The sequence below is a fragment of the Marinobacter nauticus genome (assembly GCF_003634635.1).
Taxonomy (GTDB): domain Bacteria; phylum Pseudomonadota; class Gammaproteobacteria; order Pseudomonadales; family Oleiphilaceae; genus Marinobacter; species Marinobacter nauticus.
Genome location: NZ_RBJB01000003.1, coordinates 1020469 through 1078139 on the forward strand (window position 1 = coordinate 1020469; position 57671 = coordinate 1078139).

Consider the following 57671-nt stretch of genomic DNA (forward strand, 5'->3'; position numbering starts at 1 on the left):
CAGTGCGGACAGCCGTACCAGAAGACTTCCGCCACTTCGACACCGTTATCCGATGCCGTTCTTACCGGATTATCCAGTACCCGGTAATGCTCTCCGGCCACCCAGGGCTGGGCATTGACCAGGGAAGCGGCAGACAACAGTGAAAGTGCCAGAACGGCGGAAGACGTCAGGGTTCTGATCATCGGGAATCTCCGAGCCATCAATGAATTTTAACGGGGATTATGACCCAGGGATGCGGAAAAGTTCCACCGGAGGGCCAAAGGAATGCGTTACCGAACGGTTAGGTATTATGAATACCGGATACCAAAAACCCCGCCGAGGCGGGGTTTTCAGTCGTAACTGACGGCTGTCGATCAGTTCAGGCCGGATACGTAGCTGGCGACCGCCTCAATCTCAGCGTCTGTCAGCTTGGAGGCAACATCCATCATGATGCCGGCATTCGCGCCTCCAGCACGCTCACCCGCCCGGTAAGCCTTCAACTGCTTGATAACATATTCTGCAGTCTGCCCGCCCAACGCAGGGTAACCTGCCGGCTCGTTGCCAATGCCGGAGGGGTTATGGCAACCGGAACAGGCCGGTACACCAGAGGCCATATTGCCGCCGCGGTACAGTGCCTGACCCTGCTCAACCAGATCCGGATTGGCCTGACCAACAACCATTTCCTGGCTGTTGAAGTAGGCAGCCAGATCCTGCAAATCCTGATCAGACATGGCGTTGAGCAGGCCCGTCATTTCAGGAATGGCACGATCCCCGGATTTGATGTCAACCAGCTGGTTGTACAGGTATTTCTCGCCCAGACCGGACAGTTTCGGATACACAGCCATTACCGGCTTGGCTCCGCCCTGACCATGACAGCCCGCACACACTGCTGCGTTCTGTTCACCCGCTGCCGGATCTCCTGCCCCGTGAGCCATCGCTGTAAGGCCAACTCCGAGAACAACTCCTGCGATCAGTCTTTTCATGCTCGCTCCGCTTCTCTCATCTTTGCATCTTGAAAGTATTCTTCGTTGTGCAGCCGGCAGGCACTGGGTCGTCAGGTGCAAAACCGGGGCATACAGCGGCAACGCGAGGCGTCCCGCCGGAAATTGGTGTAGCATTATACATTAATCGCCGATAACTGAAATCCAAAGGAACACCAACCGTCGTGGACCCTGATCTGACTCAAAAAAGCCTCTCGTTCAACAGCGCCCGTTTTCTCATCAGCGCCTCCAAACTGGACGAATGCCCCCCCGACCATGGCGCTGAAGTTGCCTTTGCCGGCCGCTCCAATGCGGGCAAATCCAGCGCCCTGAACGCTATCACCGCCAACGGCAAACTGGCCCGCACCAGTAAAACGCCCGGCCGGACCCGGCTGATCAACTTTTTCAGCCTGAACCGGGAACATGCCCGTCTGGTCGACCTGCCCGGTTACGGCTATGCGAAAGTGTCCCGGGACATGAAAGACGACTGGCAACAGCATCTCGGCCATTACCTGAATGATCGCCGCTGCCTGCGTGGCCTGGTTCTGGTGATGGACATCCGGCACCCGCTCACCGATTTCGACCAGATGATGGTGGAATGGTGTGAACATAACCACCTTCCGCTCATGATTCTGGCCACGAAGGCCGACAAACTGAAGTTTGGTCAGGCAAAAACCGCCATGCTGGGTATCGCGAAAAAGCTGAAGGAATATCAATGTGTGGAGCACCTCATCATGTTCTCTGCCACCTCCAAGCGCGGAGTCGACGAGTGCCGGGAAGCGCTGACCCACTGGCTGGAAGCCTCGGAACAGGCGCCGGTTGAGGCATAAAAAGCCGGCCTGAAGAAGACAGGCCGGTGAAAACGTCAGGGTTTGCGACGTGCTATGTGCCTCTGCAACCACAGAGGCCGAAAACCTGAGAACTCACTCAGGAGACGCAGGGAGTGTCCGGTTCCCAGCGTCATTAGCTGTGACTGCGCCGCATTCAAAAAGTTCAATTTCAGATCAAACTTTGACCAGGCCAGTCAGGCTCATGCCTCAACGCCAGAAACACCCTGGGCTTCAGGCAAGGTAGGACGGTATTTTTCTCGCAATGCCAGCACCCGCTCACGATACTCCGGCGTGAGATAGGGCACTTCCAGTGTCAGCACCTGATAGATCCCCTGTTTTAACTCGGTCAGGGACAGACTGGCAGGCTCCTCGGCCGCATGAGCCGTCTTCAGAAACGCCATCCAGTTGGTAATCACCAGCCAGACATTCAGTGACATGGCCGAACGCAGATCCTCCGGCTGAGGCTGGATAATGCCGGCATCCGCCAGCTTTGCGAAAATCCGGTTAATGGCCGCCAGACAGCGATTGGTAAACTCCCGGTAGTCCTGGCGCAGCCGCGGGTCACTGTCGAGCAGGTATTCCAGATCCCGGTGGAAGAAGCGATAGCTCCAGAGGCCGTCAAACACCGACTCCAGATAGAAGGTCATATCCTCCAGGGTGATCGGTCGGTCTTCCGGAATATCCAGGTAGTAGTCCACCAGCTTTTCATATTCCTGGAAAATCTCGTAGATGATGTCGGACTTGTTGCGGAAGTGGTAATACAGATTACCCGGCGATATCGCCAGGTGCGCGGCAATGTGATTGGTGGTGATATTGCGCTCACCCTTGTCATTAAACAGCTCCAGGCTGGATAACAGTATCTTGTCTCTGGTTTTCATCGTCATGCCGGTGTTTGTTGTTATCAGTGTCACGGATGGCCTAAAGAGCCATCCGGCTTTCTTGACTGCCTAGAGTATATACTCTAATAATAGCTTCAAGCGCAAATCGCACAGATTTTGGCCAACGACAATAACCGACTGCCAGCGCCTGTCGCTCCGGGCAGTCAGGGGGAGAAAACCATGGGTGCCACCGTCGTCCAGCTCACCGAGAGCAAAAAGCAGATCCAGCACACGCATCGCGTCTTTGAGGACCAGAAGAAGGCGTTCCGCAACAACCCGATGCCGTCCCTGACCGAGCGCAAAGAGAACCTCAAGCGTCTGAAACGGGCGCTACTGGCCCATCAGGATCGCCTGGTCGAGGCCATCGATCGGGATTTCAGCTGTCGCTCCAAAGACGAATCCCTGATTGCCGAAGTCATGCCGTCCATTCAGGGCATCAATTACACGCTGAAGAATCTCGGCGACTGGATGAAGCCCTCTAAACGCCATGTTTCGGTTCTGTTCCAGCCCGCCAGCAACAAGGTTTACTACCAGCCCAAAGGGGTTGTAGGCGTCATCGTGCCCTGGAATTACCCTCTGTATCTGGCGGTCGGTCCACTGGTCGCTTCCCTGGCGGCTGGCAACCGCACCATGATCAAGATGTCGGAATTCACTCCGCACACGTCGGCCCTGTTCAAGGAGATCATCGAGTCGATGTTCCCGGAGGATCTGGTGTCGGTGATCACTGGCGAGGCCGATGTGGCTGCTGATTTCTCCCAACGGCCTTTCGATCACCTGCTGTTTACCGGTTCTACTTCGGTGGGCAAGCTGGTGATGCGCGCGGCAGCCGAAAACCTGACCCCGGTAACCCTTGAGCTCGGTGGCAAATCCCCGGCCATTGTTTCGCCGGATGTGCCGATGGAAGATGCGGCCCAGCGTATCGCCTTCGGCAAAGCCTTCAATGCCGGCCAGACCTGTGTGGCACCGGACTATGTGCTCTGCCCCGCCGACCGGGTGCAGGCGTTCGTAGATGAATTCCGGGCACGGTTCGCCGAGATGTACCCCAGCCTGCGGGATAACGACGACTACACGGCCATCATCAATGAGCGCCAATACCATCGCTTGCAGGGCTATCTTGAGGATGCCCGGGCCAAAGGCGCGGAACTGGTGGAGATCAATCCCGCCAACGAGAACATGAAGGACGGTACCCGGAAGATTCCGCTGACACTGGTGCTGAAGACCACGCCGGACATGAAGGTGATGCAGGACGAGATTTTCGGCCCGATCCTGCCGATCATCAGTTACGGCAGTCTGGACGAGGCGATCCATTACATCAATGACCGGCCACGGCCGCTGGCGCTGTATTTCTTTGGCTACGACAAGTCGCACCAGCAGCATGTGGTGGACAACACCCATTCCGGCGGCATGTGCATCAATGATGCCCTGATGCACGTGGCCCAGGACGACCTGCCGTTCGGCGGGATTGGTGATTCCGGTATGGGGCACTATCACGGTAAGGAAGGCTTCCTGACCTTCTCCCATCACCGGGCGATTTTCACCAAGCAGAAGTTCAACAGCGGCAAATACGTGTATGCGCCCCATGGTACGGCGGCGCATCGGTTGGTGTATAAGCTGTTTATTCGCTGACAAAACACGCCTGCCCGCTTGGCTGGGAGCAAGGCCAAGGTGCAGGGTGTCTCTCCAGGACACGCCGTTAATACATCCATGTAGGCTTGAGCAAAACATCCCTGTTTTGCACAGTCCTGGAGAGACACCCTGCACCCTGGCCACCAGACGTTCTAGCAAGCCTGAACAGAATAATAAAAGACAAAGAAGCTTCTACAATGACAAGCCAACACGATACGAAGAATTCCTGTCAGCCGGATGTTAGCCGTCGCAGTTTCCTCAAAACCGGTTTAGGCGGCGCGGTGTTCCTGAGCACCGTCAGCCTCTCTGCCGGGCTAACCGGCTGCGCTACGGCCCCCGCAGGCCGGGTCAGTGCGGTCGACAGCCGCATGGACACCCGCTACCAGTTCCAGTTTCTGAGCCGGGATGACATCGCCCTGTTCGAGGCCCTGTTGCCCGCCATGTTTGCCGGAGCTCTGCCGGAGGAACCCAACCAGCGTCGCTTTGCCATTGCCGGAACGATTGAACGGATCGACCAGGGCATTGTGAAGTTCGGCCCGGCGAATCAGCAGGAGCTGCGCAAGCTCTTTGATCTGCTTAACTTTGCCCCCACCCGGATCGCCCTGGCGCGGGTATGGTCAGACTGGCCTTCAGTCAGTACCGCCGATGCCGACGCGTTTCTGCGGCGCTGGCGCGACAGTCGGATCGGACTTTTGAATAACGGCTACATTGCCCTGACCAAGATCAGCAACGTCGCCTTCTATGGGCATGAAGACCACTGGCACCTGTCTGGTTACCCGGGGCCTCCCGCCTGGATGGTGGATGCCTTGCCACAGTTCAATCCTGCCGCTTGATAAAACCCCGGATACCCATCGTATTAAGGAGCGAAGTATGTCCATGAACGATCCCATTGCCCGGGGACTGGCTGCCGGCTGGAATGTGACCGACGCCAGCAAACTGAGCGAAAACCGCACGGTAGAGGCGGATGTTGTGGTTATCGGCACCGGTGCCGGGGGCGGCACAACCGCGGAGATCCTGGCCCGTCAGGGGCTGTCGGTTATTCTGGTGGAAGAGGGTCGACTGTATTATCAGAAAGACTTCAAGATGGACGAGCTGACGTCCTACGCCAATCTTTACCAGGAAGGCATGAGCCGGGTCACCGCCGATGGCGCCATCGCGATTTTGCAGGGCCGCTGTGTCGGCGGCTCCACCACGGTAAACTGGACCAGTAGCTTCCGCACCCCGGACGAAACGCTCACCTACTGGAGCCAGGAGCTCGGCCTCGAAGGACTGGCACCGGACGCCATGGCCCCCTGGTTTGAGGGCCGTGAGCAGCGCCACAACATGGCGCCCTGGGAAACCCCACCCAACCTGAACAACGACATCCTGCGCCAGGGCTGCGAAAAACTCGGCTACTCCTGGCAGGTAATCCCAAGAAACGTCAAAGGCTGCTGGAACAGCGGTTACTGCGGCGTGGGCTGCCCTACCAACGCCAAACAGGGGGCACTACTCACCACCATCCCGGGCGCACTGGATCACAAAGCACAGCTCTTCCACGGTCTGCGGGCAGAACGCCTGGTGATGAGTCAGGACCGGATCGACCACCTGCTCGCCTCCGCCATGGGCCCGGATGGCGTCACCCCATCCGGCATTATGGTCACCCTGAAAGCCCGACAATTCGTGGTCGCCGCCAGCGCCATTGGCTCCCCCGGCCTGCTGCTTCGCTCGCAGTTGCCCGACCCTTACCAGCGCGTGGGCAAGCGATCGTTCATCCATCCGGTCAACGCCACCGTCGCCCGCATGCCGGCGAAAATCGACCCGTTCTACGGCGCTCCCCAGTCCATCTACTCGGACGAATTCAATTTCAAAGCGGGCACCGACGGCCCGGCAGGCTACAAACTGGAAGTACCGCCCCTGCACCCGGCCATGGCAGCCGGCGTGGTACCCGGCCACGGCCAGCCACAGCGAGACAACCTGGGCCAACTGCCCTGGATGCAATCAGTCATCGCCCTGCTGCGCGACGGCTTCCACCCGGACAGCCCCGGCGGCACAGTATCACTCAGAGACGACGGCAGCCCGGTACTGGACTATCCGATTACCGACTACCTCTGGCAAGGCTTGCGCAAAGCCTACCTCACCATGGCCGAAATTCAGTTCGCCGCCGGCGCCGAAGCCGTCCAGGCCATGCACCTGGACTCTGACTGGTACACCACCTGGAACCAGGCCAGAGACGCCATCAACAACCTGCCCATGAAACCCCACCGCGCCCGCCTGTTCACCGCGCACCAGATGGGCGGCTGCAGCATGGGTACAGACCCGAAAACCTCGGTGGTGAACGGCTTCGGTGAGCATCACCACATCGCCAACCTGAACATCCACGATGCCTCCATCTTTCCCACCAGCATCGGTGCAAACCCGCAGTTGTCGGTGTATGCGTTGGCAGCGAGGAACAGCTCGAGACTGGCGCAGAGGCTTGCCAACTCTGCCTGAACCGCGATTAAGAGGCCCCCTTCCAGAGAGGCAATAAGGAGTCTGAAGTAGGAGGCCGGGGCGGCCAGCACTCCAGTTGATCGCGCAGGTCGGGGGCGGGTTTCCGGGAGTCTTGAGGGCCATGGACGGCCCGAAAGAAGCGCACATGGATGTGCTTGTAGCGTCTCCCGGAAACCCGCCCCCGACCTGCGCCAGCACCAGAGTCATAAAACAGATTGTCGGCGCTCTGGACTACAGCCCCAAAGGCAATGCTGCTATCCTACGGCTCACCAACAAAAGGAGCTGTGCATGCCCAAAGTCATATATCCCGGCACCTTCGACCCCATCACCAACGGCCACACCGACCTCATCGAACGGGCCGGCCGCATGTTCGATGAAATTGTCGTCGCCGTCGCCTACAACCCGAAAAAGCAGCCACTTCTCAATCTTGAAGAACGCTGCGAACTGGTCCGCAAGGCCACCGCACACCTCCCCAACGTCAGCGTCACCGGTTTCAGCAACCTGCTCGCCGACTTCGTGCGCGAGCAAAACGCCTCCGTTATCCTGCGGGGACTGCGCGCGGTTTCTGACTTTGAATATGAATTCCAGCTTGCCGACATGAACCGCCGACTGGCGCCGGAAGTTGAGAGCGTGTTCCTGACACCCGCCAACCACCTCTCTTACATCTCCTCCACCCTGATTCGCGAAATTGCCTCGCTGGGCGGGGACATTTCCGAGTTTGTAGACCCGGCTGTGGCAGAAGCCCTGCAACAGAAGTTCAGCGAATCCTGAGGAAAATCCGAAGGGCGTTGATGATCACCGAAGCGCAGCTGATGGCGAAGTACCAGCAGCTGGCGGGTCGTTGAGATTCAGAGCAGCGGAGGCAGGGGGATTTCCACGTCGTTGACGGTGAGTACCAGATCCTCCATCCGGCCATCCATTACCAGGCGCTCACCGTTCTGAACCAGCAGGCCCTGTTTGATCAATGGCGCCACCTGCATACGCACGGCGGGATAGTCTTCCGCAAGGGCAACCGGCATGCTGAAATTCACACTCCCGGTCAGCGCCTGCATGACCATCAACATGTTGTCACGCTGTTGATCGGAGAGCTCCGGATGGCTGATGTCCAGTGAGCCGGTAACTTCCCCTTCAGGCGTTGCCAGACTGAGCTCCCGGATCCCCATGGAAAATCCTTCGGCAGCAAGACTGCGGAGGGCTTCGTTAAAACGCTGCATCACCGCCATCTGTTGTTCAAACGCGGCCCTCGGGTCGTCTCCGGCGGTCAAAGCCAGTGCCTGCATATCCGCCATGGCGCCACTGAAGTCATTCCAGCTGGCCACATCCAGGTTCTCCAGCGCCACCTCCAGCCGATGCGGCCCAAAGGCCTGATCCGCCAGAGCGGCCGATTCCAGCGACAGGGTAACCTGCGAGTCCAGGCGCTCGCCGTTCTGGCGGGCATCACTGGCGCTTTCAAGCGACATCCCGGCCAAGGTCATTGCGGGAGCCTGAGCCCCCTGCAAGGTCAGGTTATCCACGGTCATCACGCCAGCGCCGGTCCAGATATCCCCCACCAGCCATTCCATGCTCTGTTCCATATGGACGTTATCGATCGTCACATCCATTTCCGGATCGCTGAGGCGGATAGCCGGCCAGACCACCAGCAAGTCTGCCGCTTCACCAAGACGCCCAACATCAATCCGCACCAGACCGCCACTGCTCTTGAGGGAGGTTTCCCGCTCCGGGTTATCAATGTCCATCACCGGTGCTGTCAGCTCAAGCGTGGCGCTGCCCCAGAGCCGGGTTTCCAGCGTCAGACTGGGCTCATCGTCCGGAAACCAGTCAGCACCCTCTGGCTGCCACCCCTGGCGCGGGCGAAAATCCATCAGGCTGCCGGTGACGCCATGGGACACCTGGATTTCGATGGCTATGGTGTGAGAATCACCGGTCTCAGGATCTCTCAGGGTCACGGTAGCGGATACCTCGGAACCAAGCACACCACGACGATACTGCTCGGTCTCAAGATTCAGAAAGGGCTGGGCCCGGTTTACTTCCAGTGTTGCTTCACGCCAGTGCTGCTCGGTGACATAGCCCACACCCCAGGGAGCACCGCCAGCCACCAGCAGTACGGCCAGACCGGCCAGCGTCCATTTTTTCAGTTTCAAGGTATCCGTCCTGTGATTATTTCGGTGCCGGCCCACCGGCCTCAGTTGGGTTTGCCGGTCAGACGCTCCAGCAGGACCAGCTGTGATGCCAGTCGCTCTTCGCCTTCCCCGGGCTGATTCTGAATGTAACTGCCATCGGGCTGCAACACCCAGGCCTGGCAATTGTCCGCCAGATAGGTATCCAGATCTTCCCGCAGGCGTGCAATCAGCGCGGGCTCCTCAACCGGGAACGCGGTTTCGACCCGGTGCAGCAGATTGCGCTCCATGCCATCAGCACTGGAACAATACACCTCCGGCCGGCCACTATTACCGAAATAGTACACCCGCGTGTGCTCCAGGAAGCGGCCGATCACCGAACGCACCCGGATATTGTCCGAGAGTCCCGGCACTTCCGGACGCAGGCAGCAGATGCCACGGATGACCAGATCAATCTTGACCCCGGCCTGGGAGGCCCGATACAGGGCCTTGATCATCTGCGGCTCGGTCAGGGCATTGAACTTGAAGATAATCCGCCCCTGCTCACCATAGCTGGCCTCTCGTTCGATCAGACTGATCAGACGGTTGTGTAAGGTAAACGGCGCATGAAACAGCTTTTTGATCTTCAACGCCTTGCCCATGCCGGTCAACTGCTGGAACAGCTTGTTGACGTCGTCGCCAATGGACTCGTCGCAGGTCATGAAACTGTAGTCGGTGTACAGGCGTGCGTTCCCGGCGTGGTAGTTACCGGTGCCCAAATGCACGTAGCGCCGCAGGCGGCCTTCTTCCCGACGGACAATCAGGATCATCTTGGCGTGGGTTTTGTACCCGACCACACCGTAAACCACGATCACGCCAGCTTCCTGCAGCCGACTGGCCAGCTCCAGGTTCTCGGCCTCGCTGAAACGGGCTCTCAGTTCGATAACCGCCGTCACTTCCTTGCCTCGACGCGCGGCATCGGCCAGGGCCTCAACAATTTCCGAGTCGGCACCGGTGCGATAAAGCGTCTGGCGAATGGCCAGCACCTGTGGATCCTTGGCTGCCTGGCGCAGCAGATCCACCACCGGGCTGAAGTTTTCATAGGGATGTAACAGCAGCAGGGGCCGTTTGCGAATGGCATCGAACATGGATTCCTTGCTGCGAATCTGGCGAGGAATCGACGGCGAGAAGCTGGAATAGGTCAGGTCTGGCCGGTCCACCAGGCCACCCACCGCCATCAATCGAGTCAGGTTTACCGGGCCGTGGACCTGGTAGAGATCCCGCTCTGTCAGACCGAATTCCCGAAGCAGGAACTGCACCAGCTCTTCTGGGCAGTTATCCGCCACCTCAAGGCGAACGCCATCGCCAAACCGACGGCTTAGCAGCTCGCCGCGCAGGGCCGAGGCCAGGTCTTCCAGATCGTCTTCAAGCTCAAGGTCCGCGTTCCGGGTCAGCCGGAACTGATAACAGCCCTTCACCTCCATACCCGGAAACAGCTCATCAGCATGGGCGTGAATCATGGACGACAGAAACACCAGGTTGTCACCACCCTCGCACACCTCATCCGGCAAGCGCACCAGGCGCGGCAGGGAGCGGGGCGCGGGCACAATCGCCATCCCGGTCTCACGACCAAAGGCATCCTTGCCGTCCAGCTCAACGATGAAGTTCAGGCTCTTGTTCACCAGGCGGGGGAACGGGTGTGATGGGTCCAGCCCGATCGGGCTGACCACCGGCAGAATTTCCTCGTCAAAGTAATTGCGCACCCACTCGGCCTGGGCCGGTGTCCACTCGCGGCGCCGGACAAAGTGGATGTTCTCCTGCTCCAGCTCCGGAATCAGGACATTATTGAGAATATCGTACTGTTCGTGGATATAGTCGTGGGCAACGCGGCTGATCTCCGCCAGCACCTGTTCCGGCAACATGCCGTCGACACCCACCGTTTCGCGGCCATACTTCATCTGCTGGCGCAGGCCCGCCACCCGGATTTCAAAGAACTCATCCATGTTGCTGCTGAAAATGCAGCAGAAGATCAGACGATTGATCAGAGGATGCGTGGTATCCAACGCCTGCTTCAACACCCGGTAATTGAACTGCAGCTGGCTCAGTTCGCGGTTGAAGTAGTTCTCGCTGGCATCCAGATTCACTTCCTCACCAACGGGAGGAAGATCCACCGGCGCCGGGACGCTCTGTTCACTGCCTGTCTCTGTCACGGTTTCGCTTGTCATTGCTCTTTATATCCATCGTTGAGGCGAGCTTCGGCCACCAGCCGCTGCCCGCTTATGATCGCTGTCGTTCCCGCATCAGTCTGGCGGCGCGCACGGCGAAATAGGTCAGAATGCCATCGGCACCGGCACGGCGCATGGCCATCAGGCTCTCCATCATGACCGCGTCGCCATCCAGCCAGCCGTTTTGAGCTGCGGCCATATGCATGGCGTATTCGCCACTGACCTGGTACACAAACGTTGGCACCTGCAGTTCGGTTTTCACCCGGCGCACGATATCCAGATAGGGCATGCCCGGCTTGATCATCACCATATCGGCGCCTTCAGCCAGATCCATGGCCACCTCATGAATGGCCTCATCACTGTTGGCCGGATCCATCTGATAGGTGGCTTTGTTACCCTTGCCAAGGTTGGCAGCCGAGCCGACCGCATCCCGGAACGGACCGTAATAACTGGACGCATACTTGGCAGAGTAGGCCAGAATCCGGGTATTCACATAGCCTGCCCCTTCCAGGGCTTCTCGAATAGCCGCCACCCGACCATCCATCATGTCAGAGGGTGCCACCACATCGGCACCGGCATCCGCGTGGGACAGTGCCTGATTGACCAGCGCTTCAACCGTGACATCGTTCAGCACATAGCCATCGTTGTCGATAATGCCGTCCTGCCCATGGGTGGTGAACGGATCCAGCGCCACATCGGTAATCACCCCCAGCTCCGGATGCGCCTTTTTCAGGGCACGAACCGCCCGTTGGGCCAGGCCATCAGAATCCCACGCGCCGGAGCCGGACAGGTTCTTTTTCTCCGCCGGCACTACCGGGAACAGCGCCACGGCGGGAATACCCAGCTCTACCAGTTCCGCCGCCTGCTCCACCAGCAGATCAACGCTCAGGCGTTCGACACCCGGCATGGAGGGTACGGATTCACGCTGATTCTCGCCTTCAAGCACAAACACCGGGAAAATCAGGTTATCGGGTGACAACTGGTTCTCCCGAACCAGACGACGGGAAAAATCACTGGCACGATTGCGACGCAAACGGGTGAACGGATAGGCTCGACTGGAGTGCGCAAGACGCGGCTTCGACACGGATAACCTCCTGAACATGGATGGCCTTGGAAAGTGATGACATCATACACCCCAGAAGCCGCCCGTTGCAGGCCTGAGCCGAGTGTGCCGTTGACAGATGACAAAGAGATGACAGAAAAACGGAGTTGCCGGGGCAACGGAAGCCGCTGCCCGGCGAGGAAACGCCATCAGAGGGAACGGTTGTTGAACCCGATCTCCACCTTGCGCGGGGTATCAGAACGGAAGGTGGTGTCCACCTCCTGTATCTTTCCGCCGCCTTGCAGGAAGGCCTCAATATCTGCCTGCAACTGGGCCCGAACCCGGGCACGGCCGGCAATGGAATGGTTATCGTCGCTGTCGCTGGTCCAGTTGCTGGACTGCTCCAGATTGCTTTCGTCGAATTCACTCATGGCTTATCTCCATCAACGAAAACAGCTTTACGGGTGGCCAGATGCTCTGGAAGACGCACCCCGTCTCGACTGCCGGCCATCTGACGGCCCGTCTTGGCGTCTTTATAATCTGCTTTCACGACCGACGCTATTTCCTGACAACCACTTTTTTGTAATTTTTTGTAATCGCAGATAACTCATTGTTTTAAAACACCATATAACAGCCCTTTAACGGCACACAGAATTGACACAAAGAATGAATATTGATTCAATGCTTGCAAGGAGCCGGCATGGCCTACCGCGAAACTGAAAAAATGCGCCAGCGCAAAGCCGAAGCGCGGAAAAAGATCATTGAATGCACCTGGGAGTGCGTATCCGAAGGCGGGTTCCGCAGCGCACGCATGACCCGCATCGCGGGGTTGGCCGGCGTTGCCACAGGCACCATCTACCGCCACTTCGAGTCACGGGAGGACCTGTTTGCGGAAATCTTTCGCCTGGCCACCCAACGTGAAGTCGACAAGGTCGCCGAAGCACTCGCGGTAGACGGTAGTGCGGTTGAACGCCTGGACAACGCTCTGCGTCAGTTCGCCCGCCGGGCCCTGAAAGGCCCGATGAAAGCCTGGGCACTGATTGCCGAGCCGGTAGACCCGAAAGTCGAAGAAGAGCGACTAGTGTACCGAAAAGCCTACGCCAACCTGTTTGAACAAGCGATCCGGAGCGGCATAACCGAGGGCTGCATACCGGATCAGGATGCCCGCCTTACCAGCACCTGCCTGGTTGGCGCCATCTCGGAATCCCTGGTGGGGCCGCTGTCACCGACCCAGACAGAAACACCACCGGGACACGACAACAACGAAGATGAGCTGGTCGACACCATCGTTTGCTTCTGCCTACGGGGGTTAACCGGCACCAGGAGCTAACCATGAACAGCCCGCAGCGCAAGACCGAGCCCAACGCCGACAGCCGCTATCTGTCAGCCACACACGAGGTCATCAACCAGCCCCGACCGCTGGAAAACTATAACCTCTATGAACAGGACAGCGCGCTCCGGGAAGCCGTATTTCGAGAAGGCGCCGGCCACGCCAGCGAAGACCTCAGCCGCTTCGGCGCCTGGGCCGGCAAGGCCGACACCATCGAGCTGGGCAACCTGGCGAACGCCAACAAACCCAGCTTTCGTACCCACGACCGCTACGGCCACCGGGTAGACGAAGTCACCTTCCACCCGGCCTACCACGAACTCATGCGCGTGGCCTTGGAAAACGGCCTGCACAGCTCCCCCTGGACCAACCCGGGCAAAGGCGCCCACGTGACCCGGGCCGCCAAGTACTACCTGCACTCCCAGGTGGAAGCCGCTCACTGTTGCCCGGTCACCATGACCTTCGCGGCCATCCCTTCAATCCAGAACCAGCCAGACCTGGCCAAACTCTGGGCCCCGAAAATCCTGGCCAACGAATACGACAGCCGCAACGTGCCGGACGGCGACAAAACCTCCGTCACCATCGGCATGGCCATGACCGAAAAACAGGGTGGCAGCGACGTGCGCGCCAACACCACCGTGGCCTACCCGACAGGCCAGGAAGGTCCCGGACAGGCCTACGAACTGGTCGGCCACAAATGGTTCGTTTCCGCCCCCATGTGCGACGCCTTCCTGGTACTGGCCCAGACCACCAATGGCCTGTCCTGCTTCCTGATGCCCAGATGGCGCCCGGATGGCAGCAAGAACCCCTGGCAGGTACAGCAACTCAAGAACAAAATGGGTAACGTTGCCAACGCCTCCAGCGAAGTGGAAATCCGCGGTGCATTGGCATGGATGGTCGGCGAGGAGGGCCGCGGCGTCAGAACCATCATCGAAATGGTCGCCATGACCCGCTTCGACTGCATGATCGGCAGCGCCGCCGGCATGCGCCAGGCCGTGGCACAGGCGACGCACCACTGCCACAACCGCAGCGCCTTCGGCGCAACCCTCAGCGACCAGCCTCTGATGCAGAACGTCCTGGCCGACCTGATCATCGAAAACGAAGCCGCCCTCGCCTACACCATGCGCGTCGCACGGGCCATGGACAACCAGAACAACGAACACGAACGCCTGCTGGCCCGCCTGGCCACCCCCGTCGGCAAATACTGGATCTGCAAACGCACCCCCAACCACGCCTACGAAGCCATGGAATGCATCGGCGGCAGCGGCGTGATGGAAGACTGCATCATGCCCCGCCTGTTCCGGGAATCGCCGGTCAACGCCATCTGGGAAGGCAGCGGCAACGTCCAGTGCCTGGACACCCTGCGCGCCCTGCAGAAAGAACCCGAAACCCTCGACGCCTTCTTCAAAGAAACGGCCGAAGCCCATGGCACCGACCGCCGCTTCGACCAGTACCTGGCACAACTGCAACACGACTTCGCCGACATCAGCGATTTCCAGTACCGGGCCCGCAACCTGGTCGATCGCATGGCCCTGGCCATGCAGGGCTCCCTGCTGCTGCGCTTTGGCGACAAAGACGTCGCCGACGCATTCTGCGCCTCACGCCTGCAAAGCGGCGGTGGCATGAACTACGGCAACCTGCCCTCCGGCACCAACCCGGCGGCGATTATCAAACGGGGGACGCCTGTAGTAGGCTGAAGACATTCCCGGAGGCAAAACGGTTATGCAAACCGGACTCCCCCTATAAGGTTCATGAACATGCGGGGGATGCCTTTCCAAAACCTTGTGGAGCCATGGATGGCGGAACAGAGCGTACAGGGAAGTATTCACAGCGTGTTTTGGAAAGGCATCCCCCGCATGTTCCAACTCCAAGGTTAAGGCCACGATGTCAGACGCCCTTAGAAAACTGCTGAAAGAAGGCAAAACCCCACAACAGCACCAGGATATTACCCCCCACGTAGGCGTCCTCACCCTGCACTTCCAGCTCTACGGCTGCGAAGACCTGAAAGCCAAACGCAAAGCCTTCACCGCCATGAAGGCCATCTGGGGCAGAGAACCCGACCTCGCCGTCGCCGAAACCGCCGACCAGGAAGCCCTCGACTGTGCCACCTGGACCATCGCCGCCCTGGGCGCCAGCGCCCAGCAGATCACCCAGCGCCTTGACCAGGTGGAAAAAGACATCCAGGACCGCATCGACGCCGCCATCCTGGATGTACACCGGGAAATCCTCTAACCCGGACCAGTGGCCCGCCAGGCATGGCGTCATTGCCTGACAGGTCTTATACTACGCAGCCTCAGGGAACCAATGCCCCGCTTGGCGGCTGGCAGACATTTTTCGCAACCGGGCCACGCCCGGCTCCATCCGACGGGTTTCCGGAACCAACCCATCGGATACCACTGAATGTGTGTGGTGCTATGACCGGAAAGAAAAAATCCGCCCAGGCCTCATTAGAGGCAATGTATCGCGTGTTCACGGTGCCCGAAGCGCCGGAGTCGACCCTGAGCCGGATCGACCAGGACATCTCCCGTAACCTGGCCGGATTCCTCCAGGAGCACATCGTCGCCATCGAACGGGACCTGTCCGAAGTCGAGAAAGACTTCTCCGACTACGTCATCCCGGAGAAACCTGTTTTTGTCTCCGAGCAGACCCAGTTCCTGCTCGACAAACTGGTGGCCAACTCCGTTCATACCGCGTCACCCGCGTTCATCGGCCACATGACCTCGGCACTGCCCTACTTCATGCTGCCGCTGTCGAAGATCATGATCGCCCTGAACCAGAACCTGGTGAAAACCGAAACCTCCAAAGCGTTCACGCCCATGGAACGCCAGGTACTGGGCCAGATACACCGGCTGGTGTACCAGGAAGACGGTTCTTTCTATCGTAAATGGATGCACGATCCCCGGCACGCCCTGGGCGCCATGTGTTCCGGCGGGACGGTCGCCAACCTCACCGCCCTGTGGGTGGCTCGTAACCGTGCCTTCCCCGCTGAAGGCAGCTTCCGCGGTCTGCACGAAGAAGGCCTGTTCCGCGCCCTGAAATACTACGGCCATGAAGGCGCCGCCATCGTCGTTTCCAAACGCGGCCACTACTCCCTGCGCAAAGCCGCCGACGTACTCGGTCTTGGCCGGGACGCCCTGGTGCCAGTGGAAACCGACGAGTTCAACCGCATCCAGACGGACGCCCTGCGCGACAAATGCCTGGAGCTGCAGAAGCAGAAGATCAAGATCATGGCCATCTGCGGCGTGGCCGGCACCACCGAAACCGGCAACGTCGACCCACTGGACGCCATGGCCGACATCGCCCGGGAATTCGGCGCCCACTTCCACGTCGACGCCGCCTGGGGCGGGCCAACCCTGTTCTCACGCACACACCGGCACCTGCTGCGCGGCATCGAAAAGGCCGACTCGGTCACCTTCGACGCCCACAAACAGCTTTACGTACCCATGGGTGCCGGCCTGGTGGTCTTCAAAGACCCCAGCCTCGCCAGCGCGGTAGAGCACCACGCCCAGTACATCATCCGGAAAGGTTCCCGGGACCTCGGCAGCACCACCCTGGAAGGCTCCCGCCCGGGCATGGCCATGCTGATCCACTCAGGCCTGAAAATCCTCGCCCGGGAAGGCTACGAAATCCTGATCGACCAGGGCATCGACAAAGCCAAAACCTTTGCCAACATGATCGATGAACAACCGGATTTCGAACTGGTCACCCGCCCGGAACTGAACATCCTGACCTACCGCTATTGCCCGGAAGATGTACGCCAGGCACTGGCCATGGCCGATGAGCTGCAGGCAGAAAAGATGAATACCTGCCTGAACCGCATCACCAAATTCATCCAGAAAACCCAGCGGGAACGCGGCAAAGCCTTCGTCTCCCGAACCCGGCTGGAGCCGGCCCGTTACTATCACTTCCCGTGCATTGTGTTCCGGGTGGTTCTGGCCAACCCGTTAACAACGCCGGATATTCTGGAAGATATTCTCAGGGAGCAGAGGGAACTGTCGAAGGAAGATGGGATTGCCGATGAAATGGCCATCCTGCACCAGATGGCTGCGGCGGTTTTGAAGCAGAACCAGAAAGAGGCCAGGCAGGCCTAGTGCTTCCGGAATACAGCTCCGCGGCGTGGGGCGGGGCTTGTGGGAGCCCCAACCTACTCCAAAGCCAGAATCAGTAAAGCGCCTCTTCGTCATCCAGCACCTCGTGCAGGATTTCCAGAAACATCTTGTCGGCCTCACTCCAGCTCTCCGGAATCCGGATCGTGGTATTGGCACTGATCTCACGTGCCATCAGCTCATCGGCATTGGCCTCGCCCTTGTACTTGCGGGCAATCTCCATGGACTTCACGGCAATCGTCGGATCGCTCATCACTTTCTTGATGAACACCCGCAACTCTTCAATCATCCGCGCCTGACGGCTCTCGACAGATGAACTCATGTTGTACTCCCCGAATATGGATAGCGACAGGCCACGCCTGCCGGATGCATTGCCTATAGTATGGACAAAGCGCGGGGCCATCACCAGCCCCGCACAACAGTCAGACCATCAGGCCACGCAGGGTAAAGAACAGGAACGCCGCCATAATCGCTGACGCCGGCACGGTAATGATCCAGGCCGCGGCAATCTTTACCAGATGGGAGCGCTTGACCATCTCCTCGCGGTAAATCTTCTTCAGGCGCTTGCGCTCCGACTTGGACAAAGGCACCTGCTGCTTTTTCTTCTTCGCCTGCTTCAGCAGCTTCTCCATTTCCTCCACAGAGGCATTACGGAAATCATCCAGGAACGGCTTGAGGCGCTCCTGATCGGTCGGGTCATGCTGTTCGATGATTTTGTGCAACTGGGTCGCGTAGTTGGATTTCAGGTACTCACGCAGGAAGCCGACACCGAAAACGCCGCCAATGGCAATGTGGGTGGAACTGACCGGCAGGCCAAGCTGGGAAGCCAGAATCACCGTCAGTGCCGCAGACAGTGCAATACAGAAAGCCCGGGTCTTATCAAGCTCAGTAATCTCGGAACCCACGGTTTTAATCAGGCGCGGGCCGAACAGCATCAGCCCGACCGCCAGCCCCAGAGCACCTACCAGCATCACCCAAAGCGGGATCTTCGCTGAGGTAACCACACCACCACCGGCCTGAATGGCATCATTGATGGCCGCCAATGGGCCAATGGCGTTAGCCACGTCGTTGGCGCCGTGGGCAAAGCTCAGCAGGGCCGCGGCGAAGATCAACGGCCAGGTGAACAGGGCATTCACTCCCTGCGCACTGTTTTCCATGGTCGAGGCTTTGCGGCCCACGAGGGTGCGCATCACGAAAAACACCACACCCGCCACAATCAGGCCGATCACCGAGGCTTCCACCATATCCACTTTGACGATCTTCTTGACGCCCTTGATCATCAGATAGGTGGCAAAGGCCCAGGCCATAATCGCCACCAGCCAAGGCACAAAGGTACGGGCAGAAGACACCAGGTTCTGGCGGTACAGTACGGTTTTCTTGATTGCGAACAGGAACAACGCCGCCAGGGCACCGCCGAGCACCGGCGAGATCACCCAGCTTGCAGCAATTTTGCCCATCACCGCCCAATCGGCAATGGCCCAGCCCCCGGCCGCAATACCAGCCCCCAGGACACCGCCAACGATTGAGTGGGTGGTTGAAACCGGCGCACCCATCCAGGTGGCCAGGTTCAGCCACAGGGCGCCAGCCAGCAGGGCCGCCGTCATTAACCAGACAAAGGCGCGCGGATCTTCCAGGCTAGTCGGATCAATTATTCCACCCTTGATGGTCGACACTACATCGCCACCGGCGATCAGCGCGCCGGCCGCCTCGAATACCGCGGCAAGAAGAACGGCTGCCCCCAGTGACAAGGCGCCGGAGCCCACCGCCGGACCGACATTGTTGGCCACATCGTTGGCCCCGATATTGATCGCCATGTAGCCCCCGATAACGGCGGCGGCCATCAATAACATGGCGTTAGGCAGGCCCTGGCTGAAGGAGCCAACCACAAGCCAGACACAAAGAAGGAAAAGTACGCTAAGTCCGACCCTGTACCGTTCCGTGGAGGGGCTGGTGAGAAGGTTATCCAGAAAGCTGCTGGAACGGGCCATACCAATTGATTCTCTTGTCTTGTGGACAGAAGGGGTTGCGGCAGTATTCGCCGGGGGCAAACTATAAATTTTTTGCCATCAAATTGAAACAAATCCCGGTTGATGGCCCCCTTCACAATCCTGATAGTTAATGCTGCAATTCAGATGGTTTTTGACGCATAATTCCGGAAAATATGTCAAAAAGAACAACAGTTAATGACGAATACCAGCCAAATCCAGTCCAGCGAGCATGAAGAGCTTCAGATCTCCCGGCTGCTCAATGGCCTGTCAGCCATGGCGGTCCTGTTCCTGGCCGGCATCGGGGCCAAGGCGTGGTATGCCGAGCATCATCTGCACGCATGGGTGCTCTGGGCATTTGTTGTTCCAATTGTCGCCAATATAGGTTGGTACGCCTGGCGCCGGGATCGAACGGTACAGAAAAGGGGCCTGCTGGTCATTGTCGGCCTGCTGTTTACCTACCTGATTGCCTCCGGCGGCGAGGGCAACACGGGCCCACTCTGGTTCTATGTGTTCCCACCGTTGCTGTTCTACCTGACCAGCCTCAAGGGTGGCACCGCCATCCTGCTGTTCTGCTATCTGCTTGCCGTCCTGGTTTTTCAGTTTCCCGATATGCCCGGCGTCAGTGCCGAATACAGTACCGACTTCAAGATCCGTTTCTTCGCCACGCTTACCTTTGAGTCAATCTTCTGTTTCGTGCTGGAAGCCGGACGTTTACGGGCCCGCAACAAACTGGTGGCACTGGCCCAGGCCCACGAACACGCCGCCCGCACTGACGAACTGACCGGGCTGGCCAACCGGCGGGACATGCAGAGCCGGCTGAACACCGAATTCTCGCGGTTCGAGCGCTCCGGCCATCATTTTTCTGTTGTGCTGATCGATCTGGATCTGTTCAAACGCATTAACGATGAATTCGGCCATGATGCCGGCGACGAGGTCTTGCGCCAGTTCGCCGATCTGGTCCGGCAAATGGTTCGCCAGTCGGATGTGGCTGCCCGCTGGGGCGGCGAAGAGTTTCTGCTGCTACTGCCCGACACCACCTTGTTGCAGGCCCTCACACTGGCTGAGCGCCTGCGCGCCGAAGTGGCGGCCACCCGTTTTCACCATCGGGAACAGGCCCTGCCGGTCACCATCAGTGCCGGGGTATGCTCGATTTCCAAATCCGGATCGATCAACGAACTACTCAAGCAAGCAGATGTGCAGCTATACAACGCCAAGGAGAGCGGCCGGAATCGAATTTCACCCCGGGTAAGGAGCCAGGACGCCGGCCCCAGCCCACAGACGCCGGCTTGAGCCGAACCCGCCACGCCATTACTATCTGCTCCCGAATATTCCCACCCCACCAACACAGGCAGTGGTCATGGCAGCAATCCGCATTCTAACCGGCAGCGTTTACGGGGGCGCCCTGCTGACAGCGCGCCGTATCAAGCAGGAACTGGAACCCGAAGGGCATACCGTCACGGTTCTGGAGAATCCAACTCTGGCCGATATCAGCGACAACCACGATGCCTTGCTGGTATGCACCTCCACCACCGGCCAGGGAGAAGTCCCTGCCAACCTGTTACCGTTTTATCTGGATTTGCGCGAACAACTCCCCCAACAACCCGGCCGCCCCTTTGGCGTGATCGTGCTGGGCGACAGCTCCTATGGCGATACCTTTTGCGGTGCCGGAGACCTGATGGAGGAAGCGCTTTACGAAACCGGCGCCCGCAAGGTCGGCGACACCCTGCGGATTGATGCGCTGGAAACTCTGGAGCCGGAAGCCGAGGCCCTGCCCTGGGTACGGAACTGGATTAACGGTATTTGACCAATAATTACACAAGTTACCAAAAGTCTGCCGGTTACAGCTTGAGCCGCCCCAGACGACAGGCCATACTCAGGCCATAACGACAAGAACGGTAACCTGTGATTCTGATGCAACTGGCCCGACTCCTGGCAGCCCTGCTGATTCTTCTGGCGCTTTCGCTTCCGGCCATGGCTGCCAGTGATGGCTATATCCCAGTCATTGAGTACCTGAGACTGGCACCGGACGACCAACGCAGCCCGCAACAGGCCCTGGAATCCGGCGACTGGCAGATCCTGAACGAACAAACGCCTAATTTTGGTTACACCCGTGACCAGGTCTGGCTGAAATTCCCCATCACCCGGCCCCAAACCACCAATCTCCTGGAAATCACCTACCCGCACCTCGACCGGATCGATTTCTATCTGTTACGGGACGGCGAAATCCAGCTGAACTACCAGACCGGTGACCGCATGCTGTTCTCGGAGCGCCCGGTGGAGCATCCGCATTTCCTGTTTCCGTTCCAGCTTGAAGCCGGTCACGACTACCGCATCTTGCTGAGAATCGACACCGACGGTGCCATGCAGGTGCCGCTACGGCTGTGGAACAATCGCAGCTTTTTCGAGAAGACCTCCGTAGAAAGCCAGGTTCACGCCCTGTACTACGGCATATTGATCACCGCCATCTGCTTCAACCTGTTTGTATTCCTGGCGCTCAGGGAGTCTATCTACCTCTATTATGTACTCTCGACTCTGGGCTACCTGATCCTGATCGGCACTCTGAACGGTATTACCTACCAGTTTATCTGGCCCGCGCTCCCTGGCCTGCAAAGCAACGCCATGGTCCTGTCCATACCACTGGCCTTGCTTTTCACACTCATGTTCGCCAGATCCTTTCTGAAACTGGAGCAATGCAGCCCCCAACTCGATCGACTCATACTCGGCACTATCCTGCTAAACGGCGCCCTGGCTCTTGCTCTTGCCACAACTGTGATTGACTATGGCACGGGTATCCGTCTGGCGGTCGCTCTGGCCATGCCGAGTTGCCTGCTGTTAACGGTTGTCGGACCGATACAGTGGGCCAGAGGCAATCCACAGGCGGTTTACTACACGCTGGCCTGGGGGGCCGTCACTCTGGGCAGTGCCATTACCGCCGCCAATAAGTACGGTCTGATTGCCACCAGCTTCTTCTCTGTGTATGGCATGCAGCTGGGCTCGGCCTTCCAGGCCATACTCCTCAGCCTCGCCCTTGCTATCCGGATATATCACGAACGCCAGGAGAAAGTGCTGGCCCAGGAGGCCGAACTGAAGGCGCTTGAAGCCCGACGCGCGGCCGAACTACGGCTGATGGACCAGGCCCTGCATCATCCGCTCACCGGTCTGCCTAACCGCAGCAGCTATGAAATGCGCCTGAACGAATTGATCCGGAGCCAGCGCGGCAAACGCTTCGGCGTGGTCATCATCCATCTGGACAACCTGTATGCGGTCACCAAGACCCTGGGCCACCGCAACACCGACCGCATACTGGAGCTGGCCTCCAAACACTACAACGCGGTGATCAAGGATGTACCTGGGGCCATCTCTCTGGAGCAGACCGACAACCGAACCTTCTACCTGGCCAGCCTCGACCCGCAAACCTTTGCCTTTGTGGTGGATGCTGACCAGGCGCTGTCGGTACCCAGAATCGTGCTGCGCAGCATTGAAGAGATCCGCTACCCGGTAGATTTCCTTGGCATGCAGGTTCCTCTGAACCCGCAACTGGGCGTGGCTTTCTACCCGACTCATGGAAACGATGCCAACACCCTGATTCGCCGTGCGGTGATTGCCGAAGGTTCTGACCGCGCCCGAGACCGCGGAATTGCCTACTACAAATCCTCCCGGGATTCCTACAGCGCCGACCGACTGACCCTGGTCTCCGACCTGCGGCACGCCATTGATCACGACGAACTGACGCTGTTCCTGCAACCCAAGCTGTGCCTGCGAACCCGAGCCATTACCGGATTTGAGGCACTGATTCGCTGGCCAGGGCGGGAACAGCCGGTTCGGCCCGATGAAATCATCGCAGTGGCCGAACAGACCGGGCTGATCAAACCCCTGACCCGATGGGTACTGAAAGAGGCGCTGGAAATGCGCGGGCGGCTGCTGGAGATCGGCTGGGATGCCGGAATCGCCGTCAACATCTCGCCCAACAATTTACGGGAACCGGATTTTGCCGTGTTCGTGCAACGGTTGATGCAAAGCTACCAGATCCACTCCGGGGCCATCACCTTCGAGGTCACGGAAACCTCCATGATGCAGGACCCCACCAATTCCCTGCGGGCGCTGAATGCGCTTGATGCCGCAGGCATTCCGCTCTCCATTGACGACTTCGGTTCCGGCTATTCGTCCCTGTCCTACATCAAGCAGTTGCCGGCTGGAGAAATCAAGATCGACCGTTCGCTGATTACCGATATCGCGGAACGGGAGCAGGACAGAGTGATCGTGCGCACCACCATCGATATGTGCCACAGCCTCGGCTACACCGTGGTGGCCGAGGGGGTGGAGGATGAGGAAACCCTGTCACTGCTGCACGACATGGGGTGCGATCTGGTACAAGGCTACTTCCTAACCCGACCGCTACCCTTTAACGAAATGGTTGACTGGCTCGGCAACTACAATCCTCAGGCCTTACGTTCCCGGATCAGTGCTTCCTGAGTGGTGGAGGCCACCAAAACACCATCCCGGGTAAAGAAATTGCCCCGATTGAAGCCCCTGCCCGCCGATGCACTCGGACTGTCCTTGTCATAAAGCAGCCAGTCATCCATACGGAAATCCCGATGAAACCAGATGGCATGGTCCAGGCTGGCAACCTGCATATTCTTGCTCATGAAGGTGCGCCCGTGAGGAGTCAGGGACGTTCCCAGAAAGGAGAAGTCAGAAGCATAAGTCAGCAGACACCGATGCAGTACCGGGTCATCCGGTAAAGGTCCGAGGGCCCGAAACCAGTTCTGGCGATGGGGCGGGCGCTTTTCCGGCTTGAATGGATTCATCGGGTCTACCGGACGGATCTCTATGGGCCGGTCACGGATCAGCATGTCCCGCATTTTCTCCGGCACTTTATCTGCGATCAGCTTGCCCCAGTCCTGCTCCGACTTGAGCGTATCGGGGTCCGGCGCTGCCGGCATGGCAACCTGATGGTCCAATCCGTCTTCTGCGATCTGGAACGACATGGAACCGGTCAGGATTTCCTTGCCGTCCTGACGGGCAATCACCCGGCGCACCGAGAACGTGCCGCCATCCCGAACCCGCTGGACTTCATAATCGATCGGCATGCTGTGATTGCCAGGGCGCAGAAAATAGGCGTGCAGGGAATGGCACAGGCGATTTTCGACGGTCCGGCTGGCCGCCATCAGGGCCTGCCCCAGAACCTGCCCCCCGAATACATGCGGAAAGCCCAGATCCTCACTGTCGCCCTGAAAATGATCGTCTCCGATCGGGGAAAGATCCAGCAACTCCACCAGTTTTCGGGTTACATCCAGCATGCGCGCTCCTGTCTTTTGTTAGCTCACGAACGGGTTTTCTACCCCAGACAGGAAAATTTCGCAACGGCTGAAACTGCCAAAGACGGCAATCGGCTACCAGCCAACCTCACTGGTAGCCGCAGGCTTCAGTCCCGGTGAATAGGAGGGACTTCCTTCGCCAGTGTCTGCTTTTCCAGAGCAAACCGGCCGGTCACCGCGAAGCCAAGCGTGTCGCCGTCCGGGCTCCGGAACAGGGCTTTGACGTCAGCCCCGTCCTGTTCCACCTGCCATTCGCCCTCGGCATCCATCGGCGGTGGGCAGACTGCGGTCGGGCAACAGGGTGTTTTTACCATCACCGGCATGGTGCCATAGCTGACTTCCGTGCGCGCACCGGCCAGTGTTTTCGCCAGCGCCCGGGCACAGGCCATCAACGGCAGCACATAAAGCAGAACGCGCCCGTCCACTTCGGCGCAATCACCCAGGGCAAAGACATCCGGTGCGGAGGTTTCCAGAGCCCGGTTCACCTGAATACCCCGGCCGGAACGGATCCCGGCTTCGCGGGCCAGTTCAGTGCGGGGGCGCAGCCCCACTGCAGACACAACAAGGTCGGCCTGGAGTTGCTCACCATTACCGAGCATCAGCTCGACGCCACTACCCTGCGTCTCTACCCGCTCAACCACCGTCCCCAAATGAAACCGAACCCCAAGCCTCTCCAGCTCGGCCTGCACGGCACCAGCGGCTGCCTCCGGCAGCAGACTGGGCATCAGAGATGAGTCCGGGGCGATAACATCCACTTCGTAGCCACCATTGCGCAGATCATTGGCAAACTCACACCCGATCAGGCCTGCCCCCATAATCGCGACCCGCTTGCCCTCGGCGAGGGCCTTACGGAAGGCACGGTAATCCATCAGGTCGTTGATGGAATGAACCCGGTCCTGCGCGTTACCATCCAGACTCAGGCGGATGACGTCGGCGCCCCAGGCCAGAACCAGCTTGGCATAGCGTATGGACTGGTCGCCCAGCTTGAGCTCATGGGCATCGGTATCAATGCCCGTAACCGTGGACCAGGGACGAATCTCCACCCCCAGTTGCTCGGCCATAGCCTCAGGGTTGGCCTGGGCCAGACCATCCGCGTCCTTGTCTTTGGTAAAGCCGGTCGACAACATAGGCTTGGAATAGCTGACGCCGTCGTCGGCAGTCACCATGATGACCGGGGTTTCCTTATCCAGTTTGCGAAATTCCCGTACCAGTGAGTAACCCGACAAACCGGTACCAACGATCACAATAGGTGTCTGCTCGGTCATGACTCTGTCCTGCCTTTAGCCGATTTCGATCATTTCAAAATCTTCCTTGCCCACACCGCAGTCCGGGCAAACCCAATCCTCGGGCACATCTTCCCATTTGGTGCCAGGCTCAATACCGTCCTCCGGCCAACCCTCGGCTTCATCGTAAATCAGACCACACACCACACACTGCCACTTCTTCATAACCAACTCCCACCGATTTGTCTGCGAGGATATTATTGTCGAACAATAAAGCAATCAAGCACAAAGGTCACAAAATGCGACCGAGTTCCAGCCGACCACCACTCACCCGATCGGCTGCCATCATAACCGCGACACCGGCGTTGACCAATGCCACCACCGACAGCCCGGATCGGGGTTTTCTGCCAATAGCCACAATTACAGACCTGGCAATACCGCCGCGCCCCTCCCTTCGATCGCCCCACTTCGGTATAATCCGCCGTTTTGGACAGGACCCGATCGTTATGACCGATACCGTCGCTGAAATGAACCAGGTCAAGGCAGACGCTGACTGCCTGGTTCCCGAAGAGCAGGTGCATGCCGCCATCGACACCATGGCCAGCGCCATCACCGATCGCCTCAAAGACAGCAACCCATTGTTGTTCTGCGTCATGAACGGCGGCCTGATCCTGACCGGTCAGCTCCTGCCACGACTGAAGTTTCCGGTTCAGGCTGAATATCTGCACGCCACCCGTTACCGCCAGGAGACCACCGGTGGCATTCTGGAGTGGAAACTGCAGCCGGAAGCCGACATGAAAGGCCGCACGGTTCTGATCGTCGACGACATTCTCGACGAAGGTACGACGCTGTGCGCCATCGCAGATTACTGCCTGGCCCATGGCGCCAGCGAGGTTCTGACTGCGGTGCTGGTAGACAAGGAGCACGATCGCAAGGCGCGTCCCGGCCTGAAGGCAGACTTTACCGGCCTTTACGTTGAGGATCGATTCCTGTTCGGCTATGGCATGGACTACAAAGGCTATTGGCGCAACGCTCCGGGAATCTATGCCGTTAAAGGACTGTGACCAGCCCTCCGAGCTGAGCATACCTCCCACGTTCTGGTACCGGTCGCTGGCGGCGGCCGGCCTGTACTGTCCTGAGGTTCATGGCCCGGCCCGCTACTGGCTGACGGTAGAAGGTTCCTTTACCCGGGCACTGCAGCAAAAATGCCAGGAACGCTTTCACGTTGAAATTCTCAGGGAAGGCTTCTCGGCGCCAACCCCTGAAGAAGCGAAGCGCCTGAACCTGGCACCGCGCCAGCTCGCCTGGGTACGGGAAGTTCGCCTGTGCGGTGACGGCCGCCCGTGGGTGCTGGCTCGAACGGTTATTCCACAGAACTGCCTGCACGGCCACGGCCGCCGCCTGCGCAATCTTGGCAACAAGCCACTGGGCGCCTATCTGTTCAGCAGCCCCGAGTGGCAGCGGGGGCCACTGGAAACAGGGCTCTGCAAAGTCCGCAGCAACGGCCACCCTCGCCTTGCCCGCAGATCCCTGTTCCACCGGGGTTCCTGCGCCCTGTTGGTGGGGGAATACCTGTTACCCCGGCTATACCAGTCTCACAACCAGGTTTAACCCTACCGCTGCCGCTGGCTATAATCGGGTGCACTCTCACGCATCGACAAGCGGATACCAGCTCCTATGTTGCAGAACGCCCTGCCCACCCATGTTCATGCCCGCCTGGCGGATTACGCACGACTGCTGCGCATCGACCGCCCGATCGGCACTTTGTTGCTGCTGTGGCCAACTTACTGGGCACTCTGGCTGGCGGCCGAGGGGACCCCGTCATTTGCCAACCTGCTGATCTTTACCCTGGGCGTATTTTTCATGCGGGCCGCGGGCTGCGCCATCAACGATTTTGCCGACCGGGACTGGGATCGCCACGTCAAACGCACCAAAGACCGCCCGCTCACCGCCGGCCGGGTCCGTGCCTCGGAAGCCGTCGCCCTGTTTGCCGGGCTATGCCTGGTGTCGTTTCTGATGGTGGTGCTGTTCACCAACACCCTGACCCTGTATCTGTCATTCGGTGGTGCACTGCTGGCCTTTATCTACCCGTTTATGAAGCGTTACACCCATTTGCCCCAGCTGTTTCTGGGCGCCGCCTTTTCCTGGGCCATTCCCATGGCCTGGGCAGCTGAGGCAAATCAGCTTAGCCAGCTCACCTGGTTGCTGTTTACCGCCAACGTGCTCTGGACGGTCGCCTATGACACCCTCTATGCCATGGTCGACCGGGATGACGACCTGAAGGTCGGTATCAAATCCACCGCCATCCTGTTTGGTGACGCAGATCGGGCGATCATTGCTCTGCTGCAGACCATGGTGGTGGTAATTCTGGTGATGGTGGGCCAGCGGGCGGAACTGGGCTCCTTCTATTATCTCGGCGTTGTGGCCATGGCCACGCTCTTCGTCTACCACCAGTACCTGGCCAGGGAGCGGAACCGGGAAGGATGCTTCAAGGCATTTCTCAATAACAACTGGGCCGGCTTTGCAGTGTTTCTGGGTCTGGCGCTCGATCTGGCGTTCTGACTACCCGCCCATGTCATATACTTGTAACAAAGACGCGTTGTAATGACTCGGCAACATTACAAGGGAGTGTGTTCGCACCTCTGATCAGAGAACTCCCGAGGTCTGACACAGGTTGATGCATATGAGTGGAAAAACTGTCCTGATCGTCGATGACGAAGCGCCTATCCGTGAAATGATTGCGGTCGCGCTCGAAATGGCGGATTACGACTACCTGGAGGCAGCGGATGCCCGTGAAGCCCATGCCCTGATTATCGACAAGCAACCAGACCTGATCCTGCTGGACTGGATGCTGCCGGGCACCAGCGGTGTCGAACTTGCGCGCCGGCTGAAGAAAGAAGAGGCCACCGCCGATATCCCTATCATCATGCTGACCGCCAAGGTGGAAGAGGATAACAAGATTCAGGGCCTGGAAGTCGGTGCCGACGATTACATCACCAAGCCGTTCAGCCCTCGTGAGCTGGTGGCCCGCCTGAAGGCGGTCCTGCGTCGTGCCACACCTCCGGGTGTCGACAGCCCCATCGAAGTGGACGGTCTGACCCTGGACCCGGTTGGACATCGTGTAACCACGGCTGAAGGTGCCATCAATATGGGCCCGACCGAGTACCGGCTGCTGCAGTTCTTTATGACTCACCAGGAACGGGTCTATACTCGGTCTCAACTGCTGGATCAGGTCTGGGGCGGCAACGTGTATGTCGAGGAACGCACCGTCGATGTTCATATCCGTCGCCTGCGCAAGGCGCTGGGAGACAGGTACGATCATCTGATTCAGACCGTGCGGGGAACGGGCTACCGGTTTTCCACCAAAGTGGCCTGATTTTCTCCCTGAAGACAGCCCGGGCCGCCCATCCTCGTCCGGCGATCACGGCATCAGCGCCGGCAATACGACAAGGCAGTAGTGGATGCAACACAACTGGTCCCGTTACCTGAGACTGATCATCACCGCACTCGCAGGCACCACCTTGGTGGGGTTCTATTTCGGCGAACCGCTCTACGGGCTGCTGGTGGGACTTGTTGCCTATCTTTGGTGGACCCTGATCCAGGCCCGGCGCCTGTACCAGTGGTTGGGCAATCCCAGCGCTTCCGATGAGGCTCCCCAGAGCATCGGCTTGTGGGGTGATATCTTCGACAACCTGCACAAGCTGAACCAGAACCATCTGTTGACCCAGGATCGACTCCGGGCCCGCATCAACCGGGTGCAGGAATCCACCAACGCCATGCGCGACGGTGTGATCATGACCGATGCCCGGGGCGCCATGGAATGGTGGAACGGTTCGGCCGAATACCTGCTGGGCTTCCGTCGCAGCACCGATCAGGGCCAGTACATTCATAACCTGATTCGCAACCCGGCGTTCAAGGCCTATTTCGACGCCCGGGATTACCGCGAGCCTCTGGAAATCAATTCTCCTGCCAAGCCTCACATCCATCTGCAGATCCAGATCAGCCTGTTCGGCGACGACGATCGCCTGATCGTGGCCAAGGATGTCACCCGGCTGTATCAGCTTGAACAAATGCGGCGGGACTTTGTCGGCAACGTCTCCCATGAAATGCGCACACCGCTGACCGTGATCAGTGGCTACCTTGAAACCCTGGTGGATCATGGCGAAGAGCTGCCACCCAAGTGGCGCCGGGCCATCAATACCATGGCGGCTCAGGCTTCACGGATGGAAGCCCTGATTACAGACCTGATTCTGCTGTCCCGCATCGAGACCGGCGAACATACGGTGGACGACACCCTGACCGATGTCGATGCCCTGCTGAACCAGATCTGTCATGACGCAAGGGCTCTAAGCGGCGACAAGGGCCACCAGATCAGTGTTCAGATCAGTGACCACCGCCTGCTGCAGGGCGATGAAAGCCAGCTACGCAGTGCGTTTTCCAATCTGGTGTTTAATGCGGTGAAATACACGCCGGCCGGCGGAGCCATCACAGTTGCCTGGAGCACCAATCGCGAAGGCGCCCATCTGTCCGTCAAGGATACCGGCATCGGCATTGATCCGATCCATATCCCCAGACTGACCGAACGGTTCTATCGCGCCGACCCCAGCCGCCACAAGGACACCGGCGGAACCGGCCTCGGCCTGGCTATCGTCAAGCATGTGCTGATCAATCACGACGGCAACCTGGAAATTCGCAGCAAAGTCGGCGAAGGCAGCGAGTTTATCTGCCATTTTCCAAGGGAGCGCCTGGTCGAACGGATTCCCGAGCAAGTCCCGGAGGACTGAGACACCCTCGGTTAACGGTTTGAGGCCCGGAACCTAGCCACGAACCGTGACAGGTCCTCCAGCTTCTTCGGGTCTTCATCCACGAAACGGATAGTGACACTGACAAAGTCGGTATCCTGGCGCTTATCCACCGCCTGCAGCTGATGCACGTAACCGTTCAGGCGAGCCATCTGGCCATCCCCCATGTCAATATCGACCACCGCCTGATCGAGAATCCCCGGGAATTCCTGATCCCGCTTGGCGATCACCCGTACTTCCGTCAGGTTAATGTCCTTGACCACCGACTTCAGGGTACTGTCGGAAAACCTTACAGATGCCATACTCATGGCACCACGGACCTGAGGCTTGCCTGCAGCCGCTTTTGCGCTACCAGCATTCAGCAGCGGGTTATCAGCCGCGGGTTCAGGCTTTGAGGCTTCCGGCCTTGGCGCCGGCGCCTCCCGCTTCTGGGTGAGCAGGGTGGCGGATTCCTTGAACGCATCCGCCGGCCCTTCCAGTGATTTGCCGCTGCGATCCATGGCGTCCTTCAGGCGGCGGCCCATCACCTTGATGATTTTCTTGCTCAACCCCTCCGGGCTAAAAGGCTTGCCCAGGTATTCAGACACCCCTTCCTTGACCGCCTCAATGACATGATCCTTGTCGCCGCGACTGGTGATCATGATGAATGGCACCTTCTGGTAATGCGGTTGCTGGCGCATCCACTGCAGCAGTTCCAGCCCGGACATCTCCGGCATTTCCCAATCGCACAGCACCAGGTCAAAACTGGTTCTCGACATCAGGGATTGGGCCCGCCGACCATTCTGGGCATCGGTAGTTTCAATGACGGGAAAGCGCTGGCGCACTGTCCGTTTCACCAGATCTCTCACAAAACTGGCGTCATCAACCACCAGCGCCTTCAGTGTTGCCATAACGACATCTGCTCCGGATTCCTCTCATGCTCCAACTATAGAACATCCCGGTCTTGACGTGACCGGAGTGCTACAAAAAGACGACAAAACCGGAGCGCGACAAGAAGATTCCCAACCGAAAAAACACGCGGCACTGTAGGCTAAGGCGGTATTTTCCAACGCGGAAAACGCGCTAACATGGCAACCAATGCCTTAACGACCCTATTGCGAGGATTCCCGTGCCTGACCTGATCTCCCGGACTGCCATTCGCCGTACCCTGGTGGCGATTTCCCTGAGCACGCTGGCGCTGGTTGCCAGGGCAGAAACCGAAACAACCACCGCACCGGAGTTTGAGCAGTGCAAACAGGCGCTCGGAGAGAAAGCCGTCGCTGCCGGTGTGCGCGAATCCACGGTGCAGTCAGTGATGGCCGGCGTGGTGCACCTCGACAGAGTGATTGAGCTGGACCGCAGACAGCCCGAATTTACCACCACTTTTGCCGATTACCTGAACCGACGGGTTAACGACACCCGGGTCGGCAAAGGCCGGGAATTGCTGGCCGAACACCGTGAACTCCTGAACCGCGTGACCGCGGAAACCGGCGTTCCGGCCCCCTACCTGGCGGCGTTCTGGGGCCTGGAAACCAACTATGGCAGTTACTTCGGCAAGATGCAGGTGCCCAGCGCCCTCGCCACCCTGGCTTGCGATGCCCGGCGCAGCAGCTTTTTCACCGAACAGTTGATTGCCGCCCTGCGCATTATCGACGAAGGCGCCATTCCGGCTGACCAGATGGAAGGCTCCTGGGCCGGTGCCATGGGCCATGTGCAGTTCATGCCGACGGTATTCCTGAAACACGCGGTCGACGCCGATGGTGATGGGCGCCGGGATCTCTGGAACAGCCTGCCCGATGCCATGATGTCTGCCGGTCGCTTTCTTGAGTCCATGGGTTGGGATGGCGACTATCGATGGGGGCGGGAGGTGCTGTTACCCGACAACTTTGATTTCAGTCTGGCCGATGGTCGTCGTCTGCCTCTGGCAGACTGGCGCAAGATGGGGATCACCGATGCCTTCGGTAACCGCCTGGCCAACGAGCCCATTGAGGCGGCCCTGATCGTGCCCAGCGGCCATCAGGGCCCGGCCTTTCTGGTATACAGTAATTTCCGGGTGATCATGGGCTGGAACCGATCCGAGTTCTACGCCATTGCCGTTGGCCACCTGGCCGACCGGATTGCCGGCGCCGGAAAGCTTCAGAACCCTCCCCCGGAAGACCAGCCCGCGCTGTCAAGAAATCAGGTGCTGGAGCTCCAACAGGCTCTGAATGACAAAGGCTACCCGAGCGGGGAACCCGACGGCATACTGGGCTCCAATACCCGCAAGGCCATTCGCGCGTACCAGAAGGCGGAGGGCCTGGTGGCTGACGGCTTTCCATCAGAACAGGTATTAGCGGCTCTCGGAGTTTACAGCGGCTCGTGAAAGCGTCCAGTTTTTTTACAGTCACCAAAACCAATCACTCTAACTGATTGTATTTAAATAATTAAAATATTGGCACGTATTTAGCTACACATCTTCACAGTGCCTGGAAAACTCCCGGCTATCCTAAAACTGTGTGTAGTAAGGTGTGGACAATGCTTAAAATGATGAAAGGAATCGTAGCCGCGGCAACGCTTGGGTTCGCCGCGACTTCTTGGGCCTTCCCGGTAAACCTTGACTCTGTATCGGGCGCCTGGGGAACACCGACCAATGGCAGCAACATTCAAGGCGTTGGAACCGATACGCTGCGATGGGGCACTGGAGAGGAGACCTGTTCTGGTGCCTGGTGGTGGAAGACGTGCTCCAACGGCCCTCAAAGCGGCTTCACTTTCCAGGGACCCGCCAGCCTGCCACAAACCATCACCTCTGATGCTGAGTTTGTGCTGGGAAACTTTACACACTTTAATAACCGCATCACTGGTGACAGCATCACCGGCGTTGACCTGGATGTATTTGCGACATTTTCTACCAATGCCAGCAACGGCACCGTGACAGGACCCTACACGTTCGAGTTTTCGCACGTTGAAACGCCGAACGTTCATTGCGGACCGCTTTCATTCATCTTTGGCTGTTCACAGAAAGATGTCGACGACGTAGTTCGCCTGGATAACGTCATTGAAAGTTCCGAGTTTCAATTTGGCTCGAGCATTTACTCTCTATCATTACTGGGTTTTGCAAATGGCGAGAATGTCATCAGAACCGCTGAAGGTAATGCCACGTCAGTGAACCTGCTGGCCAAGCTGAATGTTCGCTCCGTACCGGAACCCGGCACTCTCGCGCTGCTGGGACTCGGTCTGGCTGGTCTGGGCCTGGCGCGCCGCCGCAAGCTCTGAGCAATATCTGCTTCGCCGGCAGTACCTTGTGCTGCCGGCGATTCTGCTACCCTCCCGTGATCTGAATCCCGAATCCGCGCATAATACTGGTATCACCCAGTCATCACGAATCGGGACATTATGGACTCCATCACACAGGCTGCCCTTGGCGCTTCCATTGCGGGCGCGGTTGCCGGCAAAACCCTGGGACGATCGGCCCTTCTGACCGGCGCCCTGCTCGGCACATTACCCGACCTGGACGTGGTCATTGACTATGGCACAGCCGTTGCCAACTTTACCCAGCACCGGGGGTTCAGCCATTCCCTATTTATTCTGGCGCCACTGTCTCTGCTCATCGCCTGGGTCCTGTGGCGCTGGAAACCGCTCATCTCCTATCAGCGATGGCTGGCTCTGGTTGGCCTGATCCTGCTCACGCATCCGTTGCTGGATGCCTTTACCACCTACGGTACCCAGCTGTTCTGGCCCATTGGCCGGCCCGTGGCGATCAACAGTATCTTTATCATTGATCCGCTCTATACGTTGCCACTGCTGGCGGGTTGCCTGGCTTTTCTGTATCGACCACCGGCTTCGAGAACCGTTGCAGCCGGACTGCTTCTATCCAGTCTCTATCTCGGCTGGACCCTGGTTGCACAGCAGATCATCACCGAGCGCGTGCGACCGGCCCTGGCGAATGCCGGTATGGAGCAGGCAGCCCTGATGGTTCAGCCCATGCCATTCAACACTGTTCTGTGGCGTGCCACGGCAGTCAATGCCGAGCAAAGAATCGAAGTTGTAACCGGTTTTCTTGATGCCAGCGATGAGCTGGTGCTTGAACGCTTCCCACGGCAGCCGGAGCTTGCCCGCCTTGTCGCCGAGCTTCCGGAAGCCCGGCGGCTGGAATGGTTTACCGGCGGTTTTCTGGACTACCAACAGAACGGCACTCAGATAACCGCAACGGATATCCGGCTGGGCATACCCGGCGCTCACCCCTTCACCTTCATCCTGGCTGAAACCGCCGAAGGCGGACTACAACCACTCGCCAGTGATCGCCTGCCCCGCCCGGCGCTGAACCGGGCCACACTGCCCCTGTTGTGGAATCGAATGACCGGCCAGGTACCGGTATTGTGCCTGGCCACGCTGTCTGCTCCCAACCACGGGAGCTCCTGCTGATGCGGCTGGATCAATATCTGAGCAACGGTACAGAGCTTTCCCGCAAAGAGGCAAAAAAGGTCGTGTCAGCGGGACGAGTGAAGGTGGATGGCGAAACCTGCCGGCAGGCCAATCGCCAGGTGGAGGCCGAACAGTCCGTTCATCTTGATGGAAAACCGGTTAACCCACCCGGCGATATCTACCTGATGATGCATAAACCCGCCGGAGTGCTCAGTGCCACCACCGACAGCAGCCAGCCAACGGCACTCGACCTGCTGCCCCGCGGCCTGGCCAGTCGGGTTCATATCGCCGGGCGGCTGGACAAGGACACCACTGGCTTGCTGTTGCTGACCAGTGATGGCCAATGGTCCCACGCGGTCACATCCCCCCGGCGGGAATGCCGCAAAAGCTATCGGGTCTGGCTGGCTGAGGCTATCCCGGAACAGGCCTGCCGGGCACTTGAGAAGGGAGTCATGCTGAACGGTGAAACCACAGAGACCAGACCCGCCGAAGTTCGTGTACACAACAACCAGCTGATCGACCTGACCATCGGCGAGGGCCGTTACCACCAGGTCAAACGGATGCTGGCGGCGGTTGGCAATCGTGTTGAGGCCCTGCACCGTTTCCGTATCGGCAGCATTGAACTGGATGATAAGCTGGCGCCCGGAGAATTCCGGGCACTGACCTCTCAGGAAATCCGCTCAGTAACAGAGTGAAGGCCTCGGCCTAGGCACGCTCGAACCGCTGGGCTGCCAGATTTTTCCGCACTGAACCTGCTTCAAACACCTCGCCGTTCATGGCGATGTAGACCCCCGCCGGTAACAGCGACACCGCGGCCCAGGCAAAGCCGATGTTGAAGATAGCGTCGGTGCGCCGCATCCGCGCGGGCTGCATGGCACCGGTCAACACAATCGTGCGATCGGCTACCGATTTCAGTGCCTCGGCGGTCTGCGCCATGGTATCGGTGCCATGGGTAATCAGGATACGCTGGCAGGCCGAAGCCTTGACCGCTTCCATAATGGCCTGACGGTCCTCATCGGTCAGTTCCAGGCTGTCCTTCCGCATCAGGGGACGAATCTCGTAGCCGTCGTGGATGTTGGATTCCGTCAACAGTTCCGGTAACAGGCTGTCACCGATTTCAAACTTGCTGTTGGCATCAAAATAGACCTTATCGATGGTGCCACCGGTGGTCAGTATCTCAATCATGGTCTGAACTGTTCCTTTATTGTGAGGACGCTGTGGTGGCCCGAGACTGCTTCGCCTCTGCCGCCATCAGAACTGCATTCTTTTCCTGTGCATAACGCTTCGCGGCCGATGCCACCGAGCCTGGCTGGCCGGTGGCAAGCCAGCGTTTGATTCGGCCGGCATCGCCCATCGGAGACCGGGTACCCAGGGAGTCCAGCAAAACCGTGATTACCGGTGTTCCGTTCATCTCAGAGACCATCACCAGACAACGCCCCGCCTCTGTGAGGTATCCGGTTTTACTCAGGCTCACGCCCCAGCTGTCCCGGTGCACCAACGCATTGGTATTGCCAAACGACAGGCTGTACCGGGGTTTCCGGAATTCGGCCCGGTAGTATCCGGTGGTAGAGGCCTCACGAATCTCAGGATGCTTGAGCGCAGCACGTGCCAGGATCACCAGATCGGCGGCTGTGGACACGTTGTCGGTAGAGAGACCGGTCGGGTCAACAAATCGGGTCTGGAGCATCCCCAGAGCTTTTGCCTTGGCATTCATCGCGGCAACAAAACCGTCGAAGCCACCCGGATAGACACGCGCCAGAGTGTAGGCAGCAAAGTTCTCGGATGACATCAGGGCAATCCGCAGCACATCCCGGCGCCGAAGCTGAGAGCCCACCCGAATGCGGCTCCAGGCGTTCGCGGCAGCCTCGACATGACGCTCCTCGAACGTCAGCCACTCGTCCATATCCTGTCCCGATTCCACCACCACGAGTGCCGTCATCAGCTTGGTGATCGACGCCACCGGTACCGGGCGATCGGCGTGCTTACCGAACAGCAGGCCCTCTTTGCCAACTTCGGCCGCCGCTGCCTGCACCGACGCCAGGTTCGGCGCCCGCTCCGGACTGGCGAGGCTCTGGCCGGACACCGCCAGGAAAAAGACGACAACAGTGACAAACACGGAATAACGCATGGTGAACTACCTGCCTCTCAGGCCTTAACAAGGAATGGGTCAATAGCGCGAACTATATCAGCGCAGACGGGCCGAACGCAGGTCTCATTTTCAATCATGCGTTTTAAACAGCAAATGCAAAAAATCTTAAATTCCTGTAAAATATTAATCAAATCAATTCGTTACATCTTGTTAATCATTGTAACCAGAGTGTAACGGTGCCGCTTTCCAGTTTCAGGATGCGTTCAGGATGGACTCTCCGTCGCTCGGCCAGACTCTCTCCAGGGAAACCCGCTCGGACAGATTACCGGCGTGGCTGCACCAGTCGTTCCCGTTTGTCATCCTTCTCCTGGCCATTACCTACGGACTTGCGACGACCTTCTGGCAGGATCCGCCGACTCTTTCGGTCAGTCCTTCGGTGCAGACCGACAGCGCCACAAACGGCCCTCGCATCGCTGGCCAGATCGAATATCTGATCCACCCCCTGGGCAAGGTACTGCAAGACAGACTCTGGCAATCCGAAGTCTGGAGCCGGACGGATACCCGCTATTCCGGAATCGGCTATCCCTACAAACCCGCAACTTTCCGGCTGACACTCGAAAACCCGACGTCAGAACCTGCGAACAGCCAGGTGACAGTACCTGCACCTTACCTGGACCACCTGCAACCTGCCCTGATTCACCCGGACGGAAGCATCGAACACCTACCCGCCATGGGCGACCGATACCCCTTCGATCAACGATTCCTGGCGCTACCGCAGTGGGTCTGGCCGGTCACGCTGCAACCGGGCACCACCACCCTGCTGATGGAAGTGCAGAATCACGGCCCGGTACTGTTGCCGGTCATTCTGTCAGACAGCGCCGAGGCTCTCGGTGCCGGCACCGCCATCACCGCCTGGAAGTCGTTTGTCACCGGTCTGCTGGTGTTTGCACTCTTACTCAACCTGAGTATTGTGGCCAAGCTCCGCCGACCAGGCCTGGCCTGGCTGAGCGTGCTGATGATCAGTGTTATCTACAGCCAGCTGGTGATGGACGGCCTGGGCCTGTGGCTGATCTGGCCGGCACTGCCAGAGCTCAATGCCCTGCTCAGCATCAGTCTGCCGCTGTGCCTGATCGCGCTATGCGAGTTCACCCCACACTTCCTCCAACTGGCCCGCACTGAAGCCCGGATACTCCGGGCCTTCAGTCTTCTTGCCGGAGCGCACCTGCTGGCTGCGCCTCTGGGGTTTCATTTCCTGGGGCAACATGCCTTCCTGATGAGCAGTGCCGTCGGCGGGCTGTTCATCTTTGCCCTGAGTCTGCGCCAACTGAACAGCCACGTTTACGCCCGCTACTATGCCCTGTCGGTACTGGCAATCGTGATCGGGGCTGTCACGTCATCACTTCGTACCGTTGGCTGGCTACCCGTGAATGCGGTGACCGACTCCGCCTTTTTCCTGGGCGCAGCCACCGGCTCCCTGATCCTGACCAGTGGTGTGGGTAAACTGCTGCTGGAAGAGCGCAAGAAACGTCTGAGCTCGGACATACGTGTGCAGGAGGAACAGAAACTCCGGGCCAGCATCGAGCGTGATTATGACCGTTTGCTGAAAACCCACAGGGTAACCGGAAAGCCAAACAGGCCCATGCTGGAGGAAACCCTGGGCGCGCTGGACTGCCACAAAACGCCCTACACCCTGTGCATGATTCGCCTGGCCCGGTTCAATGAACTGGAACAGGCCCTGGGCTACCGAGCGGCCGAAGAACTCCTGAAGCAGTATCTGCGGCAACTCAACCGGTATCTGAAGCAAACCGTGGGCGATCAACTGGTGATGATCAACGGTTACAGCGTGGCCACCCTGGACACCGTCAACCATGCTTTTGCCCTGTTGCGCCATCCCGACGAGGCGCTGGAGAGCCAACGCCTGCAGGCCATCAGCCGCTGGTTGTCCGAGAACTTCCGTGAGGGCCGTTTTTCCTTTTCCTGGGCCGCCTCGGTTGGCGTCGCCCACGCCCCGGAACATGCTGCAGAACCGGCCGGCGTACTCGCCTGTGCCGGCTTTGCCTCGCTGGACGAAAGCCTGCCGCTGGTGGTTTATGATCCTGCCATTGCCGAGTGGCAATACCGCCAGCAAATGCTGATGCTGGATGTGGAACAAGCGCTGCGTTCCGGCGAAATGTGGCTGGAGTACCAGCCCAAGATCAACATCCGCGATGGCCGGATTGGCTCACTGGAAGCCCTGATTCGCTGGCAGCACCCGGAATTCGGCAGGATTGCGCCCAGCCAGTGGATTCCCCTGGCCGAAGAAGTGGGGATCATTCACACGGTCACACTCTGGGTTCTGGACCGAGCCTGCAGGGACAGCCATCAGCTTCGTGAACAGTATGGGCGTGATATTACGGTCGCGGTGAACATTTCCGCCAAGGATCTGGCCCACAGTCTGTTCCACGAGGAAGCCGGCGCCATCGTCCGACGACACAAACTGGAGCCGGCCAACGTCAGCCTGGAAATTACCGAAACCGCCATGATGACCGATCCGGAAACGGCCCGCAGCACCATCCGGACCCTGAGCGCGATGGGCTTCCGGATTGCACTGGATGACTTCGGATCCGGCCACTCATCACTTGGCGCCCTGGCACAATTCGAGCTGGATGAGCTGAAAATCGACCGCAGTTTTCTGGAGGGGGTACTGGATTACCCCTCAAGACAGAAAATACTTCGTGCCGCTCTTGAGCTGGGCACAGCCCTGGACCTGGATGTGGTGGTCGAAGGCGTGGAAGACGAAACCATCGCACTCTGGCTGCATCAGTTTCCGGGCTTGCAGGGGCAGGGTTATTACTGGGGCCGCCCGTTCAGCCTGGAACACAAAACCCGTTAGCTGCCGATAATCACCGTTCCACTGCCAACGGTAACGCCCCCGCAGGATACAGCACCGCCGGTAACCGCAGCCGGTGTGCCATTGATCATCACGGTTCCGGAACCGGCCGCAATGGCCCGGGGATGGGGCGGATGCTTGGGCTTTGAATGGGGTTGCAGCGGATCGCCTACCCGGGCAACGGGTTTACCGTCCACGAGAACATCGGGGGAACCGGCAATCACCGGTGTGGGCGGGAATCCCTGATGGTCCATACCGAGATCGCCCAGCAATACTATTGCCTTACTCATGGATTGATTCCTTTCATCATTGAGTCCTGAGCCACCATCCTATACCGAAATCCGCACGGACCCAAGTCCCGCACCAGCTCAGTGCATGCTAAAAGATGCAGATACGACTGACCTGCATCAAGGGGGCTGACGGCGGTCCGTTTTACACTTCCTTCACACTCATCAGCCATGGAGGCCGTCATGTCATCGCCCACTGAACCCGTTCAGGCGCCCAACGAGGCAACACCAGGCTCAGCCTTCCATTGCTGGCAGCAGGGCTATGGCGTTATCCGGCACTCCGAACAGACCTCCGCCAGAGTCCGGGAACTCGCTGGAAAACTGGTTAGTGCCGGGCACCAACCGGATGAAGATACGGTGTACCGGAAGCTGATCGCCCTGGACCGGCTCACCAGCGCCGGCCTGTGGCTGGTGGTGCACATGACCTATTGCAACCGGGTGGACATTGCCGGCGCCCCCCTGGTCGCCCAGGATTTCAAGGCTTCGCCGGAAGGCCATACCGGAGGCGCCCTGAACATGGTGCCTGCCTACGCGGCCTACCTGGCCCTCAACAACCTGACCGGAAAAACCCGCAGCTGGCTGATGGGACAAGGGCATTGTGTGGCCGCCGTGGATGCACTCAACGTTCTGACCGGCAATCTGCATCCCGAGCAACGCGCCCGTTACCTGGCGCCTGAGGGACTATCTCGACTGGCCTCCGACTTCTACAGCTATCGCCAGAAACCGGATGGCACGATGGCCGCCCCCCTGGGCAGCCACGTAAACCCCCATACCGCCGGGGGCATTATCGAAGGCGGCTACCTTGGATTTGCAGAGCTGCAGTACGCACATATGCCTCTGCCCGGTGAGTCTCTGGTGGCCTTCCTTTCCGACGGCGCCGCCGAAGAACAGCGCGGAAGTGACTGGATACCCCGATGGTGGCGTGCGGAGGACTGCGGACTGGTCTTGCCGGTGATGATTGCCAATGGGCGGCGCATTGAACAACGAACCGAGCTTGGTACCCGTGAGGGTCTGGAACGGTTTGAGCAGCACCTGCAACACCGGGGCTTTGATCCGGTACGATTTGACGGCCGTGATCCCGCGGCCTTCGTCTGTGCCATGTACGACATGGAGCAGGCACTTGCAGCCCATGGCACCGCTGCGCAACAAGGTGAGACCGGCTACCCGGTTCGCATACCCTACGGTATCGCAGAGACCGTGAAAGGCTATGGTTTCTATGGCGCCGGAGAAAACGCAGCTCACAATCTGCCTCTGCCCGGCAATCCTCGTATGGATGCCATATCCCGGGAGCTGTTCAATGAATACGCAACACCGCTCTGGGTAAAACCGCAGGAGCTGAACCTGGCGGTATCCGAGCTGAATGAACACAGCCAACAGGGCCGGCCACTGGAGCGGGATCACCCGCTGGCGCTTCGCCGTCCCTCGGAACCTGCCATTCCGGTTTTGCCCTGGGCTCAGAACAAATGCTCACCCATGACTGCCGTTGATGAATTCTTCAAGGCTCTGGTCGCGGACAACCCGGAGCTCCGGCCCAGGATCGGCAACCCGGACGAGCTCGCCAGCAACCGACTCAAAGGCGTGCTCGACAGCCTCAAGCACCGCGTAAACGACCCGGAGAACGAGGCCGAGTCAGTACACGGCAAGATCATTACGGCACTGAATGAAGAGGCGGTCGTCTCTGCCTGCCTGGCCAACAAAGCGGGATTGAATCTGGTGGCCAGCTACGAAGCCTTCTGCGTGAAAATGCTCGGTGCCATCCGCCAGGAGTTGATCTTCGCCCGACATCAGAAAGAAGTGGGCCGGCCACCCCAATGGCTGGGACTGCCAGTGATTGCCACCTCGCACACATGGGAAAACGGCAAGAACGAGCAATCCCACCAGGACACCAGCTTCTGTGAGGCTTTACTGGGAGAAATGAGTGATGTCTCCCGGGTGATTTTCCCGGCTGACTACAACAGCGCCCTGGCGATTCTGCCATCGGTTTACCGGGAGCGGGGCCGCATCAGTTGCCTCGTTATCCCGAAACGGGAGCGCCCGTGCGTCTTCAACGGCAGCGAAGCCGAAGCACTGGCAAGACACGGCGCACTGGTGGTGGACGAGGATACCTCGGCTGGCGAAGAACCACTGCTGCTGATTGCCAATGGCGCCTATCAGCTTTCCGAGGCCATACGGGCTTGCGAGCGTCTGCGCGAGACCGGCACACCGTTCCGGCTGGTCTATCTGCAGGAACCCGGGCGCTTCCGTCAACCCCGGGATCCGATGGAAGCCACCTCGTGCCTGACCGAGTTTGAGCGGGAGCGTCTGTTCCCCCATCGCATGCACCGACGGGTTGCCCTGACCCATATGCGGCCGGAAGTGTTTCGCGGACACCTGCACACGCTGTTCCCGCAGCCCGGCCATTCCCGGGTACTGGGCTACATCAATCGGGGTGGTACCCTGAATGAAGCGGGCATGCTGTTCGCCAACCGCTGCTCATGGGGCCATGCCCTGGCGGCCTGCGCCGAGGTGATGGACAAACCTCCCGGAGAATGGCTCTCCAGCGCCGAACTGGCCGCGGTGGAGGGCCGAGGCGATCCGGGAGTGATTACCCGCGGACTGCCTTGACCCGGTTACGTATCGCAGTTTCCAGTTCCAACACCAGCAGAACCACAACACCAGCCACCACGGAAAACGCCAGTTGCTCCAAGCTCAGGGCCGCAGTGGTAAAGGTGTGCTGGAACCACGGCAGGTAGGTGAACAACAGCTGCAATACCACGACCGCTGCGATCGCTGCCAGCACAACGGGGGTGCCGAGCACCCCCCGCAGGGTAATCGAGGCACTGTCGAGATAACGCACCGCAAACAGGTAGAAGACCTCCATCGCCACCAGGGTGTTGACCGCCAGAGTGCTGGCCAGCACCGGGTCCTGATGACGATGCATGACCCAGAACCAGGCCGCGAAGATACCCACCAGAAACAGCAGGGATACAAACGCCACCCGCCAGACCACAAATCCCTGCAGCAAGGACTCGTCCCGTGGTCTGGGAGGTTGCCGCATGACTCCGGGCTCGGGCGGCTCAAATGCCAGGGTCATGGCCAGCAGCACCGAGCTGACCATATTCACCCAGAGAATCTGCAAGGCGGAAATGGGCAGCGTGAGCCCCAGCAACAAGGCGGTGATCAGGCTGACGGATTCCCCCCCGTTAATCGGAAGCATAAAGGCAATGCCCTTACGCAGGTTGGTGTAAACCGTGCGCCCTTCCCGGACAGCCGCAGCAATGCTGGCGAAGTTATCATCCAGCAGCACCACCGATGACGCCTGCCGGGCCGCTTCCGAGCCCTTTACACCCATGGCAATGCCAACATCCGCCCGCTTCAGTGCCGGGGCATCGTTGACGCCATCACCGGTCATGGCCACCACACCATGCAGTGCCTGCAGGGCTTTCACTAACCTGAGTTTGTGCTCGGGGCTGGTGCGGGCAAACACATCCACCTCTCCGGCCAGACTCCGGAGCTGATCTTCATCCAGGTCATCAAGCTCTTTGCCGGTCAGTACCCGGTCGGCATTACGCAGCCCGAGTTTTCGGGCAATGGCACCGGCCGTCAGGGCGTGGTCGCCGGTAATCATCTTCACCCGAATACCGGCATCGTGGCACTCTTTGATAGCGCGGATAGCCTCCTGCCGGGGCGGATCCAGCAAGCCCACCACCCCCAGCAATTCAGCGCCCTGTTCCAGCTCTTCCAGCACCAGTTCCCGGCTGCCTTTCGCCATTGGCCTGCGCGCCAGTGCCAGCACCCTCAGGCCTTCGGAAGCCATTTCCGTAATGATCCGTTCCCAGTGCTCCGTGCTCAGCGGCTCCGTTCCACCGTCGGTGGATACCTGGTGCGCACACATGGCCAGAATCCGTTCCGGAGCGCCTTTGAGATAGGCAATACCGTGACCGTGGTGGTCGTGATGCAATGTGGCCATGAACCGTATGCGGGTATCGAAGGGAACCTCATCAACCCGTGGCCAGCCGGAGGCACTGTTCACATGATCAAATTCCGCCTTGCCGGCAAACACTTTCAGCGCGGCTTCCATGGGGTCACCATGAATAGAAGGCTGCCCGTTTTTGCCAATAATGCTGGCGTCGTTACACAGTGCCGCCGCCCGGGCAAGCTCAGCCAGCACCCCATCGCCGGTGACCGGCTTCCCCCCCCGGCAGACCATGCCATCGCTACCATAACCTTCGCCGGTAATCTCATAGCGCTCACCGGAGGTCACAGCTGTGGTCACCATCATTTCGTTACGGGTGAGCGTGCCGGTTTTGTCAGAGCAAATGACTGAAACCGCGCCCAGGGTTTCGATCACCGGCATCCGGCGTACCACCGCCTTGCGACGCGCCATCTGGCGCACACCAATGGCAAGGGTAATGGTGAGAATGGCAGGCAAGCCTTCAGGAATGGCTGCCACCGTCAGGCCCACCACCGCCATGAACAACTCCCGGAATTCCAGGCCACTGAACACCAGTCCGCCAAAGAAGATGAGAATGCCGGTCGCGATGACAATCAGAGAAAGCCCCCGCGCAAACCGGTCCATCTGTTCCAGCAGCGGAGTTTTAAGACTGGTGGTATCAGCCAGCAGGCCGGAAATGCGGCCGATTTCGGTATGTATACCGGTACGTACGACAACGCCCCGGGCGGTGCCCGTGGCCACCATGGTGCCGGAGAACGCCATGCCAGTCTGGTCGCCGAGGGCCGACTGCTCGTCCACCGGATCGGGGAACTTGTCCACCGCCTCGGATTCGCCCGTCAGGATAGCTTCCTCAATCTTGAGGTTGTTGGTTTTTTCCAGGCGAAGATCGGCGGGCACACGGTCACCAGCCTCCAACATCACGGTATCACCAGGTACCAGCTCGCCGGCATCCACCTGATGCTGGCCGCCGGCCCTGACAATGCGGGCGCGGGGAGCCAGCATATGACGGATAGCGGACAATGCCTGCTCGGCCCGACCTTCCTGGATGAAGCCGACCAGGGTCTGGACAATCACCACCGCCAGAATCACCCCGGCGTCGACCCAGTGTCCGAGAGCACCGGTGATGGCCGCTGCGGTCAGCAGTACATAAATCAGGAAATTCCGTAACTGGCGACCGAGCCGGGCCAGGGGGCCGGACGTGCGCCCCTCTGGCAACTGGTTGGGGCCAAACGTCTCCAACCTGACCTGCGCGCTTTCATCGGTCAAAGGAGCCGATGCATCCAGAAGAACCCGCGCCTGTTCTGAGGCTATGGCATGCCAGGCCAGAGAGTGCTCCCCCCTGGCCGACGAACCCTTTGAACCCGACGTACTGACTTCGGACATATCCCTGCTCCCTGCCTAAGGTCTGGGTCAACTACACAGGATTCTGCCGATACCGCCAATGCGCCAGGTCAAACCGAAGGCTGGTATAGCCGCGCCCGGTTGGCTATACCGGATCGACCGTTCGGTTCCCGGCACCCGGCAAGGTCTTCCGCGCCGCAGACCGACTGTTATCAACCGTGTATTCCCGGCTCTTGACGGTATCCACGAAATACCAGTTAGCCAGGGCTTCGTCCTGAGTGAAAGTAACCACCATATAACCACGTTGATTGATGTTCAGGTAGTCCAGGCCATCCACCAGCAGGCCAATGCCCTGCTCCGCATCGGCAATTAGGGCATCAGGCAGTCCCAGATAGTCCTCCAGTCCGGGAGAAGACACCGAGGCGGTGGCAAATTCCACACCCACCTGGTTGCCATTCATATCCTTCAGATTATTGGCCCAGGCGTTATGGGTATCTCCGGCCAGCACCACCAGGTTTTTGTCCAATTGCCGCGCCATGCCCAGAACGACTTCTCTTTCTGCCTGATAGCCGTCCCAGGCGTCGAGATTGTAGGGTGCGGCTGTGCTGATTCGGGCTTCCTGCTCTTCCGTCAGTGGCATACCCTGCAGCTGCATTCCTTTTAGTGTCGCGAGTTCTTGAAGTGTTACCGGCAAATCGTCAAACGTTTCAGTGGCAATCGCCAGCAGCAACTCAGCAGGCAGATCCATACGCCCCATCAACACCTGCTGCCCCAGCACCTGCCATCGCCCGGTCGACGTGGCCAGCTTGTTCTGCAACCACAGACGCTGCTCTGCTCCCAGCAATGTCCGGTTTGGATCCGTCACATCGGCCGTGAATTGATCCACGTTCAGTCCGGCTTCGCTAAGATAGTTCAGGTAATCCAGTTGCTGATCGCGCCCGATAACACGGGTGTCCAGCATGTGCAGATCCACCAGATCACCAAAGCGGAAGCTGCGATAGATGGCCTCGTCATTACCTTCGATCACCGGCCGGATTGGCATCCATTCGAAGAAGGCTTGCAGCGCCGCCAGCTTGCGCTGTTCAAAATCGCCTTCAGAGTCATCGTGATTTTCAGCACCATTACGCCAGGTGTCGTTGGCCACTTCATGGTCGTCCCACACCACAATAAACGGTAGCCGCTGATGGGCCAGCTGCAGGTCCGGGTCCTCCCGGTAAATGGCATACCGGCGGCGGTAATCGACCAGTGTCAGCAACTCCCGGTTATTGTTCTCCGGGAAGGTACGGCCCAAAGCCTGAGCCTCTTCCGAGGCATAGCTGTCCGGGTCACTGCTGTACTCATAGATATAGTCACCAAGGTGCACCACAGCATCCAGGTCCGCCTGTTTTGCCACTTCCCGGTATACGTGAAAGTAACCGGCCGGGTAGTTGGAGCAGGACACCACAGCCAGTCGCACCTGCTCTACCGATCCTTCCGGCAAGGTAGTCGCGGCACCTACGGGAGAAGTGGCACCCGAGGAGCGGAAACGGTAATAGTAACGCTGGCCCGGCATCAGCCCCTGGGCATCCACCTTGATGGTGAAATCATGGGCTTCGGTGGTTTCGGCGGTTCCTGAGCGCACCACCGAGGCAAACTCCGCATCGGTGGCGATTTCCCAACCGACTTTCACCTTGCTGCCACGCTCGGGCACGGCCCGGGTCCAGAGGATAACGCTGTCCTGTAGCGGATCACCACTGGCCACACCATGGGTAAAATCAACCCGCCGTTTGTCGTCGCTATCCAGCACACACCCCGCCAGGCCGGTGGAAATCGCCACCGCCCCCATACCCAGTGCCGATGCTTTCAGAAAATCCCGTCTCGTCAGTCTAGCCATTGTCCACCCCTGTCATGTTCGTCATATGCTTTTTATCGTGCCCGGAAACCAAAACCGGTTGGCCTGAAAAGCTAGACCAGAGATATGAAGAACGCGTTGCCGGATTGCGACAAGGCTGTGGCAAATTCCGACAGGTGCATCGCAAGCAGACGGCAGTCACAAAAAACGGGAGCCGAAGCTCCCGTTTTGACCGAGTGAATAACGTGTCTGGCTAGCCGCTGACGAACACCGGCCCGAGCCCCAGATTCCAGAGAATGACCGAACCGACACGGGTGGATACCAGGATCACCAGTGCCACCGTGAGCAGTGCCCCTCCGTACATGACTGCCCGCTCCTTTTCGATGCCCATGACGATCGGTAAGCCGTCGTACATCAGCCAGGCGCCGTAACAGGCCGCCGCCAGGAACACCACAGCATTGAACCAAGGCACCGGGTACAGCAGCGCGAAACCGGCCAGGAACAGTGGCGTGCAGGAATAGGCTGCCAGGGCAATACCGTTAGACGGCACGTGCTCTTCCTTGGCGCCATAGGTTTTCGCCATCCAGTTAATGGCGTACCCGAGGGCGAAGACCCCCACCAGCATGGCGAGGTAGGTCAGAACGCTCATCTGGAGCGCACTGATTTCGGTGAGCTTGATCAGCCTTTCGCTACCGATAGACCAACCAAAATGGGCCGTCGAGATGTAGGCGCAGATTGGCGCTATGGCCGCCAGAATGACGACGTACGCCACATAAAGACGAGTTGGATGTTCGTGTTCTTTCTTAATGGATACCCACTCGTCGTCCGGGTGGGTGAAGAGACCAAACGCATGGGACAGAAGCATAAACCACCCCCTTTATTGCTGTTGTTGGTATGGGTGGATACGGTGCCCGAACCATTTCGGACTTAAAACCGTTCCTGTTCTTAACTATAGTCAAGAATCAGATTCGGGAAAGCCGGCATTGATTCTCTTTACTTATCAGATCTGGCCTATAAGACCGTTTTGTTCTGAGAACAGGGCGCGCCAGTGAGTCTGGATCGATTTTCTGGCTGCCAACGTAATCATGGAAGTGTCACCAACCCTGGCAAGGAGTAACAAACGCGATGATCCGTATCAGAACCGCAGTACCCACAGCAATCCTCTCCCTTTTTATGACCAGCACACAGGCGCTTGCAGAAATGCAGACCGAAACCATTGAATACACCGTAGACGGCCAAACCTTCACCGGCTACCTGGCCTGGGACGACGAGTTCGACCAGAAACGCCCCGGCGTGCTGGTGGTACACGAATGGTGGGGCCACAATGAGTTTGCCCGGGAGCAGGCGGAAAAGTTGGCAGCCTCCGGCTATACCGCCTTCGCACTGGATATGTATGGCTCCGGCAAACAGGCCGACCATCCGGATACCGCCCAGAAGTTCATGCAAGAAGCCACAAGCAACATGGAGCAGGTTAAAGCCCGCTTCCTGAAAGCCAAGGAACTTCTGCAGAACCATGACAGCGTTGACCCAGACCGTATTGCTGCCCAGGGCTATTGCTTCGGTGGTGCCGTGGTCCTGAACATGGCTCGTATGGGCGTGGATCTGGATGGCGTAGTCAGCTACCACGGTGCCTTGGGCAGCCCGCTGCAGGCCGAAGCTGGCGCTGTGAAAGCAAAAGTGCAGGTTTACACAGGCGGCGCAGATGACATGGTTCCCTCGGAACAGGTAGCCGGGCTGGTTCGGGAAATGCAGAATGCCGAAGTGGATCTGACGCTGGTCAGCTTCCCTGGCGTGAAGCATTCCTTTACCAATCCCAATGCCGATAAGGTGGCGGCAGAGTTCGGCATGCCAATCGCCTATGATGAAGCGGCTGCGCGGCGCTCATGGCAGGGCACCATGCGCTTTTATGAGGAAATCTTCGGGGAATAAACAGGCAACAAAAAAGGCAGCCTCGGCTGCCTTTTTTGGGTTATTGCTGAATCCTCAGGGGATTACAGAGCAACAACGTTCTCCGCCTGAGGACCTTTCTGGCCCTGAGTTACGGTGAACTCGACCTGCTGGCCTTCGGCCAGGGTCTTGAAACCAGAGCCCTGAATGGCGCTGTAGTGAACGAATACGTCCGGGCCGCCTTCACGAGTGATAAAGCCAAAGCCTTTTGCTTCGTTGAAGAACTTAACAGTACCGGTAGTAGTAGACATACTTAAACTTCCTGAAATCAATCATATTATCTGCTGCCACACACTCATAGGGTGCTGGTCAGCGTGTTACGGAAAAACAGAACTCGCGGGATCAAAAACAGGACGGTCACTACTAACTGCGGAGGTACGTCTTATTCATGAACTGCTTTGCTGATTCTTTCCTACGAACCCACTCTACTCTGGAATTTCGGGCTTGCCAAGCGTAATTTCAATAATTTGTGTAGGTAGTGATACCCACAGATTCTGACTGGCCCGCAGGCTTACCCACGCACCAGGGAAAAAGTCAGAAATCCGAGTGCTGTCATCAGGATAGAGCCAGCAACATGGGCCAGAATTCCGACCAGGGCCATGCCCCACTTGCCTTCCTGAAGCGCGGCGAACATCTCCAGCGAGAAGGTCGAGAAAGTCGTCAGGGCGCCACACAAACCTGTCACCGCAAACAGACGCCATTCCGGCGAAAGCACACTGCTCTGGCTGAAAAAAGCCATCAACAGGCCAATCAGCCAGCCACCACTAAGGTTGGCAACCAGTGTGCCCCAGGGAACGGCGTGATAACTGGCGTTAAGCCAGAGCCCAAGCCCCCAGCGCAGGTTGGCGCCTATAACGGCACCAACGCTGACTGCAAGAACCGACCACCACATGCTACCCGGCCGCCTCAGGCCGGGTTGTGGTCGATCAGGGTTTCCCGGTTTCGGGCAAACTCGTCAAACGGGAAATCATCCACGGTGAGCATTTCCAGCACCACCTCTTCATACTGGCGCATGAAGTCGGCTTCTTCCTTGCTGAATACACCGGCCTCCAGGGCGGCCTCAAAACGCTCCTCGGGATGCAGTGCGGTCATCGGCAGTTCGCCCTTGGCGTAAGCCTTGGTGGCCTTCCGATACAGCTGCTCGGCCTTGTCGTAGTCTTTCAACAGACCGTTATAGCGGGCGACGGGATTTTCCACCGTGCCTTCCCCGTCTGTAGTCCAGGCACCAGCCATCAGCTTGTTGCGAACCGGCGTATCGGTGGTGATGGAACGGGCCAGCTTACGCGCCAGATCATCATGGGGCGCATCCCAACGGCATCCCAACGGCAGGGTAATAGCTCGCAGAGCCAGTGCCACCGGTCGGTTCGGCAGGTTCTGGAGGAACTCGTCCAGTGCCAGCTCGGTACGGTGCAGCAGATAGGCCAGGCTGTACTGCATCAGTTCTTTCTCGCCATCCACCGGCTGGGTTTCGTGCCAGTTCTTCAGCACCATGGAAGCCAGGTACAGATTCGCCAGCATGTCACCCAGGCGTGCCGAAATCAGCTCGCGCATTTTCAGCTCGCCGCCCAGGGTTGTCATGGCCGCATCGGCACACAGGCCGAAGGCAGAGCTGAACCGCGCCAGGGCCTGGGCATACTTGCGGGAGGCACTGTCGAATGGCACATCAGCCTTGCCCAGGCCCAGCGCCTGCGTAAAGGCGCGGGCGGCATTGCCAAAGATTAGCCCGGCATGACCAAAGAACGCCTCATCAAACGCCTTGATATCGTCATTGTCCTTCGCGGCAAGCTCTTTCAGCACATACGGATGACAACGGATGGCACCCTGACCGAAGATCATCAGGCTGCGGGTCATGATATTGGCGCCTTCAACGGTGATCGACACCGCCGCACCGCTATAGCCAATGCCCAGGTAGTTGCGGGGTCCAAGGGTTACAGTTTTACCACCGTGCACATCCATGGCATCGGTGAGGATTTCACGCTGAAATTCGGTCAGGTGATACTTGAGGATAGCGGACGGCACCGCCGGCTTCTCGCCCCGGTCGATCATGTTAGCGGTGTGATTAACAGCCGCCTGGGCAATGTAGGTTTTAGCCGCAATGCGGGCCAGCGGGGCTTGTACCCCCTCCATCTCCGCCACCGGCGTATTGAACTGGCGGCGAATTCGGGTAAAGCCACCGGCCGTGCCCACAGCATAGGCAGCGGCACCGGCAGCACCGGACGGCAGGGTGATACAGCGACCCACCGACAGACATTCAACCAGCATACGCCAGCCCTGGCCCGCCATTTCCTGGCCACCAATAATATAGTCCAGCGGAATGAACACATCCTTGCCCTTGATCGGGCCGTTCATGAACGGGGACCCGATGGGGCAATGGCGCCGGCCGATTTCCATGCCCTCGGTATCCCGGGGGATCAGCGCACAGGTAATGCCGTAATCTTTGGTGTCCCCCAGCAGCCCGTCCGGGTCAAACATCCGGAAGGCCAGCCCGACCACCGTGGCGACTGGCGCCAGCGTAATCCAGCGCTTTTCAAAGTTCAGGCGGATACCCACCACTTCTTTACCATCCACTTCCTGCTTGCAGACGATGCCGGTGTCTGGCAGCGAAGTGGCATCAGAGCCTGCGCGAGGCCCGGTCAGGCCAAAACAGGGGACTTCCCGGCCATCGGCCAGTCTCGGCAGATAATAGTCTTTCTGCTCTTCGGTACCGTACTTCACCAGCAGCTCGCCCGGGCCGAGGGAGTTGGGCACGCCGACCGTGACCATCAGCATTTCGTTGGCGGCAAGCTTCTGCAGCACTGCAGTCTGGGCCTTGGCGGAAAACCCGAGGCCACCGTATTCCTTCGGAATGATCATGCCGAAGAACTTCTCTTTCTTCAGGAAATCCCAGAGTTCCTTGGGCAGATCGGCACGCTCAACCGCCAGATCCCAGGCGTTACACATGGAAATGGCCTGGGTGCACTGGTCGTCGACGAAGGCCTGCTCTTCCTCACTCAGACCGGTGTGGCGGTTAATCAGCAGGTTGTGCCAATCCGGGCGACCGGTGAACAGTTCGCCATCCCAACCAACGGTACCCGCTTCCAGAGCCACTTTCTCAGTGTCTGACACCTTGGGCGCCACCTTCTTGAACATGGCAAACACCCGGGGGGTGAGCCAGCTCTGCCGGAACTGGGGCAAACCCGCAACAGCGGTAACGGCCGCGCCCGCCAGAAGGACAAAAGCAAGCCAGCCAGAGGCCAGAAACAGGGACAGCACACCTACCACAACCATCACGCCAATGGCGGGTTTGGCACCGGATTCCCGGCGCATCACGTACAGCAGGCCGGCCAGAGCCACCAGAAAAAGAATCAAAGTCATCTCAGGATCTCTCTGTCTTCCATGGATTGGAGTCTCCGGCCAGTGCCGGAGCCCTTTGACTACACTTCGTTACGTTCAACTTACCCTAACAGATGTCTGTTCGCCAGATAATGACCAGTGTTCAGTCGGTTAGCACCATTACGATGTGACAATCACACGGATACCCTCCAGGGCCAGGGACGCATGCTCTACAGCACTGCGGGCGGCATCCAGCTGGCTACGCAGGAAGTCGATTTCTTCGTTGCGGATGGCCGGATTCACTTTCTTCAGTGCTTCCAGACGCCGAATCTCCGGCATGAAGCTGTCTTCTACCCTCGCCAGCGCCTGTTCGCGAAGCGGTGACAGATGCGGCTCCGCCAGCGTCTCGACGTGGTCGACCATGGTTTCCACCTCGGCCCGGATTTTCGGCACGATGGCCTGGGCCGTGCGCCGCCGGATATTGGAGCAAAGCTCATTCAGCCGTTCATGGGGCAGAGCCTTGGACAGATCCCGGCCATTCACATCCACCACCAGGCGCAGGGGCGAAACCGGCAGATACCGAGTCAACTGCAGCGATTCGGGCGCCGGACAATGCACCGCGAATACGGCTTCCAGCAGGAGCGTTCCCGGGGGCAGAGCCTTGACCGAGAGATTGGCCAGGGCAGCCTTGCCCAGCCCGGAACTATTCACCGAATCCATCACCCCGGTAACCATCGGGTGCTCCCAGCTCATGAACGCCATATCTTCGCGCTGCAACGCCTGCTGACGATCCCAGGTAACGGTCAGCCCGTCTTCCGGAAGCTCCGCCACCAGGCCGGCCTGGAACTGCTCGCCCGGCTTCAGGATATCCGCATGCTCACTGTGGTCTTCCAGGTCAACGCCGAGGATATCGAAAGCCTGAATCATGTAGTCACGGACTTCAGCGGCATTCTCCTCTTCCTCGATCCCGGCGATCAAAGCCTCAGCCTCATCAACACGACAGGAGTTCAGTTCAATCAGCGCATCCCGGCCGTTGTGCAATATGTCTTTCAGACGCGCCGTCTCAGACGCACTGGCCGCCACCAGTGGCTCCAACTGGCTTTCGTCTCCGTCCAGGGCCTGCTGCCACTGGCCCTGAACATGTTCCTGAACAGCAACACCCACGGCGCAGCTCTCGGCAAACGCATTCAGCCCTTCCTGGAACCAGCGGTACTGTACCTCCTGACTGGTGCCCTGAAGATAGGGGATGTGAATACGGATCGCTTCGGTCTGGCCGATCCGATCCAGGCGACCAATGCGCTGTTCCAGCAGATCCGGATTGGCCGGCAGATCAAACAGCACCAGGTGGTGGGCAAACTGGAAGTTGCGCCCTTCGCTGCCGATTTCCGAACAGATCAGCGCCTGCGCCCCCTGCTCCGTATCAGCAAAATAGGCCGCGGCCCGGTCGCGCTCAATCAGACTAAGGTGTTCGTGGAAGGCTGCACTGCGAATACCGGCCCGTAACTGCAGATAATGCTCAAGCGCCATGGCCGTGCTGGCTTTGGCACAGATCACCACCACCTTGGCCGGGCGCAGGCTGGCCAGTTTCTTCTCCAGCCAGCTCACCCGGGGATCCTGGGCCAGCCAGTCTTCTTCATCCACTGCCTGCTCAGGCGCCAGCCCGGTGACACCGTATTGATGGTGTTCATACAGGTCCGGGCACGGCAGGGGTTCCGGTAACGGCTGTCGCTCCGGGAAGCCCTGAATGGCGGCCCGGGTATTCCGGAACAACACTCGCCCGGTGCCGTGACGATCCAGCAACGCATCGATCACCGCCTGGTGGGCATCATCCCGGGCCAGCAATTCGTCCAGCTCATCTCCCAGCCAACCGGCGAGGGCCTGCCGATCGTCTTTTGAGATAGTATCCGGCGCCTGCTGCAGGCGCCGGACCACCTGATTGATCACTTCATAGTGCTGTTCTTCTTCCCGGAAGGTCTCCAGATTGTGGAACCGGGCCGGGTCGAGCAAGCGCAGGCGGGCAAAGTGGCTGGCCACGCCGATCTGTTCGGGTGTTGCGGTCAGCAGCAGCAAGCCCTGGCTGGCACCGGACAACTGCTCAACCACATCGTATTCCGGGCTGGACTGTTCCGGCGACCAGGCCAGGTGATGAGCTTCGTCCACCACCATCAAATCCCAGCCCGCCGCCACCGCGTCTTTGCGGGCCTTCTCGCTGCGCACCAGGAAGTCGAGGCTACACAGCACTAACTGGTCAGATTCAAACGGGTTAACCGCATCGTCATCACCAAAAATATGGTTAACCAAAGCGTCGACATCATCTTCTTCGGCCTTGAGGTCGTCGTACCGGGCCTGATCAATAATGGAAAAGCGCAGATTGAAACGCCGCAGCATTTCCACCAGCCACTGGTGGATCAGTGAATCGGGCACCACAAACAGCGCCCGGCGGGCTCGACCGGTCTGCAGCTGATAATGAAGAATCAGACCTGCCTCAATGGTTTTACCCAGACCGACCTCATCGGCCAGCAGAACCCTGGGAGCATGCCGGCGGGCCACTTCGTGGGCAATATAAAGCTGGTGCGGCAGGTGCTGGGTGCGTGCCCCAATCAGCCCCTGGGCCGGCGACGCCCGCAGACGGTCCATGTGCTGCAGGGTGGCGACTCGAAGCCGGAAGGCACCGTTGCGATCAAACTGGCCGGCAAAGAGGCGCTGATGAGGCGCGGAAAAATTCACAGAGCCCGCCAGCTTAACCTCGGAAATCGGCTGAAGATTCTCACCGTCATCGGCGTGATACACCAGAACGCCATCGAGATCTTCCACTGCGCGCACGGTATAGCACTCACCGTCAAAGGTCTCTATTTCCTCGCCCTGTTGATACACGATCCGTGACAAGGGCGCATTATCGATGGCATAGGTGCGCTCTTCATCGGCAGCGGGGAACCCCAGGGTGACTCTGCGCCCCGAGATGTCCGTTACGATACCCAGACCCAGGGCAGTATCGCTGTGGCTGACCCAACGCTGGCCGATGACAAATTCCGATGTTTCCAAGAAACCTCCGATGACTGATTACTGAGTGTTTGAACCGTTTTCCCGAACCCAATAGGCCGTTGCACCACACACCGCCGCTGGCACCACAAACAGGTTGAGCACCGGCACCATCGCCGCCAGGGCGACCGGCAGGCCGAACCCGAGAGCCGACAGCCGGGTATCTCCCAACAGCTTGCGCAGAGCCGGAAAACTGACCTTGTGGTTGTCGGCCGGATAATCCACATATTGCAGCGCCATCATCCAGCTGTTGAACAGAAACCAGAGTACAGCGGCCACCAGGTTGACCACGGGAATCAGGCCAATAATGAATAAGCCCAAAGCCCTGGGCAGGTAATAGGCAATCTTCTGAACCTCCCGCCAGAGCGCGCGGGGAATGTCCTTGATAATGGCGGACCAGCTATCGTCAGTAGATACCTCCTGGCCGGTCAGCTGTTTCTCGGTGAGTTCCGCCAGGTAACCATAGAAGGGAGAGCCGATCAGGTTGGCCACGATCACGAAGCCATAGGCCAGCATCAGCAGAATCACCACGCCGTACAGCAGCCAGAAAAGCCAATCGAGTGCCTGCAACCAGGCCCAGTCCGGCAACCAGGCCATGGCCGCAGCGATCATGGCGGTGAACAGTTCGGCCAGAAAATAGAACAGCAGACCGAAAAGCAGGATGTTGATGATCAGCGGGATGACAACAAACAACCGGAGGCCCGGCTGGCGAATCAGCCCGAAGCCTTCCCCCAGATAGCCCAGTCCACGAAAAAAGTTACCCTTGAGCATTACTGGTGTTCCTCCGCTGCCATGACAATAACGGGGCGCAAAGCATATCATGTCGGAACCATTCCCACAGCCCGCGAGGACTCTCGGATTCCACTATGCCCCGCATCCGTTCCATTATCGTCTCCATTCTGGCCATGCGACGGCTATGGCAGGCAGCGCTGTTTGTTTCCATTGCAGCCATCCTTTACCTGGCAACCACCAGTAACAGTTACCCCATCCCTGCGGCGCCCAATGACAAGATCAATCATCTGATTGCCTTTCTGGAGCTCACCCTGGTGACCCGCCTGGCATGGCCACGGCTTTCTGTGCTTTGGTATGCCCCCGCCTTGCTGGTTTTCGGCCTGATACTGGAGGTGGTGCAAGCCAACCTGCCGTACCGGGATTTCTCCCTCGCAGATCTGACAGCGGATGCCGTTGGCATCGGGCTTGGCCTGCTGCCTTGGCCGGGACTTCGACTGGCTCAAGAAACGGATTTGCGAAAATCGCCCGAATCCTTGTGAGACATTTCCTACATACCTGTAGGAACTCCCTGTGACATCTCGTACGCAGTCTGTAATTCCAGTTACAAACCAAAGTCTACATGAATGATTTGTAACAACTTTCCCATGTTTGACGAGTTCGGCAACGCGTTCTGCGTGCATAGTTCACACGTTTGTAAAGCTGGCATTGGTAATATGAACACCGTCAAGGATGACAGGGAAAGGACGACGCACTGGATGCACCCCGGCACGGACTGCGGGGAGAAGCAGGGACACAGGGACGCTTCGCTTAAGGGATAACGAATCGGATCGCCGGCTCGGATGCTGGCACCAGGGAACGGCAGCAAGGAATGGCAACACGGCAGTTGCCCATCGCGCACGGAGGCGCCAACCTGTTCCGAATCTGAACTGCCCCGGACGGCGGTTCAGTACCTGTTCAAGGGCAGCTTGATGGCTGCCCTTTGTTTTTTCTGGTCAGAGAAATTCAGTCACCGCCGGCCAGA

General features: G+C 58.9%; 50 protein-coding genes (2 of these 50 only partly in view). 25 read left to right on the forward strand and 25 right to left on the reverse strand.

What is annotated here, in order from left to right; all coding sequences use genetic code 11:
* Positions 1–182: the 5' portion of a thiol:disulfide interchange protein DsbA/DsbL gene (locus tag C7436_RS10710; protein ID WP_011786977.1), read on the reverse strand. Its footprint begins 457 nt before the window's first position; 182 of the gene's 639 nt are visible here — the first part of the coding sequence; it begins with the start codon at positions 180–182; its stop codon lies off the left edge, out of view.
* Positions 183–353: 171 nt separating this feature from the next.
* Positions 354–962 (reverse strand): c-type cytochrome, encoded by a 609-nt coding sequence (locus C7436_RS10715; RefSeq protein ID WP_011786978.1) that lies wholly within the window; start codon positions 960–962, stop codon positions 354–356.
* Between the two features lie 182 nt (positions 963–1144).
* Here C7436_RS10715 and yihA point away from each other — a divergent pair, with 182 nt between their 5' ends.
* Positions 1145–1789 carry a ribosome biogenesis GTP-binding protein YihA/YsxC gene (yihA, locus tag C7436_RS10720; protein WP_011786979.1) on the forward strand — a complete coding sequence of 215 codons (645 nt, stop codon included), beginning with the start codon at positions 1145–1147 and terminating at the stop codon, positions 1787–1789.
* A 200-nt stretch (positions 1790–1989) separates the two neighbouring features.
* On the opposite strand, the gene C7436_RS10725 is transcribed toward yihA, so the two are convergent.
* On the reverse strand, positions 1990–2667 hold the full coding sequence (locus C7436_RS10725; protein WP_041655135.1) for a TetR/AcrR family transcriptional regulator: 678 nt from the start codon (positions 2665–2667) through the stop codon (positions 1990–1992).
* Between the two features lie 180 nt (positions 2668–2847).
* Here C7436_RS10725 and C7436_RS10730 point away from each other — a divergent pair, with 180 nt between their 5' ends.
* The 4 genes from C7436_RS10730 (at position 2848) to coaD (ending at position 7533) form a co-directional block, all read left to right on the forward strand.
* Complete coding sequence (locus C7436_RS10730) at positions 2848–4293, forward strand: coniferyl aldehyde dehydrogenase (RefSeq protein ID WP_121207809.1); 1446 nt, start codon at positions 2848–2850, stop codon at positions 4291–4293.
* Between the two features lie 197 nt (positions 4294–4490).
* Positions 4491–5126: a hypothetical protein gene (locus tag C7436_RS10735; RefSeq protein ID WP_121207810.1), complete on the forward strand. Its 636-nt coding sequence runs from the start codon at positions 4491–4493 to the stop codon at positions 5124–5126.
* A 37-nt stretch (positions 5127–5163) separates the two neighbouring features.
* On the forward strand, positions 5164–6762 hold the full coding sequence (locus tag C7436_RS10740) for a GMC family oxidoreductase (protein ID WP_121207811.1): 1599 nt from the start codon (positions 5164–5166) through the stop codon (positions 6760–6762).
* 288 nt (positions 6763–7050) lie between these two features.
* Complete coding sequence (coaD, locus tag C7436_RS10745) at positions 7051–7533, forward strand: pantetheine-phosphate adenylyltransferase (protein WP_014422845.1); 483 nt, start codon at positions 7051–7053, stop codon at positions 7531–7533.
* A gap of 77 nt (positions 7534–7610) precedes the next feature.
* Here coaD and C7436_RS10750 read toward each other — a convergent pair whose 3' ends face one another.
* The 4 genes from C7436_RS10750 to C7436_RS10765 all read right to left on the reverse strand — a co-directional run bounded on the left by C7436_RS10750 (position 7611) and on the right by C7436_RS10765 (position 12556).
* The gene (locus C7436_RS10750) at positions 7611–8903 is read right to left on the reverse strand and encodes a DUF945 family protein (protein WP_011786985.1); all 1293 of its coding nucleotides are present in this window, start codon (positions 8901–8903) and stop codon (positions 7611–7613) included.
* Between the two features lie 41 nt (positions 8904–8944).
* On the reverse strand, positions 8945–11083 hold the full coding sequence (ppk1, locus tag C7436_RS10755; protein WP_014422847.1) for a polyphosphate kinase 1: 2139 nt from the start codon (positions 11081–11083) through the stop codon (positions 8945–8947).
* A 52-nt stretch (positions 11084–11135) separates the two neighbouring features.
* On the reverse strand, positions 11136–12185 hold the full coding sequence (gene hemB / locus C7436_RS10760; RefSeq protein ID WP_049756904.1) for a porphobilinogen synthase: 1050 nt from the start codon (positions 12183–12185) through the stop codon (positions 11136–11138).
* A 149-nt stretch (positions 12186–12334) separates the two neighbouring features.
* Positions 12335–12556: a hypothetical protein gene (locus tag C7436_RS10765; RefSeq protein WP_011786988.1), complete on the reverse strand. Its 222-nt coding sequence runs from the start codon at positions 12554–12556 to the stop codon at positions 12335–12337.
* 269 nt (positions 12557–12825) lie between these two features.
* Here C7436_RS10765 and C7436_RS10775 point away from each other — a divergent pair, with 269 nt between their 5' ends.
* The 4 genes from C7436_RS10775 (at position 12826) to panP (ending at position 17543) form a co-directional block, all read left to right on the forward strand.
* Positions 12826–13455 carry a TetR/AcrR family transcriptional regulator gene (locus tag C7436_RS10775; protein WP_121207812.1) on the forward strand — a complete coding sequence of 210 codons (630 nt, stop codon included), beginning with the start codon at positions 12826–12828 and terminating at the stop codon, positions 13453–13455.
* A gap of 2 nt (positions 13456–13457) precedes the next feature.
* Positions 13458–15149 carry an isovaleryl-CoA dehydrogenase gene (locus C7436_RS10780; RefSeq protein WP_121207813.1) on the forward strand — a complete coding sequence of 564 codons (1692 nt, stop codon included), beginning with the start codon at positions 13458–13460 and terminating at the stop codon, positions 15147–15149.
* Between the two features lie 187 nt (positions 15150–15336).
* A complete protein-coding gene (locus tag C7436_RS10785) occupies positions 15337–15684 on the forward strand; it encodes a DUF503 domain-containing protein (RefSeq protein WP_014422853.1) in 348 nt (115 codons plus the stop codon).
* Positions 15685–15866: 182 nt separating this feature from the next.
* Positions 15867–17543 carry a pyridoxal-dependent aspartate 1-decarboxylase PanP gene (gene panP, locus C7436_RS10790; protein WP_036149907.1) on the forward strand — a complete coding sequence of 559 codons (1677 nt, stop codon included), beginning with the start codon at positions 15867–15869 and terminating at the stop codon, positions 17541–17543.
* A gap of 70 nt (positions 17544–17613) precedes the next feature.
* On the opposite strand, the gene C7436_RS10795 is transcribed toward panP, so the two are convergent.
* The gene (locus tag C7436_RS10795) at positions 17614–17880 is read right to left on the reverse strand and encodes a hypothetical protein (RefSeq protein ID WP_031210303.1); all 267 of its coding nucleotides are present in this window, start codon (positions 17878–17880) and stop codon (positions 17614–17616) included.
* A gap of 100 nt (positions 17881–17980) precedes the next feature.
* Positions 17981–19546 carry an inorganic phosphate transporter gene (locus C7436_RS10800; RefSeq protein WP_022993193.1) on the reverse strand — a complete coding sequence of 522 codons (1566 nt, stop codon included), beginning with the start codon at positions 19544–19546 and terminating at the stop codon, positions 17981–17983.
* 195 nt (positions 19547–19741) lie between these two features.
* Here C7436_RS10800 and C7436_RS10805 point away from each other — a divergent pair, with 195 nt between their 5' ends.
* The 3 genes from C7436_RS10805 to C7436_RS10815 all read left to right on the forward strand — a co-directional run bounded on the left by C7436_RS10805 (position 19742) and on the right by C7436_RS10815 (position 24019).
* Positions 19742–20836, forward strand: coding sequence for a GGDEF domain-containing protein (locus tag C7436_RS10805; protein ID WP_121207814.1), 1095 nt, complete (start codon positions 19742–19744; stop codon positions 20834–20836).
* 67 nt (positions 20837–20903) lie between these two features.
* Positions 20904–21350, forward strand: a complete 447-nt coding sequence (locus C7436_RS10810) for a flavodoxin (RefSeq protein WP_011786997.1) — start codon at positions 20904–20906, stop codon at positions 21348–21350.
* Between the two features lie 107 nt (positions 21351–21457).
* Complete coding sequence (locus C7436_RS10815) at positions 21458–24019, forward strand: EAL domain-containing protein (RefSeq protein WP_121207922.1); 2562 nt, start codon at positions 21458–21460, stop codon at positions 24017–24019.
* On the opposite strand, the gene C7436_RS10820 is transcribed toward C7436_RS10815, so the two are convergent.
* The 3 genes from C7436_RS10820 to C7436_RS10830 all read right to left on the reverse strand — a co-directional run bounded on the left by C7436_RS10820 (position 23986) and on the right by C7436_RS10830 (position 26312).
* A complete protein-coding gene (locus C7436_RS10820; RefSeq protein ID WP_121207815.1) occupies positions 23986–24846 on the reverse strand; it encodes an acyl-CoA thioesterase in 861 nt (286 codons plus the stop codon). The two genes, C7436_RS10815 and C7436_RS10820, sit on opposite strands and share 34 nt — an antisense overlap.
* 125 nt (positions 24847–24971) lie before the next feature.
* On the reverse strand, positions 24972–26129 hold the full coding sequence (locus C7436_RS10825; protein WP_023012065.1) for an NAD(P)/FAD-dependent oxidoreductase: 1158 nt from the start codon (positions 26127–26129) through the stop codon (positions 24972–24974).
* A gap of 15 nt (positions 26130–26144) precedes the next feature.
* On the reverse strand, positions 26145–26312 hold the full coding sequence (locus C7436_RS10830; RefSeq protein WP_008173532.1) for a rubredoxin: 168 nt from the start codon (positions 26310–26312) through the stop codon (positions 26145–26147).
* Between the two features lie 281 nt (positions 26313–26593).
* Between C7436_RS10830 and C7436_RS10835 the strand changes: the two genes are divergently transcribed.
* The 5 genes from C7436_RS10835 (at position 26594) to phoR (ending at position 30871) form a co-directional block, all read left to right on the forward strand.
* Complete coding sequence (locus C7436_RS10835) at positions 26594–27151, forward strand: hypoxanthine-guanine phosphoribosyltransferase (protein WP_121207816.1); 558 nt, start codon at positions 26594–26596, stop codon at positions 27149–27151.
* Positions 27132–27698: a chorismate--pyruvate lyase family protein gene (locus tag C7436_RS10840; protein ID WP_121207817.1), complete on the forward strand. Its 567-nt coding sequence runs from the start codon at positions 27132–27134 to the stop codon at positions 27696–27698. The genes C7436_RS10835 and C7436_RS10840 overlap by 20 nt, the downstream gene beginning before the upstream one ends.
* Positions 27699–27764: 66 nt before the next feature.
* Positions 27765–28649: a 4-hydroxybenzoate octaprenyltransferase gene (gene ubiA, locus C7436_RS10845; RefSeq protein WP_121207818.1), complete on the forward strand. Its 885-nt coding sequence runs from the start codon at positions 27765–27767 to the stop codon at positions 28647–28649.
* Between the two features lie 121 nt (positions 28650–28770).
* Entirely contained in the window at positions 28771–29463 is a 693-nt protein-coding gene (gene phoB / locus C7436_RS10850; RefSeq protein WP_121207819.1) for a phosphate regulon transcriptional regulator PhoB, read from the forward strand.
* Positions 29464–29548: 85 nt separating this feature from the next.
* Complete coding sequence (gene phoR, locus C7436_RS10855) at positions 29549–30871, forward strand: phosphate regulon sensor histidine kinase PhoR (protein WP_121207820.1); 1323 nt, start codon at positions 29549–29551, stop codon at positions 30869–30871.
* A gap of 11 nt (positions 30872–30882) precedes the next feature.
* Here the strand turns inward: phoR and C7436_RS10860 are convergent, their stop codons facing one another.
* Positions 30883–31779 carry a response regulator gene (locus C7436_RS10860; protein ID WP_121207821.1) on the reverse strand — a complete coding sequence of 299 codons (897 nt, stop codon included), beginning with the start codon at positions 31777–31779 and terminating at the stop codon, positions 30883–30885.
* A gap of 218 nt (positions 31780–31997) precedes the next feature.
* Here C7436_RS10860 and C7436_RS10865 point away from each other — a divergent pair, with 218 nt between their 5' ends.
* From C7436_RS10865 to C7436_RS10880, 4 genes are all read left to right on the forward strand, one after another.
* Positions 31998–33230 (forward strand): lytic murein transglycosylase, encoded by a 1233-nt coding sequence (locus C7436_RS10865; RefSeq protein WP_121207822.1) that lies wholly within the window; start codon positions 31998–32000, stop codon positions 33228–33230.
* A gap of 152 nt (positions 33231–33382) precedes the next feature.
* Positions 33383–34120: a THxN family PEP-CTERM protein gene (locus C7436_RS10870; protein ID WP_121207823.1), complete on the forward strand. Its 738-nt coding sequence runs from the start codon at positions 33383–33385 to the stop codon at positions 34118–34120.
* 120 nt (positions 34121–34240) lie between these two features.
* On the forward strand, positions 34241–35269 hold the full coding sequence (locus C7436_RS10875) for a metal-dependent hydrolase (protein ID WP_121207824.1): 1029 nt from the start codon (positions 34241–34243) through the stop codon (positions 35267–35269).
* Positions 35269–35964: a pseudouridine synthase gene (locus tag C7436_RS10880; RefSeq protein WP_023009483.1), complete on the forward strand. Its 696-nt coding sequence runs from the start codon at positions 35269–35271 to the stop codon at positions 35962–35964. The genes C7436_RS10875 and C7436_RS10880 overlap by 1 nt, the downstream gene beginning before the upstream one ends.
* Before the next feature lie 10 nt (positions 35965–35974).
* Here the strand turns inward: C7436_RS10880 and C7436_RS10885 are convergent, their stop codons facing one another.
* Positions 35975–36454, reverse strand: a complete 480-nt coding sequence (locus C7436_RS10885) for an asparaginase domain-containing protein (protein WP_121207825.1) — start codon at positions 36452–36454, stop codon at positions 35975–35977.
* Positions 36455–36470: 16 nt separating this feature from the next.
* Positions 36471–37397, reverse strand: a complete 927-nt coding sequence (gene pbpG / locus C7436_RS10890; protein WP_011787012.1) for a D-alanyl-D-alanine endopeptidase — start codon at positions 37395–37397, stop codon at positions 36471–36473.
* 229 nt (positions 37398–37626) lie between these two features.
* Here pbpG and C7436_RS10895 point away from each other — a divergent pair, with 229 nt between their 5' ends.
* A complete protein-coding gene (locus tag C7436_RS10895) occupies positions 37627–40230 on the forward strand; it encodes an EAL domain-containing protein (RefSeq protein WP_113879133.1) in 2604 nt (867 codons plus the stop codon).
* Here C7436_RS10895 and C7436_RS10900 read toward each other — a convergent pair.
* On the reverse strand, positions 40227–40517 hold the full coding sequence (locus C7436_RS10900; protein ID WP_121207826.1) for a type VI secretion system PAAR protein: 291 nt from the start codon (positions 40515–40517) through the stop codon (positions 40227–40229). The two genes, C7436_RS10895 and C7436_RS10900, sit on opposite strands and share 4 nt — an antisense overlap.
* 180 nt (positions 40518–40697) lie before the next feature.
* Here C7436_RS10900 and C7436_RS10905 point away from each other — a divergent pair, with 180 nt between their 5' ends.
* Positions 40698–43118, forward strand: coding sequence for a phosphoketolase family protein (locus tag C7436_RS10905; RefSeq protein ID WP_121207827.1), 2421 nt, complete (start codon positions 40698–40700; stop codon positions 43116–43118).
* Here C7436_RS10905 and C7436_RS10910 read toward each other — a convergent pair.
* The 3 genes from C7436_RS10910 to C7436_RS10920 all read right to left on the reverse strand — a co-directional run bounded on the left by C7436_RS10910 (position 43099) and on the right by C7436_RS10920 (position 48485).
* A complete protein-coding gene (locus C7436_RS10910; protein WP_121207828.1) occupies positions 43099–45831 on the reverse strand; it encodes a cation-translocating P-type ATPase in 2733 nt (910 codons plus the stop codon). The genes C7436_RS10905 and C7436_RS10910 overlap by 20 nt on opposite strands.
* A gap of 103 nt (positions 45832–45934) precedes the next feature.
* Positions 45935–47662: an alkaline phosphatase D family protein gene (locus C7436_RS10915; protein WP_121207829.1), complete on the reverse strand. Its 1728-nt coding sequence runs from the start codon at positions 47660–47662 to the stop codon at positions 45935–45937.
* A gap of 211 nt (positions 47663–47873) precedes the next feature.
* Positions 47874–48485, reverse strand: a complete 612-nt coding sequence (locus C7436_RS10920; protein ID WP_023009478.1) for a Yip1 family protein — start codon at positions 48483–48485, stop codon at positions 47874–47876.
* 260 nt (positions 48486–48745) lie between these two features.
* On the opposite strand from C7436_RS10920, the gene C7436_RS10925 reads away from it, so the two are divergent.
* Positions 48746–49549: a dienelactone hydrolase family protein gene (locus tag C7436_RS10925; RefSeq protein ID WP_121207830.1), complete on the forward strand. Its 804-nt coding sequence runs from the start codon at positions 48746–48748 to the stop codon at positions 49547–49549.
* A 62-nt stretch (positions 49550–49611) separates the two neighbouring features.
* On the opposite strand, the gene C7436_RS10930 is transcribed toward C7436_RS10925, so the two are convergent.
* From C7436_RS10930 to cysZ, 5 genes are all read right to left on the reverse strand, one after another.
* Positions 49612–49818: a cold-shock protein gene (locus tag C7436_RS10930; protein ID WP_008172950.1), complete on the reverse strand. Its 207-nt coding sequence runs from the start codon at positions 49816–49818 to the stop codon at positions 49612–49614.
* A gap of 260 nt (positions 49819–50078) precedes the next feature.
* Positions 50079–50459 (reverse strand): fluoride efflux transporter CrcB, encoded by a 381-nt coding sequence (crcB, locus tag C7436_RS10935; RefSeq protein WP_121207831.1) that lies wholly within the window; start codon positions 50457–50459, stop codon positions 50079–50081.
* Between the two features lie 14 nt (positions 50460–50473).
* Complete coding sequence (locus C7436_RS10940) at positions 50474–52921, reverse strand: acyl-CoA dehydrogenase (protein ID WP_121207832.1); 2448 nt, start codon at positions 52919–52921, stop codon at positions 50474–50476.
* A gap of 138 nt (positions 52922–53059) precedes the next feature.
* A complete protein-coding gene (gene rapA / locus C7436_RS10945; RefSeq protein WP_121207833.1) occupies positions 53060–55921 on the reverse strand; it encodes an RNA polymerase-associated protein RapA in 2862 nt (953 codons plus the stop codon).
* Positions 55922–55939: 18 nt separating this feature from the next.
* Positions 55940–56689, reverse strand: a complete 750-nt coding sequence (gene cysZ / locus C7436_RS10950; RefSeq protein WP_011787023.1) for a sulfate transporter CysZ — start codon at positions 56687–56689, stop codon at positions 55940–55942.
* A 95-nt stretch (positions 56690–56784) separates the two neighbouring features.
* Between cysZ and C7436_RS10955 the strand changes: the two genes are divergently transcribed.
* Entirely contained in the window at positions 56785–57189 is a 405-nt protein-coding gene (locus tag C7436_RS10955) for a VanZ family protein (RefSeq protein ID WP_023009474.1), read from the forward strand.
* A 463-nt stretch (positions 57190–57652) separates the two neighbouring features.
* Here C7436_RS10955 and C7436_RS10960 read toward each other — a convergent pair whose 3' ends face one another.
* Positions 57653–57671 carry the end of a 50S ribosomal protein L11 methyltransferase gene (locus C7436_RS10960; RefSeq protein ID WP_121207834.1) on the reverse strand. It continues 638 nt past the right edge of the window, so only the last 19 of its 657 coding nucleotides appear in the window; the start codon falls outside the window, past its right edge; it ends in the stop codon at positions 57653–57655.

Coding starts and splice junctions, on each gene's coding strand:
- cysZ (WP_011787023.1), bottom strand. CDS start 56,689: ATGCTCAAGGGTAACTTTTTTCGTGGACTGGGCTATCTGGGGGAAGGC.
- C7436_RS10825 (WP_023012065.1), bottom strand. CDS start 26,129: ATGACCGAGCAGACACCTATTGTGATCGTTGGTACCGGTTTGTCGGGT.
- C7436_RS10830 (WP_008173532.1), bottom strand. CDS start 26,312: ATGAAGAAGTGGCAGTGTGTGGTGTGTGGTCTGATTTACGATGAAGCC.
- C7436_RS10815 (WP_121207922.1), top strand. CDS start 21,458: ATGCAACTGGCCCGACTCCTGGCAGCCCTGCTGATTCTTCTGGCGCTT.
- ubiA (WP_121207818.1), top strand. CDS start 27,765: ATGTTGCAGAACGCCCTGCCCACCCATGTTCATGCCCGCCTGGCGGAT.
- C7436_RS10955 (WP_023009474.1), top strand. CDS start 56,785: ATGCCCCGCATCCGTTCCATTATCGTCTCCATTCTGGCCATGCGACGG.
- phoR (WP_121207820.1), top strand. CDS start 29,549: ATGCAACACAACTGGTCCCGTTACCTGAGACTGATCATCACCGCACTC.
- panP (WP_036149907.1), top strand. CDS start 15,867: ATGACCGGAAAGAAAAAATCCGCCCAGGCCTCATTAGAGGCAATGTAT.
- hemB (WP_049756904.1), bottom strand. CDS start 12,185: ATGTTCAGGAGGTTATCCGTGTCGAAGCCGCGTCTTGCGCACTCCAGT.
- C7436_RS10810 (WP_011786997.1), top strand. CDS start 20,904: ATGGCAGCAATCCGCATTCTAACCGGCAGCGTTTACGGGGGCGCCCTG.
- C7436_RS10880 (WP_023009483.1), top strand. CDS start 35,269: ATGCGGCTGGATCAATATCTGAGCAACGGTACAGAGCTTTCCCGCAAA.
- C7436_RS10940 (WP_121207832.1), bottom strand. CDS start 52,921: ATGACTTTGATTCTTTTTCTGGTGGCTCTGGCCGGCCTGCTGTACGTG.
- C7436_RS10800 (WP_022993193.1), bottom strand. CDS start 19,546: ATGGCCCGTTCCAGCAGCTTTCTGGATAACCTTCTCACCAGCCCCTCC.
- ppk1 (WP_014422847.1), bottom strand. CDS start 11,083: ATGACAAGCGAAACCGTGACAGAGACAGGCAGTGAACAGAGCGTCCCG.
- C7436_RS10920 (WP_023009478.1), bottom strand. CDS start 48,485: ATGCTTCTGTCCCATGCGTTTGGTCTCTTCACCCACCCGGACGACGAG.
- C7436_RS10840 (WP_121207817.1), top strand. CDS start 27,132: ATGCCGTTAAAGGACTGTGACCAGCCCTCCGAGCTGAGCATACCTCCC.
- C7436_RS10910 (WP_121207828.1), bottom strand. CDS start 45,831: ATGTCCGAAGTCAGTACGTCGGGTTCAAAGGGTTCGTCGGCCAGGGGG.
- C7436_RS10905 (WP_121207827.1), top strand. CDS start 40,698: ATGTCATCGCCCACTGAACCCGTTCAGGCGCCCAACGAGGCAACACCA.
- C7436_RS10765 (WP_011786988.1), bottom strand. CDS start 12,556: ATGAGTGAATTCGACGAAAGCAATCTGGAGCAGTCCAGCAACTGGACC.
- C7436_RS10835 (WP_121207816.1), top strand. CDS start 26,594: ATGACCGATACCGTCGCTGAAATGAACCAGGTCAAGGCAGACGCTGAC.
- C7436_RS10915 (WP_121207829.1), bottom strand. CDS start 47,662: ATGGCTAGACTGACGAGACGGGATTTTCTGAAAGCATCGGCACTGGGT.
- C7436_RS10805 (WP_121207814.1), top strand. CDS start 19,742: ATGACGAATACCAGCCAAATCCAGTCCAGCGAGCATGAAGAGCTTCAG.
- C7436_RS10715 (WP_011786978.1), bottom strand. CDS start 962: ATGAAAAGACTGATCGCAGGAGTTGTTCTCGGAGTTGGCCTTACAGCG.
- C7436_RS10925 (WP_121207830.1), top strand. CDS start 48,746: ATGATCCGTATCAGAACCGCAGTACCCACAGCAATCCTCTCCCTTTTT.
- C7436_RS10870 (WP_121207823.1), top strand. CDS start 33,383: ATGCTTAAAATGATGAAAGGAATCGTAGCCGCGGCAACGCTTGGGTTC.
- C7436_RS10860 (WP_121207821.1), bottom strand. CDS start 31,779: ATGGCAACACTGAAGGCGCTGGTGGTTGATGACGCCAGTTTTGTGAGA.
- C7436_RS10735 (WP_121207810.1), top strand. CDS start 4,491: ATGACAAGCCAACACGATACGAAGAATTCCTGTCAGCCGGATGTTAGC.
- C7436_RS10885 (WP_121207825.1), bottom strand. CDS start 36,454: ATGATTGAGATACTGACCACCGGTGGCACCATCGATAAGGTCTATTTT.
- C7436_RS10740 (WP_121207811.1), top strand. CDS start 5,164: ATGTCCATGAACGATCCCATTGCCCGGGGACTGGCTGCCGGCTGGAAT.
- C7436_RS10930 (WP_008172950.1), bottom strand. CDS start 49,818: ATGTCTACTACTACCGGTACTGTTAAGTTCTTCAACGAAGCAAAAGGC.
- crcB (WP_121207831.1), bottom strand. CDS start 50,459: ATGTGGTGGTCGGTTCTTGCAGTCAGCGTTGGTGCCGTTATAGGCGCC.
- pbpG (WP_011787012.1), bottom strand. CDS start 37,397: ATGCGTTATTCCGTGTTTGTCACTGTTGTCGTCTTTTTCCTGGCGGTG.
- C7436_RS10775 (WP_121207812.1), top strand. CDS start 12,826: ATGGCCTACCGCGAAACTGAAAAAATGCGCCAGCGCAAAGCCGAAGCG.
- C7436_RS10820 (WP_121207815.1), bottom strand. CDS start 24,846: ATGCTGGATGTAACCCGAAAACTGGTGGAGTTGCTGGATCTTTCCCCG.
- C7436_RS10900 (WP_121207826.1), bottom strand. CDS start 40,517: ATGAGTAAGGCAATAGTATTGCTGGGCGATCTCGGTATGGACCATCAG.
- C7436_RS10875 (WP_121207824.1), top strand. CDS start 34,241: ATGGACTCCATCACACAGGCTGCCCTTGGCGCTTCCATTGCGGGCGCG.
- C7436_RS10725 (WP_041655135.1), bottom strand. CDS start 2,667: ATGAAAACCAGAGACAAGATACTGTTATCCAGCCTGGAGCTGTTTAAT.
- C7436_RS10780 (WP_121207813.1), top strand. CDS start 13,458: ATGAACAGCCCGCAGCGCAAGACCGAGCCCAACGCCGACAGCCGCTAT.
- C7436_RS10895 (WP_113879133.1), top strand. CDS start 37,627: ATGGACTCTCCGTCGCTCGGCCAGACTCTCTCCAGGGAAACCCGCTCG.
- phoB (WP_121207819.1), top strand. CDS start 28,771: ATGAGTGGAAAAACTGTCCTGATCGTCGATGACGAAGCGCCTATCCGT.
- coaD (WP_014422845.1), top strand. CDS start 7,051: ATGCCCAAAGTCATATATCCCGGCACCTTCGACCCCATCACCAACGGC.
- C7436_RS10730 (WP_121207809.1), top strand. CDS start 2,848: ATGGGTGCCACCGTCGTCCAGCTCACCGAGAGCAAAAAGCAGATCCAG.
- C7436_RS10795 (WP_031210303.1), bottom strand. CDS start 17,880: ATGAGTTCATCTGTCGAGAGCCGTCAGGCGCGGATGATTGAAGAGTTG.
- C7436_RS10785 (WP_014422853.1), top strand. CDS start 15,337: ATGTCAGACGCCCTTAGAAAACTGCTGAAAGAAGGCAAAACCCCACAA.